Source organism: Stenotrophomonas sp. MH181796 (assembly GCF_009659995.1).
GTDB lineage: Bacteria > Pseudomonadota > Gammaproteobacteria > Xanthomonadales > Xanthomonadaceae > Stenotrophomonas > Stenotrophomonas riyadhensis.
Map to the genome: position 1 here is coordinate 57,035 of NZ_RAHU01000009.1, position 56,419 is coordinate 113,453.

The following is a 56,419-nucleotide window of genomic DNA, read 5'->3' on the forward strand; positions in this document are numbered from 1 at the left end:
TAGCCGGTGGCCATGTGTTTCGCGCCCAGATAGGCGAATGCGATCAGATTTACTCCAGATATTTCCTGGATGTAGCCCTTGTCGCCTTCGGCGATCGCGTGAGCCAACGCCCCGTCAGCTGTGAGTAGCAGCATGAACAGGGAAAGCAGTGCGAGTAGAGTTCGCGGCCAGTGCGACCGTAGTGGGGGTTGGAGAAGGACGCGCGAGAGCGCCCCGGATTCAGAACTGGGGATCATTATGAGGATCTACGAATGCGGTCAGCGGACCTCCGCCAAAGCTATCCGCTACGACACTGGGAACCGGCGCAACGTGCTACGAGTGCGCAGAAGGCGCGCACGGCACGTCACACGGATCACTGCGCGTAAGCGGGGTCCGGGCGGGGAACGAATGAATAATTTCTTGCAGCGACGAACGTCCAGTAAGGATTGACTGGACGGGCGCTGCCAAGCCTCTGCTCAGTGCGAGCACGAGGCCTGGGTCTCAGGCGATAGGAGGCCTGAACAGGGATGAGCGATGATGCTGAAGCTCTGCCGCTGGCTGGTGCCAGGGATGGATATCGCTCAGATCAACTCGAGCGGGTCCAGCAAGGCTGGCCAAGATGCCTACAGAAGCCGTCAGATCGGCCTGGTGCAACAGGCTGTGCAATCCAACCGCGTGTTCAAGATCACGGTCTGCGGCATCACTCACCCCAACATGGGGGTGACCATGTTCCACCGCAGCCTGCACGATGTGCTGCAAGCCGTGCAGCTCACCCAGATGATTCAGGACGGGTCGCACGAACAGGCTCGCCACCAGCATCATGAAGATGCAGCTGCGCAACAGCACGCTGGTTGGTAGACGAAGGGATCGCACGGGCAAAGACTAGAGGCTTGTTCTGGCAAAGTCGATATGACAACGTCGGGCGTGAGCGGTGAAAGTGCCCTCTCGCGCCCCTTGTTCAAGTTTCCGTCATCCAGGCCAACGAGGGTGCACCTCGTCGATGACATACCGATGTGAGTGCTTGCCGTTGGAAGAGGCGTGTTCCGCCCAGTGGGGATGGTCCGCAGCCAGATCGTCGTGACCGTGGGAGATCTCGTCCGGGTCATGGGCGGGCCAGATTCTCCAGGCGAACACGAATCCGGCGATGCCGACTACTGCCAGTGCCATGATCGCCACTGGCATTCCAAACTTCGCACCCACGGCTCCCGCCAGAGGGTAGGCAATCAGCCAACACACGTGGGAGAGGGAGAACTGCGCTGCGAACAGGAATGGCAGATCGGTGGATTCCGCTGATCGTCGCAGCAGTCTGCCGCCAGGAGTCACCAGCCCCGCATAGCTCATCCCCAACAATGCCCAGCCGGCGAGCACGATGGGCCAACCTATGGAGGAGGGCGAGAGCAGCCAGGTAAGCCCGAGGGTCACAAGTACGATGCACATTGCAAGGGCTGAGGAGAGCATCACGCGCCTGTCAGCCACCCGATCGAGAACCTTGGGGAGGACAAGCGCCGTCAGCATCGAGCCGCCACCGAAAGCTGCCAGCGCCCATGCAACCTGTGACTCTGCTCCGCCGAGAACGTTGCGCACTACGACGACGGTGTTCACGAACACCATGGCGCCGCCGGCGGCCGCACACAGATTAAGGGCAAGCAACCCTTTCAGCCTGGGCGTCTTCAGGTAGATCCGCATTCCTCGAATCGCGCGGGCGTAGGGACCGTCCTTTCTTAGGGACGGAGCAACGAAGGGGAATGCAGTTGAGAACACCAGGATGGCGGATATCACGAAGCCTACGGACGTACCAGCGAACAGGCCGTGGAAGCTGATCAGCGTCAGCAGAGCAGCGGCCAACGCGGGACTCAGCAGGCTCTCCAGGTCATAGGCCAGGCGCGACAGGGACAGTGCTCGGGTGTAGTCGCGTTCCTCCTTCAGGATTTCCGGGATCGTCGACTGGAACAGGGGGGTGAAGCACGCGGAGGCCGACTGCAGCAAGGCAATGAGCAGGTACACCTGCCAGATCTGGTTGACGAACGGCAGACAAAGCGCTGCGCCCGCCCGCACCAGGTCGAGTGCAATAAGCACCGGTTTGCGTAGATTTGCCGGGACGATCGCTCCGGACAGAGGGGCCAACAGCACGTAGACAATCATCTTGATTGCCAGAGCCGTACCTAGCACAGCGCCCGCCTCAGCCCCCGCCAGGTCATAGGCCAAAAGAGAGAGCGCCACGGTAGCCAAGCCCGTGCCGATCAGCGCGATAACCTGCGCAGCGAACAGGTTCCTGAATGTTGGAAAGCGTAGGACCTCGATCATGGCTCACCTCTAGATGGAACAGTGGAAGGCGCCGCTGCCCTGCGGATCGTAATCCGATCCGTAGGGCAGGACGTGAAGCCGTGGAAGGGGCTTGTGCTCAATCGACTTCGGGTACCGGCAGGGGGTCTTCAATGCCCGCGGCCTTCCTGCGCGCAGTTCTTCGGAGTACCAGCCCGCACAGCGCAGGCAGCACGAACAGTGTCAGTACGGTTGCCGTGGCAAGACCCCCGATAACCACTGTAGCCAGCGGCTTCTGCACTTCGGCGCCCGTGCCCGTGGCAATCGCCATGGGGACAAAGCCCAGGGAGGCAACCAGCGCGGTCATAAGAACCGGTCTAACGCGCTCCATCGCACCCAGTTCGACCGCCTCATCCGGCGGAAGCCCCTCGTGCAGGCGCTTCTTGATCGCGGAGATCAGAACCAAGCCGTTGAGCACCGCGACGCCAGATACAGCGATGAAGCCCACAGCAGCCGAGATCGAGAACGGAATTCCTCTCAACGCCAATGCAAAGAACCCACCGGCCAGAGCAAGTGGCACCGCAGTCAGTACCGTACCTGTCAGCAAACCGTTGCCAATCGCCATGTAGAGGACGGCCGCGATGAGGATGAAGCAGAGAGGCACAATGATCGCCAGTCGCTTCGTTGCCGCCTGCAGATTCTGGAACTGCCCGCCCCACTCGATCCAGGAACCCGTGGGCAACTGTACCTGCTGGCCAATCGCCACCTTGGCGTCGTCAACGAAGCTACCCAGGTCACGCCCGACCACATTCGCTTCCACATAGATTCGACGTTTGCCATTGTCACGGCTCACTTCGTTCAGACCCTGGGTGAAGCGGAAGCTGACCAATTCACGAAGCGGAACAGACTGACGGCCTTCCTGACTGCCTGGCGGCAGCATGACCGGAACGGCTCCCAGTACATCGAGATCGCTGCGGTCCACACGGGGCAGACGAACCACCACGTCGAAGCGCCGATCACCTTCGAAGATCTGGCCCGCCATGCGACCTGCCAGAGCAGCAGACACTGTGTCGGCCACTTCCTTGACGGTCAGTCCGTAACGGGCGATCGCGGCCCGGTCGAACGCCATGTCAAAGGTCGGGAAGCCTCCCGTCTGCGCCACACGGACATCCGATGCGCCCGGAATCTTCTTGAGGACGGCCGCAATCTTGTCAGCGCTGCCGGCAAGCGCCGTCAGGTCTTCGCCATAGATCTTGACTGCAACGTCGCTACGAACGCCGCCGATCAGCTCATTGAAGCGCATCTCGATGGGCTGGGTGGCGTCATAGTTGTTACCAACAAGAAAGGCTGTCTTTTCTCGAATCCTCTCGATCACCTGCTCTTTGGTCTTCACTCCATCCGGCCATTGGTCCTTGGGCTTGAGGATCACGTAGTTGTCTGACGCATTGGGCGGCATGGGATCTGCGGCCAGGCTTGCGGTACCGGCCTTGGAGTACACCGTCTGTACCTCCGGCAACGTCATCAGTGCCTTCTCAAGAGGAAGGTCGATGGCGACGGACTGCTCGATCGATGTGGACGGGATGCGAACGGAGGACAGGTTGAGATTCTGCTCATCCAATGTGGGCATGAACTCCCGACCCACAAAGCCAAAGGCCACAACGCCGGCCACCAGGACACCAAGACCACCGGCCAGGTAAGGCATGGGTTGGCGGATTGCGCTGCGAAGCATCGGCTGATAGCGGCTCTTGGTGGCAGCTACTACCCGTACTTCCTTCTCGGAAATGTGGCCCTTGAGCATGACCGCCACCATCGCCGGAACGAAAGTGAGGGAGAGCACGAATGCAGAGGCCAGCGCCAGCATCAGGGTAATGACCATCGGAGAGAACATCTTCCCCTCGACGCCCTGGAAGGTCAGGCAGGGCACGAAGACCAGGAAGATGACCGCCTGCCCATATACGGTCGGGCGGACCATCTCCTTGGACGAGGCGATCGTTTCATGCAGGCGCTCCGATAGATTGAGCGGGCGCCCAAGTGCATGCTGTCGCTCTGCCAGGCGGCGCAGTGCGTTCTCGACGATGATGACCGCGCCGTCGATGATCAGGCCAAAGTCGAGCGCACCCAGGCTCATCAGGTTGCCAGAGATCCCGAGCTTGTTCATGCCAATCGCGGTGATCAGCAGGGACAAAGGAATCACCAACGCAGCAATGACAGCAGCTCGCCAGTTTCCGAGCAATGCAAACAGGATGACTACGACTAGAAGAGCGCCTTCGGCCAGGTTCTTGGCGACGGTCTTGATCGTTGCGACAACCAGCTGGGATCGGTCCAGCGTGGGAACAATTCTCACGCCCGGCGGCATGGTCTTGCCGATCTCCTGCAGCTTGTCACCCACTGCGGCCGCCACAGTTCGGCTGTTGGCGCCAACCAGCATGAGTGCGCTGCCAACGACGGTCTCGTAGCCATTGCGGCTGGCGGCACCGCGACGGAGCTCACCGTCAACGACCACACGTGCGACGTCTCCCACCGTTACGGGAACTTCGTTGCGATTGCCCACAACGGCACGGGCAATCTCGTCCACGGAGCGGATGCGGGCGTCTGCCCGCACCAGATAGGACTCGCCCGACCTCTGGATGTAGTCTGCTCCGACCGACAGGTTGGCATCCTGCAACGCGTCGGCCAGGTCGGTATAGGAGAACCCGTACTCTGCGAGCTTGCTTGCATTGGGCTCAACGACATACTCCTTGACGTAGCCGCCGAGGCTGTCGACGTCTGCTACACCCGGTGTCGTGCGCAGCTGAGGCCGCACAATCCAGTCCTGGACTGTGCGCAAGTAGGCCAGACGTGCCATGTTGTCCGTCAGCCGTTCCCCCTGATCAGTCAGGAACGAACCGTCGCTCTGGAAGCCAGGCTTGCCATCATTTCGCGGGGCATCTTTGCCATCCGGGTGGATGAATTCAACGCTGTAGTGGAACACTTCGCCCAAGCCGGTCGAAACCGGGCCCATCAGCGGTTCGGCGCCCTCCGGCAACTGGGGCCGAGCCTGAGTCAGACGCTCGGTGACTTGCTGGCGCATGAAGTAGAGGTCCGCGCTCTCATCGAAGATCACCGTGACCTGGCTGAAGCCGTTGCGCGAGAACGACCGGGTGTTCGCGACACCCCGAAGTCCTGCCATCGCGGTCTCGATCGGGTAGGTAACGCGCTTCTCGACCTCCACCGGACTCAGCGTCGGGATGACGGTGTTGATCTGGACCTGCTTGTTCGTGATATCCGGGGTCACGTCGATCGGTAGCAGGTTCAGTTGCCACCCGCCGATCAACGCAATCACCAATGTGATGAACAGAACCAGCCAGCGGTGCCGTACGGCACCCGTGAGTACTTGCTCGATCATTACTCGTCTCCGCCCGACTTCTTCATCTCGGCCTTCACCAGAAACGCATTGCGGGTAGCAACCGGGGTTCCCGCAGTGACGCCAGAAAGGACCTGCGCCATACCGCCGCTACGGAGGCCGATGAAGACCGGCTGTGCGGTGAAGCCCTTACTGGTTCTGACGAAGAGGACGTCTTTTCCGTCGATGTTCTGGACCGCCTCTTCTGAGACAGACAACCCTTCACCTGAACCAGAAGCGGTGACCAGCCGGACCTGCACACCGTCACCCACAACCAATCCATTCGCTTCTGCGCTCGGGGTGATGACGACTGTGGCAGCCCTTGTCAACCCACCTACGGCGGCAGCGACTGAACGGACCTTGCCTGAGGTGACGCTTCCGTCGGAGCGGGTAATGGACGCGCTGTCGCCGGCCTTGATCCGACCGGTGTCACCTGCACGAACAGAGGCCTGAATCTCCACGCCATTGGAACCTGTGACCCTATAAAGGGAGGCCTGCGGCTCGACGAAAGCGCCCAGAGTCACTTGCGAGCTGCTGATGGTTCCATCGATGGGGCTGATGACGTTGACGCTGCCTCCTCCATCCACATTGGCGGTGCGAGCCACCAGGGCAGCGCGCTGTGCTTCCGCTTGCGCTGTGAGATAGGCGGCGCGACTCGCCTCAGCCTCTTGTCGTGCCAGCACGCCCTGGGCGAGCAACGACTCATCGCGCTTGACGTTCTTTTCGGCGAGGGAAAGGCTGGCGCTGGCCACACGAAGGTCAGCCGCAATACGGGCCCCATCAGGGCTGGCTACGCGTGCCAGCACTTCGCCCTTCTTCACCTTGTCGCCCACCTGCCGGATGACATCGGTGACGTTACCGGCCGCACGTGCCACCACGACGGCCTCACCACCGGGGATTGCCACGACCGAACCCGATGCGGTGATATTCGCCGCTACCTGAGCGGAAGTGACGGGCTCCACCGAGATCCCCGCAGCGGCAACATACTCCTTGGGAATCGCGACTTCCTCAGCCGCCTCCGCCGGCGCACTGGCGCTGGCTTCGTCTTTCGCGGGGTCGACCACCGGCTCTGAATGGGCGGATAAGCGTGCAATGCCAAATCCCGCGCCAAGCGCCAAGGTAGCCACGCCGATCATCGTCAGGGTGTTAACAGCCGGAATACTTCTCTTCATCTACATGTCTCCAAAGGCAATCTGACCGCTGGCCACGGCGAGCGATGCGTAGGCGGCAACGCGTGCGAGTCGTGCATCCACTACGCTCAGCCTCGCGTCCGTCAGCATGCGACGGCTAAGCAGCAGCTCAACCAGTGGGGTTTTACCGGCCTCATATCCCAAGCGCGCCATTCGGTAGGCTTCCGTGGCTGCTTCCTCTCCCTTGGAGGCAGCGATCAGTCCTCGCTTGGCGGCGTCAACACGCGCAAGCGCAGTCGCACGGTCCGCCTGGCTCTGGAGGCGTGCTGCATCCAATCGAGCACGGGCGGCGTCGCTCCGTGCTCGAGCTGCACTGATCCCGCCGCTGTTCCGGTCAAACAATGGGACGCTCAGGGACACGCCGACGACCAATGCGTCCCCACCGGCGGCGAAGTTGCGACGGCCTGCGGTGAGGTTCAGGTCCGGTGCCCGCTTGAAGCGTTCAGTGCGCAGAACCGCATCGCTCGCGTCGACGTCTGCCTTCGCAGACAGGACAGATGCCGAATCGACGTTCGAAATCGCGGGAGCAACCCACTCGCGCACCAGGAGTGACTCGGACGTGCCTGAGTAGGGTTCTGCTCTTCCCGCCAGTACTGATAGTTGCTCGAGAGCTGCGGCCGCCTCTGCCTCTCTTGAGGCGGCAATCGCTTCTGCTGAGCTCAAGCCGGCTTGGGCTTGTGCGACGCGCAGGCTGGCCTCCTTTCCTGCGTCAACCAGCGCCTGAGCTGCCTTCAGGTCGCCTCTGGCGCGATCAACATCTTCGGCAGCAATGTTGCGCCGTATCAGCCCAGCCTCGGAAGACGCGTAGGCAACGGCCAAGGCTGCAGCGAATTCGACTTGCGCCTGGTGCTGGCGAGCTTCGGCCGCCTGCAGCCCTTTCTCTCCCGCCTGGATTCGAGCCCCACGTTGGCCAAAGATCTCGAGTGGCTGGCTGATGGTGTAGGTCGTCTGCCGCTGGCTCGCGCCATTGCTGGGGGGAGCGTTGAGATTCTCTGCAAGGGCATCAATGGTGGGATTACGCAGCGCTCGCGCTTGGCGGGCTTCGCCCGCGGCAGCGGCCGTGTCAAATCCCTTTTCTTGAAGGAAGGGGGATTGGGCCTTGCTCTGCTCGAGCAGCGCGTTGAAGCTTGGGGCGTCGGCAGCATAGGCTTGGGAAATGCTGGTCAAGGCCAGCATCACCGTCAGAGCAAGCAATGATGGTTTCATGAGGATCCGGTGCAGTGGGGCCGCAGTCTCGGCCGTCTTTCTGCACTACGCGGCCTGCGCGGCCTTCCCCTCGAATCCGGCGAAAAATTTATTTCCCGCGGCTCAGTACATCTGTCAGCTTGGCCCGCGCTCTCAGCACCCGACCCTCTATTGTTTTGAGGCTGATACCCAGGGCGGAAGCTGCTTCAACCTGGGAAAGGCCGACGAAGGCAGTCAGAACCAGAGCTTCACGCAGGCTCGGGTCGATCGAGTTGAGAACCCTTCTTACTTTTGCGAGCTCAAGCTGAGAACCCGCAACCTGTTCTGGCCCGGCTTGCTCGGAATGCAGGGCGCGTCCTTCCTCATCATCCAAAGGCTTGGCCCGGAAGAGGAAGTGGCGGACCCGACGGAAGCGTTGTGTATCACGAACCTTGTTGATTCCAATTCGCATCAGCCAAGGAAGTACCGAGCGCGTCGGATCGTATTCCGATAAGCTGCGCCAAGCGGCAAGGAATGTCTCCTGCACAACATCATCGACGTCGGTTTCGGGCAGGCCCATGCCTCGAACCATCTGCTTGATCGCTGGCGAGTGGCGGCGGACCAGGCGAGCGAAGGCCTCAGCATCACCCGCCGCCGCCTCAACTGCCCAGTTGTTGTCGTCCTCGATGGTCACAACGTTCGTGTGGCTCAGGGAGAGTCAGTGCGAAGTGCTTCAAGCAGTGCCTTGTCGTAGGCCGGTCGGTGCTCTGGTTTCAAGCCCTGGCGCATCTCGAACACGTGCTCGAGCGTGATGCGCTGGAGATCGCCCGCAGCCCGCTCCACTTCGCGGCTTGCACGTTCCACCTGGGAGTTCCATTTGGGGTCAGCTGCGATGGCATCCGCTAGCTGGCGGTTGGCAATCCGCAGGCGCGCTTCGATCTCACCTCGCCTTGTTGCGAACAGCTGTTCCTTGGCCTGGAGGATCTGCTTCTCCGAGTCGTCCAGCGGCACCACGGCGTGAAGGCGTTCATGAAGATCGCTGTGCCCAGGATTGAGCGAGTGCCAGGTCCAGCCAATAGCCAGCGCGCACACGACTCCAATGATGGCGCCAGCGATTGTGGCCAGCGGCAGCCTCATAAGGGGTCCGATGGCCATCAGCGTTCCACCAGCAGAGCATATGGGGACATGGAAGCTGGGGCCGCGACCCATGTCGGGCGCGAAGGTGCCTGGGTGACAAAGAAGGCGGAGCCTACTCCCCCACAGGTGAGCACTGCCGAGAGGGCCGCGCATGCCAGCGCCCTGCGGAACTCGCGCTTCCCAGCCCATTGTGAGGGAGGGGGGTCCAAGGACAGTCGTTGCAACAGCGCGTCGGTGGCCCTGTCGTTGCCATCCAGCTTTGTGGTGGCCGAGGCCCTTTTGAGCCAGTCATCTAGATCATTCATCTGGAGATCTCCTCATCCTTCCTTTGTTATACGCCTGCTGGGGGTACTTCCCCTTGACTCTGTGTCCCCCCGTGGGGCTTCTGGCCCGAGCATCAGCGTTGGAGGGCCGGCATGATGGCATTGGTGGCAAGAACACAATCAAGAATGTGCACGCGTATGACCGGAAGCTAGCGCCCTGGGGCGCACGGGGAGCGGGGCGGCTTTGGCGGTGAACTGCTAGGGAGCGGGCATCGTGTCGTCCCCCAGACTCCACCGGCGACGTCGGTAAGGCGGCAGCCAAGTTGTCTGCGACAGCCACGCCGGAGTTTGGGGCATGTACTCCGACAGCTCTTGGGTATCTGCGGTAGGGTGCAAGCGATGAGCCTAAGGGCCGGACAGGGATGGGTCTGCCCGGCCCCCTGATCTCTATGCAAGAGCGCTGGTCTGACAAGTCAACGTGCGCAGGGCTTGCTGAATTGCGGCCGTGAACACTGGCCCGTCATTTCCCAAGTGAGTTTCGGCTGCGGCGACCAAGGCAAGCTCCCAGGTAAGGCCAAAGGTCTTCGGCTCGGGATGAGCGGCAATGAGCGCTCGGATCCCATATTCCAGTCCTTTGATGTAGCCACGATGGGCCTCCAGATCCGTTTGACAGGCCTCCAAGCGTGCGGCCAGCTCTTCGAGGGTAGGGGCCATGACATGACTCGACAGAGGTTGGGGTAGGTTAGATAGTAGGACAGGGGCCACAAGACTTTTGTTATGAGCATCCTCAATGTTCTAGTCAGTGCTGACCAGTTGGTCGTGACGGTGGATACCTGGGCGGAGGACGCCCTGAGTGGCCAAGCTTCGGCTGGGGCGAAGGTGCTGCTCATTCCTCAGCACCAGATCTTGCTGGCAACGAGGGGTTCAGCGCAGTTTTTCTTGCGCATCTATCAGCTCTCCTTGGAAGCCAGCTTCCGAGCGGACTTCTCCCTGGAACAGCTGATGGCGGAGCTGGGGCGGGTCATTGACCAGCTTTGGCCGAACTACGCCAAAGCCGTGGCTGAAGCGGGCTTGCCGGCAGAATACTGCACCACGGAGCTGGTGCTGGGCGGATGGTCCCCCAAAAACGGACGCATGATGGCCACCGCCTATGCCAAACACGACGCGGCGGTGCCCGCAGTGGTCCAGCCGATCACGGGGCAGCTCTCGTCGCCTGGTGAGCCCTTGCAGGGCTGGCCGGCCTCAATGGCAACGCCGGCTCTGTTTGAGGCGGCCCGGCGGCAGGCGCAGTGGCTCAACGAGAGAAGTGGGCGGAAGGTGGCCGGAGGACGGTTGCTACTGGGGTTCCTGCAGCAGGGCCAAGCCGTCGTGAAAGACCTCGGCGCTCTTTAAAAACTTGACCTTCTTCCCCTGGCTGGAAAAGCCAAGCTTCCGTAGGTAGGACGGACCAGGCCGCTGAAGCACGCGGGGGCCCAGATGGGCCGCATGGGCGGGAACTCGTGTCCCGGCAGATTGGAACAGGAATGGTCAGGTCTGAGCGATTTCTGAGTACAGGCGATCAACGTCTGCGCGTTCCTCATCGGTGTAAGAATGGCCTAGATAGAGTCCTGAATAGTCCATGGCAAGCGCGATGAATCGGTGTGCAGCTTGCGCAGCGGCGGGATTAGACAAGTCAAGGAACGCACAAAAGGCATGACCGGTTTGGGCGGCCAACTTGCCTAGCTCCTCCAAAAGTGCGCGCAGCGCCGTCGGGTCAAGAAATGGCCCGTTGTGCGCGTCCATCCCCATTGGCCGAAGCATCGCAAACCCTTCGACCGAGGGGTGTCCAGCCAGGCTGGAAAACGTGGCATAGATCTGTTCCCGCCGACTGCGTGCGACTCCCATGTCCGCGTCCAAGCGCTTCCTAACCGCTGCGGGAGCGAAGAGTGCCTTCTTCGTCTTGCGGTCAGCCGTACGCCACATGGCAATGTGGGTAGGGTCGATGTGGAAGGCGTTGATCAAGTAGGTGGTTTCAACAACGTCTCGGAGAAGGAGCGCAGCCGCTTGGTAGTAGCCCGAGGCCGTCAACTTCCATGACCCAGCAAAGTGATTGAAACAGCGTATCGCGAGGTGGCTCACGGTACGCTCGTCATCATTGGCTTGGTGGTGCTGGCGGAGCACGTCCAGAACGTCCATGGCCCGCTCTACCAAGGCCAAGTGATCTGAAAGATCTCGATGGGATGCGATCAGAGCAACGGAGCGCTCATGAAGTTCCTCTTCGCCTTGATGAAGCAGTTTCATGTTGCGCGGGATGTCGAACATCCTGGTTCCTTCAGCAAGCAGAGAGTGATTCGTTTCGCCGAGCCATTCTTTTCATTTCCGAGCACAACAAGCCGGTTCTCGATTGCTAGAGTCGACACAACTCTATGGAAGAGGCCGTCGTCCTTCCGATCCAGTCCTCCTGCGCAGGCAGCAAGTGGGGCGGCACTCTCGAGGTGGCCCTTTCGTTGTGGATCATTGCGGACAAATGAACAGCGGGAAAGTGCGGCGCGGTGCTGGAGAGCAGTGCTGCCTCTTGAAGGTCAAGCGCCCAAACTGCTGAAACTGGATCATATGCAGGATTGAGAAAGCTGTCCGCAGGCACGCCCACCGTCCCGCCGGCTTGGCCGGCTTTGCTCAGCGAAGGTCGGTGGGCATGGTCTGAATGGAGCACCTGTCCGGTGGACTGGCTTAGATGTAACTGCTGCGGTCCAATCGCATAGACCACTTCACCAGCCACAGGTGCTTGGCTGATCCCGTTGAGCGAACGAAAGGCGCCCTGCAGGAGATGCTGGTTAATTGCGACAACGTAGCTCTCGCCCGGCAACACGACACCTTTGGCCAAATAGCCGGCGCTCTTCCCTGGATCTCCCACAAGTTTCTGGTGCTTTTCCTTCAGCGCGCTGGTGTAGCGCAGTGCGATCACTTCGTGGGGATAGGTCCACACGCCTTCTTGGTGGGACACGTTCAGCCAGTGAGGGTCGATCCCCTTGGGCTCGGGAGTAATCAGCTCGATCCACACCGAATGACCGTTCTTCGCTGCGTTGAAGTCCGGTCCAGCAGAGGCGCTGGTCAACGAGAAGCCATCATCTCAAAGGTACTTTGCCAAGAGCATCTCCGCGAGCCTTTGGTGGTGTTCCGCGTGAGAACCCCGAGCCAGAAGTCTGGAGAAATGAGGGTCGGCCAACCCCATCTGGTGAAACTGGTCAAACAGTGTTGACATCGTCTGAATGACCTCCAAGCGTCGCCGCAGCGGAGGCTTGGTCCACCGTTGGCCCACCCTATCGAGGAACTCTACCTTGAGCACGCCTGCGAGTGGGCGCATGTCCTGTCCTGAAATGTTGGGTGGAACCGATCGGTGCCTTCGCTCGAGTGTATCCGCCGCCCATGGCAACCGGTCTCAGACCTTCCCATGCGCCCGCGTGCGTGCCGACAAAGGTCCTGGGCGTTGATTCGCCTTTGATCTTCGACCTGCACTTTGGACTACTTGATCAAGAACTCGCTGGAATCCTTCCCTTTCTGGACCAGAGCAGCAAGCCACCTTGGTTGGCGGCCACGTCCGGACCACGTTTCGCTGGGGTTGGCCGGATTGCGGTACTTAGGGGCGACCTTGCTGCCGGTGGACTTCGCGGGTTTGCGGCCAGTGCGCTTCTTGGATGACTCGGAAGAGGCCGTTGAAACCGCTCCGTAAAGCTCCTCAATCGTATAACCGTGGTCTTTGACGTATTGGTTGATCTTGGCTCGCATGGCGGCAGCCTTGGGCCGGGTCAGCACCTTGGTTTGTTGCTTCTCTGCTTGAGCGATCAGGGCTTTGAGTTCTTTGGCCGACAGGCCGCTGACATCGATCGTCATCTGTGTGGTCCAAGTGTCGAGGGCTTTAGCGTAATTCCAAATGGAATTCGATGCGAATGCTCCCTTGACCAGCCCAGGTCCCTCGTCATGAGTTGGTTGGACCTGGGCAGCAGCTGCTGGTATCACGGATGGAACTTGGTCGGGTCCCGCAACTGTTCCGCAAACTGCCCGCGCTCGTAGCGCGGCAGTTCCACGTTGGGCTGATACAACTCCAGGGCGCTGATCTGCTTGCTGCGCGTAACCTGCGGTTTCTTGTGGAGGTAGTGCTTGCGCAACACCTGGACCCGATCCCGTGGATCGGTGCTGTGGCGGGTGACCAGTGCAATCTCCTTCTCTGGAACGTCGTTGACATCCAATTCGGTCGCTAGGGTGTGGCGGAAGGCATGGAACCCGATCCCCTTGGCAAATCCCAGAGTCTTCAAGTAACGGCCAAAATCCACCACGAATTGCTGGCTGTAGCGCGCGTTGGTCTCCCCGCTCTTCCGGTTCACGCCGGCAGATAGGAGGGGGAACAGCCGCGGGTGGCCAGTGGCCTTCATGTCTTCGACGAACTCGAGGAAACCGGCGTCCAATAGGGGCTTGGCGATGGGGACGATGCGCATGCACCCGGCGCCCTTCATGCTTTGCCGGCTCCGCCGTTGGCGCTTCGGATCCGCGGCGAGGTCTTCATCGATGGTCTTTTGGAAGGCGATGCACCAGATGCCGCGCTCCTGGAGGATGTCGGTCAGCTTCAGCTGGCAGACCTCGTTGACCCGAGCGCCCGTGTAGAGGCCAATCATCGGTGCCCACCAGTGCTGCGGCTTTCTCGCCCAAGGGATGAAGGTGGCCGGGTCGAAGATGGCCTGCAGGTCTCCGTCCTCGAACAGGCGGATGGCCTTGTCGGGATCGATGGCGTGGTCTTCTTTTGGTTTGCGGAAGGCCTTCATGGGCGAGGACGCGATGGCTTGCCCGTTGACCAGGTGGTTGAAGAAAGCAACCAGGAAGCGGCGGTGGCGCTCTTCGGTGGCCGGAGCCAAGGGCTGTACGTCCTGCTCCTTCCCCAAAGTGATCGCGTCATCGAAGCTGAGGCGTTTCAGCAAGGGATCCGACAACAGGTTTTTCGGAGCCCAGCGCAGCAGCTGCCACAATGCTTGGATATGCTTGTAATCCACGCGGCAGGCCGAAATGTTGCCGCAGGTCAGCAGGAGAAGCTTCAGAGTGCGCTCGGTGGCGAGCACGGTCTTGGGATCCAGCTGCCGGCGGCGCATGTCCGCGAGGTGATCATCGATCTCTTTGGCCAAGGGACGAGCCGGTGTACCCATGGGCAGTTGCTGGGGATAGCGGGTTCCGTTCTTCAGCGCGCTCTTGCGGCCGATTTCGTCCAGCGCTGTCAGGATGCATTCCTGAAGATTGATTGCAGCTTCGCGGCCTTGAATCGTAGCTCGTTCAATCCGGAAACGACCGATGTGGATGCCCTCCAGATGAAGGGTGCCAAAGGGTGCGGCGATGTAATCGGTGAGTGCTGCGGAGGGTAGAGCGGTCATTGGTTCACTTCCATCTGGGGGATGGAAGTACGGATAAAACAGGCCGCAAATTCGTCAACAGGGTTGATACAAAAAGTTTCGCCCCACTCAACACCCCTAGATGTTGCTCTGGCTGCGAGGGTGCCCTCACCAACTCGCTAAATCAGTTATCTCTGTGAAAGCCTTTGAAATAAGGGTTTTCCGGCGGATTCTAAGTCAGTAATCGCAGTCATTACCGTACTGTTTGCACTGAACAAGCTAACAAAGTCCTTCAAAAACGAAGATCTGAAAATGAATGAATGATAAATGGAAGTTTCTGTCGTTAGTTTTATTGAGTAAATGATTTAGGGGCGGGCGTTGTCAGCTGCACCTGCGCGGGAACTCAGTCCTGAGCGTATAGCGCGCCGTTTACATAGTCAGCACGGGGGCGGCGGCCCGGCTCGTCCACGCCTGCGCCAAGCCAGGACTTGGCCGGTCACGGCGGTGAGCAATAGCAATGCGTTGGTCACGACAAAGACGGTTGAACCTAGGAGAGCGCTGTAGATCGTGAACAGCGTGGATGCGGTCATTTGACCGACGAACAGCCACTTCGACACGGTTTCAGGGTGGGGCGATCGCCACTGTTTGACCATTTGGCGGACCAGGGTGGCGATCAACACCACGGTCGCGGCCCAGCCGAGGATATCCGGGTGCATCGATTTCCTTTGACCAGCGTTGGCACGGTTCACTACACCATGCCCGGGCCGCCCCGGAGGTCGTGTGAGTGGCCCCTATAGATGGCGTGAGCGTCCACCCGGGCCGGGCGAGTGTCTGTCGCATATTGCGCCGTTGATGGCCCAATAGCTGCCCGCTAATCTCTCTTTCTGAGGAGCTGGAAGAGAAGGGCTATGAGCGACGAAGATCTGGATCAGAGGGTTCGCCAAATCGATGGTTGGATTCGGGCCTTGACCAGCGAAGTACACTTCTTGGACGAACGGGTCCATTTGCTCAAGCCTCTGGTAAAAGACAGTGATGTGCAGGCTGCCATGAAGGCTAAGCTTGACCATTCGCAAGGCGTGGGGCTCTGGAACCACTTGGTGCCACTGTTGGGTCAGGACTACATCCGCGAACTTGCCAGGCTATTTCTCGACAAGGGAGAGAAGACCGGTAGCCTCATGAACATCTGGCGCAAGCTTCAGGTGCCGGGGGTCCGCGATCGCTATCGGGACAGTTATGGCGGTATGTTCGATGATCTCGAAGAAGAACCGATTGAGGGCATCAGTGAAGCGACGAGAGAAGAGTGGCGGCAGCGACGACGCGACCGAAACAAGGACGGTTTTGACAATGAGTGGGCGGCCGTCTCAGTAGCGATGAACGAGCTTTCCAACGATCATGTGGGCAAAAGCGTCAAGACGTTCCGTGACAAAAGGCATTCCCACTGGGAGATGCAGTTGATTGGTCAGGAGCCTGCGCCCTTTGACATCGGCACACTGGACCTCACCTACGACGGCGTGTTTGAGTTTGGCAGGCGGTGCGAAAAGGTCTTGGCAGATCTTGGTAAGTTGCTCACCCATACGCACTGGGAACCTTCCGAGTTCAGTGAGATGAGCGCCGAGCAGGGAAGGGCACTGTGGTTGACCCTGGCTAATTGAGACAAGGTTGGCGGAGATCATTAGGGAATTTTCAAGACGATTGGGCTGACCGGAACCGGGTCGTCGTTGAAAGGTCGTGCTTCCAGTGGATTGCTTGCAATGGCAGGCTGTGCCCGGACGTGTGATCCCATCTTTGACCGTCGGAGCAGTCATGGAGCCTATGCCCTTAGCGCTTTTCGCCGTGTTCGCACTCTCTTTGCCCAGGGGGTTGGGGTTCGGTGATGACCTTCCCGTAAGCGCGTGGAAGAGCTCGGATGGTATCACGGTGTGTGCGCTGACGAAAAATGTGATCACGGGTAACTTCGGAGTGCTTGTGATGCGGCGCCAAGTGGACGATGTCTGGGTCGTCCTGCGCAGAGAGGCAGACGCCTTTGATCTGTCGCGCGCCATGGAGATCATCAGGGATGCTTGCGGAGAGGCCGCAGGCAAGCTGCCGGTCCCTCCTGGGGTGAAGCACCGTCCTCCACTTGTGGGCAAGGGTGCTAGGGAGTTCAGCGAAATTTTCAAACTTCTCGCGCACCCCTGTAGACGGCGCGGGGCATCGATGCTCAATGAGCTCTACTTGGCGATGCCAAACCCAGATGCCAATTGGGCCAGCGACTGTCGCACAGGAAATTTCCACACCCGACTCTGGGAAGCGCTTCTGTTTGCGAGCCTGAAGGAACAGGGCCTGTGGGTCGATCAGAATCATCCGTCGCCAGACTTCTATGTGCGGAATCGGACGGGAGACGACGCATGGATTGAGGCCGTCACGACTAACCCCGTAGTGCCTTACGATCACGCCCATTCTCAAGAGGCCGAGCCACCTTTGAACCGGCGAGAAAGAATGCTGGGAGGGGCTGCCGAGCGTTATGCAAAGACCTTGAAGAACAAGTTGGACAAAGCGTATGTGCGCATGGATCACGTCGTTGGGAAGCCCTTCGCCATCGCCATTGCGGATTTCCATGCGCCCGGTTCGATGGTTTGGAGCCGTGTAGCGCTGATGGCGTACCTCTATGGGTTCTATGCGAAAGAGATAGAGGTGCGGGGCAAGCGGGTGGCGGTCTCTCAAGATGTGCATGTCCTGCCGGGCGCTCCCAAGATCCCGGCGGGCTTGTTCTTCACTCCGGAGGGTGAAGAGTTGTCGGCTGTGATCTTCAGCCAAGGCGCGACCCTTGCAAAGCTCAGTCGCGTCCCTTACTCGTTCGATCTTCCCGCAGACGACTACCGTTACGTTCGCTTTGGAGAACTCAGCGATTTTACGCCCGGTGGCTTGCGCGGGGTGCCGTTCTGCATGGACGTAAACACAGACGAATACCGCGCGCTTTGGGCACCCTATGATCACGAGCCCTGGACGGCAGAGATGGAGGTGTTCCACAACCCGAACGCCAAGTATCCGTTGAGTCCCGCGCTTCTTCCAGAGGCCACGCACTGGCTTTCGGTTGATGGCGTGCTGGACTGCAAAGCCTTCTTTCAGAACACTGTTCTGAAGTCAAAAACCTTGATTCAAGGCGTAGATAGGCCTGTTCCGACTGTGGACGACCTGATCTTTAGGGAGACAACCGAAGGCGAAGAATGAGCGCTGCCAGTGGCCGGCAACGTCTCCCAGAGCGTGTGTAAGCCGCATCGGCGGTTTTGTTGCCTCAGTGCAGCCCGCGTGAGCCTTTCGCTGCGTCGTCGAGGAGCTGGTTTCCCCGCATCACAGCAGCTTCGCGCACAGACGGTTCCGCGCGCGCGTGCATGTGATTGGAAAGGGCGCCTAACAGTTCATCGTCATCGATCTTGTCCGCTCCAGCTAGAATCGCGAGGCCCGCGATTCGTTTGCGACGCTTGGCTTGCACGCGCCTTTCAAGGTCCTTTGCTTTGCTGTCTCGCCTTTGCTGTGCCAGCAAGTCTCTCGCTTGCAGCTGGGCGAGCCGTTTGGTCGCGCGGGCAATGCGTTCTTGGTAGTGATCAGTTGCGCTCATGTAGTTCTCCAGCGAATTCACGCCCAGTCAAGCAGAGAAATGCACGCCGTCAAGGATGCCTTTGAGTTCGATTCTAAAAGTTGCTGCGTGGGCGCTGGCGGCTGAATTCAACGCATCGTAGCGAAACGCAAGAGCGCACCTAGGCGTTCCTGCGGAACGCGTGCGCAAAGGGCTTCGCCCCTTGAACCCCAATCGCTTCCAGCGCTTGCGAAAATCCAAAGCCACGGCATAAACAAAGCCACATCCACTGCTTTGGAGCCGCATGGCCATCTACCACGCCAACGTCAAAACCTTCAGCCGAGCCAAGGGGCACTCGTCCGTCGCGGCAGCCGCCTACCGTGCCGGACTTCTTCTCGAAGATACGCGCACCGGGCAGCGCCACGACTACCGTCGGCGAGACGGCGTGGTTGAATCACGCTGCATCATTCCCGACGACGCACCAGGTTGGGCCCTGGTGCCTGCCTCGCTTTGGACGGAGGCCGAGGCCGCGGAACGCCGCAAGGATTCCACCATCGCACGGGAGTTCGAGTTTGCGCTGCCCCACGAGTTGGACGATGACCAGCGATCGTCTCTTGCCCTCGCGGTGGCGCGGGCATTGGTGGACCGCTACGGCTTTGCTGCACAAGCCAGCATCCACAGTCCCGGCAGCAAAGGAGGCATGAATTGGCATGTCCACATTTTGGCAACCACGCGCCGACTTGGCCCTGACGGCTTCCTGGACAAAACCCGAGAGCTCGACGGAGGCCCTGCGGGTCGGGCCGAGGTCGAGTGGATTCGGGAGTTGGTGGCCGCGACGACGAATGCGCATCTGGAAGCTGCGAATCTGGACGTTCGCGTAGATCACCGAAGTCTGAAGGCCCAAGCCGACGAGGCGCTCGCGCGCGGGGATCTTGTGGCTGCCGCAGTCCTGTCACGCGCGCCCACGCGTCACCTGGGAAAAGACGCGTCAGCCATCGAACGCCGAGGGGAGTACTCAGAGCTAGGGGAGAGGAACAGGTCCATTCAGGAGGCGAACCAACACGCCTTCGATGAAGTGCTAGCCCGGTTTGAACAGGAAAGCCGGGCCGCGGCGCCTGAGGGGCACAGTGAAGCGCAGGCCCACCGCGAGGCAAGGCGCTCGACCATCGATCAGACGCTTGCCTTCTCCGATGGTCAGATCGTTGTATCGTACGGGTTGGGCAAAGCCATCGGCGAGAGGCGCTCCGACGGCAGCACCGAGGGTGTTTCCAGGGAGGCCCCCTCGGTGGAGGCCATCCGGATTGAGGTGGTCCGTCAAGGCGACGCGCTCAGGGATGAATTGGCTGCCCATGCGCTCCATTCCACGCTGAAGGCGGTCAGTGCACTGGCGAGCGGAGAAGTCGTTCCCGAAGAGTGCAAGGAGCATCGTTCGGCGCTCAACGCACTGCTGCTGGGCTTGAAGCGGTTTGCAGCAGCATTGGTGCGTTTCCCCAAGCGTCTTAAAGCTGTGCGCCGTGCGATCCGATTGCGGCACATGGCCGAACAGGCGTGGGACGACTTTGTGGCGAACCACCCGGAGCCTGGAGTGTCTTGGACAACTCGTGAGTGGGCCAGGCGTCGCGGCCGCCGGTTGGCAGCTCTGGAGCAGCGGTCTGCTGAGTTGGCTTCAGCCCAAGCTGCCGCAACCCCGGAGCAGGAGGCGATCTTGGCCGAAGACCTACGCTTGCGCGAAGAGTGCTTGGAGGCCGCGAGCGTGGCTGTCTTGGAACGTTGCTCTGTTCGAGCCGAGCCAACCCGGGAGGCGCAGTCGGACTTCCAGGAGTGGCCCGTCGCGTCGGACGCGTCCCAGCCATCCGCCATTCCACGGCGCCCCAGGTTGCACTAAACGCAACGAGCCCCGCCTAGCGGGGCTCCTCTCGTTTCAGGTGGCATCCTTCAATGGATAGAAGGCCCCGAGTTCCGCGACACTGAAGGTGACGTGCTCTTCTTGGCGCGGCTCCGCCGCCATTCGTCTGTCGGGATGAACGTGCGGTCCACCACGGCTTCACGTGTGCGCGTCTGGGGCACCGGCGTTGGGGGTGTGAACTTGCCACGCCGTGGCTGGTCCTCCTCCCACTGCCGAATCAGTTCGGCGGACACGTCCAAAGCATGCCTCACGTCTTCGACGCGATCGCCCAATTGGCGAGAGGAGCCTTGTGACATGAGCGCGATAAGCAGTTGGCTGGCGATTTTGAACTGTGGGTGAGAGAACACGGTTGAGCTCCTTTGGGCCGAGGTGGTGTGCTCATCAAAGCACCATCGCCTCGCTTGGCAACCCAGGATTTTGGGCCTTCTTTCACAGAAGCCGAAGTTGGTCATGCTTGAAAATCATCAGCTTTGGCCGTGCTGAAAACGCGCATAGGCATTCCGATCGCACCCTGGCAGGACTGATCGTTGACGGGCTCGCACTGGGCTAGGAATTGCTCTGAAGACTAGATAGGGAAGCTCAGCGGGCTACCCTGACTTGAGAAGCATGATGTCCGCAATGCGCTGAAGCTGTTGAAGATGGTCTGGCGACTCGCTGGACCACCGACGCGTTAGAGCCTCGTCTCCTGGCTGGTGTTCAGCCAGCGAGGCCGCCCGCAATACCACCGGCGATCGCGACAAAAATGGGATGTTCAAGGAGCTTGGCCAAGCGTGACTTGGCTTCTACCTTTTGTCCCTCTGTCGCACTCGATGCATCGATAGCTTGATGCAATGCCTGGATCGCTCCAACGACATTCTGGGTGTTGTGGTCGCCAATCTGGATGGAGTGCGAGCCTTGAATGTTGATGGTATTCGCTCGCTGCTGGTTTGTAGGGGGAGTTCCAATCTTCAGTTGGAAGTGAGGGCCAAAGCCACCGATGCCGACATCATAGAAAGGGGCGCTCTGGATGTAGGAGCGCTCAGTTTTCCCGCCTGGGAGCGTTCGGGTCACGTAGTCGCCAGAGTCCACGTCTGCGGTTGGGTCATTCAAGATGACGGTGGTTCCCGCAAAGGTGGCTTGGTAAGGGCCTTTAACTTCCCCAGACGGCTTTTCGATGAAGGCTTCCTGCTTCTTGCTGATCATGACGTTGAGCTCCTTTTTCTATCGTTGCGATTTCGGATCACATGAAAAGTCGGTAGGGATAACTATTACCAGGAAGATCTTGGACGTTGGAGATGGTCCTGGCGAGCTTCTGGGAGTAACGGATGCTGACGGGCACTGGGTCGTAGAGTGCGTCATTGTTCCAGTCCATTTTGGTCAGCGCCAACGTTTCGTGGGCGATCGTTTCCAGTGGTCCGCTGCCCGCGTGACGCGTCAGTAGAAGTGGACGTGGGATGCTCTTCCCGCCTTGGTAGTAGTCTGATTTGCTTGAAACGTCTGAAACATTGCCTGCAGCCCAAAGAAGAGCGGACGTGCCCGACCGGGGGACGAAGGTGCCGCGGGGGACTGGGTATCTCGCTGGCTGGGTGCGCGCCGTCCCACCAGAGGATTTGACCAGCCATACTCCCCGCCAAGTCGGTCTGGAGCTGATCTCGATGCATTCCACCTCGGGGACGGCCGTCAAGGCGTCGCGAGCACCGAGAACCTCCTCTTCTTTGAACGCATTGCTCTTGTGAATGACCATTCGCCGGGGGAGAATGCCTCCATTGCGCTGTTGGTAGATCGATAGACTGCGGGCAATAACGGCTCGCATGTCTTCTCGTGACAAGAACGGATTCCTTCGTGCTTCGCGCACGTCCTTGACCGGATCCTTTGCCTCGAACGCCACGAACTGCATGCCGCCCCCGTCCATGTCGAACACCTGCGAGCAGCAGGTGACAAAGTGGGTTTCGTCGTTGACCTTCTTCAGCGCGTATGCCAAACCAATGTAGGCAGTGTCCGCGGGCACCCCCGCCAGAGGGGCGAGCTTCCAGGGAATGCCGCCGGCTTTGACATAGAGCGCGATCGACAGCCTCCAAGCCAGCTGAGCCTTGTTGGAGAAGCTGAAGGTCCGGTCGTTGACCACTTGGGTTGGGATGCCGTGCTTTGCTCCCAATGCCTTGAGGACATCGTGCGCGTCGAACCCGTCCCCGGACGTGTGAGGAAGCCACGCCTCTGGGAGATGGACTAGGACCACGTCAAACTGTTCGTGTCTTGTGCTTAGTTGCGAGAGAGCTGCGTCGAAGGCGGCCACCAGGCGATGCTGAAGCGGGCCAGATCCTGGAAGATCGTTGATGGAGTCGGGCCAGCGGATGTGGTTGGCCTTGTCCGAGGAAGCTAAGTCCACGCCGAATACACTGGCGAAACCGGGAAAATCTGGGGCGTAGCCGCTCCTATCGCTAGCCCCATGTCGCTCTTTCAGCGATGCCATAAGTGCACCCCGAGTCCAGAACGCACTTGCTGGGCCCACTGTGGCGATGCGAACGGTGGGCGTGAACTGGCTGAATGTCTGGGACGAGAAGGGGCCGTAGTGCGCCAGCCCGCGAAGGGGGTGGACGTCTCGCCCCCCGGAGTGCTCAGGAGAAAAGGCCAGCTCCGGTTCCGAAAGCAAGGACAGCGGCGGTAGCTGCGAGCGAGAAACATCTACCATCACTGCCTCCTGTCAAAGTATTTGTCGTGATGTCCAGGACGACTGAAGCCGGTGAGCGGTGAAATGCGAAAGGCTGCATCGACTCCCTCTTGATCTTCTATTCCGAACGCGTGAAAGGTGACGCCGTGTGGGGACGTGAGCAAGCTCGCCCACGCGTCGATGATGTTGGCCCAAGCACCGTTGTACTTGGTCGCCCAGCGCTCTCGTCTCCAGTCAGCGGTCGGATCTGGCTTGCGCTGCGTCGACCAGCCCAGCGGGTCGCCTTGGGCCGTGTCAGAAGGAGCCAGCCGCTCATCTTGCGGTGCTTCTACGGCAGTGTACGGGTCAAACCCGCACCACCAGCGTCCCTCAATCTCTTCCAGCCGAACCGAGATGGCTTCGTTGTAGTTGCGACCGAACTTATTCCCCGTGAGCTCGCTTCCATAGGCCGCCTTGAGCTTGGATAGTTGGCTTTCGCGGCGATGTCGCTGCTCGTCTGTTTCGTTGACCCTTGCGCTGGCAACCATAAGCGAGTGCCCGGAACGCTTAAGTCTCGGAATCAACGGTCGTCGCCGAGCCAATGCGCGAAGGAGGGCATCGTAGATGAGACCTAGCGCCCAGCTGTCTTGGACGGGGTCCAGCGTCCAATGCCCGTTTAGCACTGGTTTCAGACTGTGCAATGAAGCGAGGATTTCTGCATCTTTGCCGAAGGCTGCGAGCTCATTCCCAACCATTGCCACCGCCGACCGGCACTTGGTGGCCTTGAGCATTTCCCGCACCTCAACGATGGAGGATGGGCGGCCCAAGGCCACTCTTCTTGCTGTTGTGGGGAGACTTTCCACCAGCAAAGCGGAGAGGCGCAGCACGGGGAACTTCCGTGCTTCCGCCGTGCGCACCTGGATGGGAGCTGCGAGCTGGGTCGGCTGGAACGACAGGACATGGTCCAGCAGTGGGGCTGGGAGGTTGATTTGATTGAGCAGATCGCCGGCCAACTCGTCGAACGTTGCGGACTCGATGATGAAGACATTGACGCCCTTAGAGGCGGCTTTCTCCAAGAGCACATTCACAGCCGGCAGGAGTTTGGCGCGCGAAGACGCGCACCAGTAGAGGCCGCTGGGGAAGGGGTTCTCGTAGGCCAGGACTGACTCAAGCGCCTCCATCACGGAGGAATCGCGTCCGCTGTAGCCGACTACGACCAGACCGAACCGCTTGCAGGCTTCAACCATAGCCCGGCGCAGATCATGGTCTTGGGAAGCCAGCTCGCTCGTGGTGTTCTTCAGGGATGTTGAACGGTAGTCGCCATGAAGCTTGGCGATGAGGGGCCAGTCAGACTCATCCAGGCAGCGAGTAGCCAGGTGTGCAGAGTCTAGAGTCGCCACCGTAGGCTTGCTCGCGGCTCCTGGGGCCATTAGGGATGCCGCCAGCAGGCTGGATTCTTCAATCAGAGGATCAAAGTTGGTCGTGAAGACGCAGGGAGCCTTTGAGGCGCTTATCAGACCGGCCAGCATGCGGTGCCCAAAACAGGGGGTGCCCTTGCTGATGGCGTCAGCGATGTATTGGCGACGATGGGTCTCTTGCGGATAAATCGCCTCGAACGCGGCCGCATACTCGGTCGGATCGTTAGGGGGCGGAAGGAGAGGGGTGCGAGAGAAGAACTCGTCAATGCGCTGAACCCACAGTGGATCACTCGGATCAACGTTTCGGCGAGGGAAGCGGGTCTCTTGGCAATAGAGCCTGGCTTTGAAGTCCAGGATCATGTCGTAGCCGGTCGGGATGCCGGAGGCCGCAGAAGCGCCGGCACCGAGAAGCCACGCGTGAAGCTCGGGTCGGAGGGCAAAAGTCGTAGCGAACTTAGATGCAGAAATAACCTGGATGGATTTCGTCATCAGGCAGCTGTTGAGTGACCAGGTGAATGGGACAACTCAATCCTACTACCCCTCGTGTCTCATCTCCTCAGACTCCGAGATTGGAATCGATTCCAATCAACAAAAATGGGTCGGGCTTGCTGCAGGGGGCTTGTTGCGACGGTGTTGCGTTTTAAGCGCTGTTCGGCCGCCAATGGGCCGGAGTCATTGCTGCAGAAGGGCTTGCTTGCATATGATTCCGATGAATCCATCGTGCTTCATCAGCGGGGTGTGTTCCTTGGACGCCTTGGCGTTGCTGGTGTTGTCTTTTGTATCAGTCACTTGGGGCGTTTCGCGTCTTGGGCAGGGCGTCGGGGCGTGGCCATGCGGGCATGGCCGGGGGGACCGTTAGTGTAGCGATCTGGACCGATCGATGATCCCGGCCGGAAGCCCAGGGGCAAGCGCGGTTGCCCACGACTGTCCGTACGCCAACGCAGGCCCCCGTACACCTGCGGTTTGGTTGATTTCCACGGGACCCCACGGTAGTGTCAGCCCCGGCGATTTCCGCCAAACGGCCTCCATGGAAACCGGGGCGGCTCATTCCCTGGCGGGCGTTGATGGAAAGAGAAAGAACCAGCATGACTGCAGCCTGCATGGCCGCCGAACCCCGCTGCACCTGGCGTACCCTCCTGCTCAGCATCCTGGTCGCCATTGTCCCGCTTGCCGGATCCGCGCCGTACACCCTGTTGAAGGCGGTGGTACTGCTGGTGCTGCTGGTCACGGGGGTGGTGCTGATCCGCCGCCAGCCCGATGTCCGGCTGCGCTACCGCATCGCACGTTTCATCGTGATCGTCTGCTTCCTGCGCCTGGCCTATGCCTTCTACAGCATCGCCTGGCACGGCCTGCGCTGGAACGAGCTGGACCTGCCGGCGCAGACGCTGCTCTACCTGGGCACGGCGGCCGTATTCGCAACGGTGCTGGACTGGCGCCTGATCTGGAAGATCTTCGCGCTGTCCACCCTGGTCTTCGGCGGGTCGTGCATTGTCCAGCACCACGTGATGGGCCTTGAGCGCGCGCACGGTTTCAGTGGCGGAGAATGGACGGCCATCGAGTTCACCATGGTGACGCTGTGCATGGCGCTGTTCTCGGTCATTCGCCTGATCCAACCGAACGTGCATCCGGCCGAGCGCTGGCTGCATGGCATCGCCATTGCCGTAGGGGTGTACGGCTCGATCCTGGCACAGAGCCGGGGACCGATCCTGGCGTTCGTTCCGGCCATGCTGATGGTGATCGCCGTGCACGTGCGGCGCACCGGGCGCTGGCGCGGCGCGCTGGGCTTCGTCGTGGCGCTGGTCATCGGCGTGGTCGGTGCCACCACGGTGCTCAACCACCAGGTCATCCAGCGCTTTGGAGAGGTCAGTGGCGAGATCTCCGGTTTCAGCCAGGAAAACGAGGTGGGTTCGGTCCGCGAGCGCATCGCCATGTGGGGCGTGGCGATCGACGGATTCGCCGAGCACCCGGTGGCCGGCGTGGGCCTGAACCAGTTCGGCAACTATGCCCGCGAGGGCATCAGCCGCGGCGAGGTGTCCGATTCGATCTCCCGCTACAACCATCCGCACAATGAATATCTGGAAGCGGCGGTGACCGGTGGCGTGCCGTTGCTGGTGATCATGCTGCTGTTGTTCATCCTGCCGGGCTTCCATTTCGTGCGGCGTGTCGGCCATGCCGATGAAACCACGGCGATGATCGCCACCGCTGGGCTTGCCGTGGTCATCGTTTACGCACTGTCGGCGTTCACGGACAACGTGTTCTACCGGGCGATGCCGCATTCGTTCTATTTCTATCTTGTGCTGGGCTTCATGCTGGCCACCGCCCTGCCTGCGCGCGATGTGCGCAGGCAAGGGGGGGCCTGCTGATGGCGCATATCCATCTGCTTGCAGCCGACAACCAGCGTGGCCTGACCCACGACATCCAGGTGATCGAGCGTTCGCTGCAGCAGCTGGGCCACGAGGTGACCGTCAGCCGTCTGGACGCAGTGCGCAACGGTGGCGCGTGGAAACTCCGCGGGATGCGCCTGCGCAGGCTGCTGGCCTCATGGCTGAGCTTGGGGCGCACGCCGGCTCGTTTCGATATCAACATCTCGCTGGAGCATGTGCGGCCGGCGAGCTTCGGCCTGGCCAGGGTCAATCTGCTCATCCCGAATCCGGAATGGGTGTCCGCGCGCAGCCTGCGCATCCTGCCGCGCTTCGATGCGCTGCTGACCAAGACCGAAGACGCGACGCGCATCTTCAATGCGCTGGGCATGCGCGCGCTGGAAGTCGGTTTCTGCAGCCGCGACCGCTACGACCCAGCGGTGCCGCGCAAGCCCCGCAGCTTCCTGCACGCGGCGGGCAGCAGCCACATGAAGGGAACGGCGGCGCTGGTCAAGGTCTGGAAACGGCACCCCGAATGGCCGTTGTTGACCGTCCTGCGCGGCGGGCCTTCGGACGAGGAGGAGGGCGGTGCCGCGAACCTGCGCATCGTCCGTGAACGACTGCCCGACGAGGAGGTGCAACGCCTGCAGAACGAGCATGCGTTCCACTTGTGCCTGTCGCAGACGGAGGGTTGGGGCCACTACCTGGTGGAGGCGATGAGCTGTGCGGCGGTGGTGATCACCTGCGATGGCGCGCCGATGAACCAGATGATCGACGAAAGCCGCGGTCTTCTGGTCGCTGCCCATGAAGGCCCGCCGTGTCACTTGTCCAGGACCTGGCATGTGGATGAAGCAGCGCTGGAACAGGCTGTGGAGCGTGCCTTGGCGATGGACGAGGCTGAATGGCGCCGGCTGGGCGCCAATGCACGCGCGTGGCACCTGGCGACCGAGGTTGCGTTCCCTCTGCGCCTCAGCGAGGCCCTGGCCAAGGTCTGAGGCCAGCGTACCGTTGCCGCAGCGCGCTCAGGCCGGTATCAGGGTGATCTGCGGATGCCCACTGAAGATTTCCATCACGATCTCGAAGTAGGTCTGGCCACGGCCCTGCTCCAATGCTGCCAGCGTGTCGCGGATGGCCGCATGATTGAACCGGCCGGCCTGCTCAAGCTTTGCCTGCAGCCATGCCCGCGTGGTCTCGTAGCCCAGCGCCGCGCGGCTGTGCGCGATATCCCGCCACACCACCGTTGCGGCGGGATGACCGGCGAGCGCGCCATAGCCGCCCCACAGTAGATCATCCAGCGCGTCCAGGCTGGGCCCCAGTCGCCAGTCCTCGCTGGCCATGAATACACGGTTGATTTCCACGTACAGGCTGGCGATGTCGTTGATGGACGTGCCTTCGATGTGCAGGACAAGTGGCATGTGTCGACTCTGGATGAATCTGCCCGGTTGCGGCGGTTGCTGCATTCTGCAGGCCTTGCCCAGATTCATGGTGTAAAGGCGGCGTGATTTTCCTTGTGCGTCGGGATTTCAGTGGTGGAGAAAATCCGTGCGGCACCGCGATTAACTGCCGGATTTCATGCCTGTCTGCACAGTTCCATATATTTGGATCGTTCCATATATAAACTCCCATAAAGTTTCCCTGCGCTGCGCCGCCATCGAACGTACGGCCACGATCAAGGGAATTGAGATGCTTGCCTTACGTAATCTCCGTGTGGGATCCCGGCTTGGCGCCGGCTTCGGTCTGCTGCTGCTGTTCATCATGGCCATCATTGGCCTGGTGCTGTACGGAAATCACCTGAAATCCGCCCAGTTCGAGAAAGTGGTGGACGTCAACATGGTGAAGATGCGGCTGTTGAACGACATGCTGGATACCAACAATGCGGTGCTGATGCATCGGCGCCTGATGGTGATCAAGCGTGGCGAGGATTTCGACAGGGATTATCAGAAGGCGCAGGAGTTGTCGCAGACCTACGACGGCATCTGGGCCAAGTACATCAAGATTCCGCGCGATGCCACCGGCGATGCGCTGGTTGCGAAAATCGACGCGGCACGCAAGGCCACCGATGCCTCCACCCAGCATCTGCACGAGCGCATGAAGGCCGGTGATTTCGACGGCGCGGCCAAGGAACTGCTCGCCGAGCACGGGCTGGCAACCGCGTGGAACGAAGCCATCTCGAGCTTGCTGCGGCATCAGGAGACGCTGACCGCGCGCAGCCGCGAGGAGTACCGATCAACCGAGTCCTGGACCGGCACGTTGTCGATCGTGTTCGGTGTGATGAGCCTGTTGCTCGGTTCGCTGGCCGCCTGGGCGATCACCCGCAGCCTCACCCGCCCGCTGGAAGGGGCGGTGAAGTTGGCTGACGGCATCGCTGGTGGTCGCCTGGACAGTGTCATCGATGCCTCGGGCAACGATGAGGTGACCCAGCTGCTCAGGTCGATGCAGCGCATGCAGGCGCAGCTGCAGTCGGTCATGGCCGCGCAGGGGGAGCTGGCACGCCAGCACGATGCGGGCAGCCTCAGCTACCGCATGGACGAGAGCGCATTCCCCGGCGACTACGGACGCATGGTGCACGAGACGAATGCGCTGGTCGGTTCGCACGTGCAGGTACAGAACCGGCTGATCGAGGTGATGAAGCACTACGCCCGCGGCGATCTGTCGGTGGACATGGATCCGCTGCCCGGCGAGAAGGCGGCGATCACCCAGGCCATGGACGAGACCAAGTCCAGCCTGTCGGCGATCAACAGCGAGATCCGCCGGCTGGCAACCGCTGCAGCGGCCGGTGACTTCAGCCTGCGCGGCGATGAAGACCGCTTCGCCTACGATTTCCGCGACATGGTGGCCGGGCTCAATCGCCTGATGAAGACCACCGACGAGAACCTGGTGCAGGTGTCGACCCTGCTGCAGGCGATCTCGCGCGGCGACCTGACCGTACGCATGCAGGGTGACTTCCACGGCGTGTTCGCCCGCATGCGTGATGACTGCAATGCCACCGTCGATCAGCTCAAGCAGATCGTCGGCCGCATCCAGTCCAGCGCCTCCAGCATCAATCTGGCCGCAGGTGAAATTGCTTCGGGCAACACCGACCTGTCGCGGCGTACCGAACAGCAGGCGGCGAACCTGGAAGAAACGGCGGCATCGATGGAGGAGCTGACCTCCACCGTGAAGCAGAATGCCGAGCATGCACGGCAGGCCAACCAATTGGCCATCGGCGCGCACGGTGTTGCGTCCCAGGGCGGTGAAGTGGTGGGCCAGGTGGTGACCACGATGTCGGCCATCGAGGCCTCGTCGAAGAAGATCGCCGAGATCATTTCGGTCATCGACGGCATCGCCTTCCAGACCAACATCCTGGCATTGAACGCGGCGGTCGAAGCTGCGCGTGCCGGGGAACAGGGCAGGGGCTTTGCAGTGGTGGCCAGCGAAGTGCGTACGCTGGCGCAGCGCTCGGCGGGTGCGGCCAAGGAGATCAAGGGGCTGATCGAGGATTCGGTCGGCAAGGTCGCCGATGGCTCGGCGCTGGTCCGCCAGGCGGGCACCACGATGGGCGAGATCGTGGCCTCGGTGCAGCGCGTGACTGACATCATGGCCGACATCTCCGCCGCTTCGCAGGAACAGAGTTCGGGTATCGAGCAGGTCAACCAGGCGGTGGTGCAGATGGACGAGACCACTCAGCAGAATGCGGCGCTGGTGGAAGAAGCCAGCGCGGCGGCACGTTCGATGGAAGAGCAGGCCAACCTGCTGGCCGAGGCGGTATCGGTGTTCCGCACAGGCGCCGCCACGGCAGCGGCAGTGGTACGCCCTGCGTTGGCAGCGGTGGCTGCGACGGTCACCCCGGTGCGTCGGCCCGCTGCGCTTTCACCCCGCATCGAACCGACACTGGCGGCCAACGCCGGGGGCTGGGAAGAGTTCTAGCAAGGCAGCACGCCGGTAGGGAGACGGCGCCCATCACGATGGCTGGTCGTGATGGGCGCGGATTTTCTTCCTGAACGCGCGATGGCCGATGAGGCGGCGGACACGCGTATTTCACTTCCGGTTGCCAACCGCGGGAGGACACTTGCGCCATACCGGAACGCAGGAGATGGCCATGAAGACCTCGACCCGATTGCTTGTGCTGGGCACGCTGCTGGCGGCTACGTCGGTGGCCGGTGCGCAGACCTACGGGCCGCGCGATGAAGGACGCCGATTCAACGATGGCAGCCGCGTGGTCTGCAAGAACGTGGAAGTGCAGCGCAACTCGCGCGATCCCAATCGCATTGCCGGTACTGCCACCGGCGCGGTGATCGGCGGCCTGCTGGGCAACCAGGTGGGCGGCGGCAATGGCAAGAAACTGGCTACCGTGGCCGGCGCCGTCGCCGGTGGTGCAGCCGGTCGCCAGATCCAGGGCAACAGCCAGCAGAAGAACGGCGACCGCGTGGTGGAACGCCGCTGCGAGCGCGTCTACCGCTGATTGACCGACCTGGTTGGCCCTTCCACGATGCAGTATCCGAACGCCGGCCTCGCGCCGGCGTTCTTCGTTGCAGGAAAAGGGGACGGAGGGGATTAAGTCGTAATTCCCCAAACCGGCCGCTTACGACTTAATCCCCTCCGTCCCCTTTTTTGCGAGGAGGCGCCAGCTGGCAAGGCTGCCGTAGAGCACAAGCAGGACGGTGAGGGTGATCAGTTCGTGGCTGACTTCGGCCAGGCTGGCGTCCATCTGGTTCAGGCGCACCATCAGGTTGATGCCCGAGGTGGTCGGCAACAGCTGCGCCAGCCAGACCAGCGGTTGTGGCGTCATCGCTGCCGGCCACGACAGGTTGGCCAGGAAGAACAGCGGGATCGAGGTGGCGATGATGTACTGGAAGGCGCGTTCGCGGGTGCGGAAAAAGCTGCCGACGAACAGCCCGAAGGCCACGGTGGCGGCGATGAACAAGGTGCCGCCCAGCAGCTGGCCCAGCGGATTGCCGCCGCGCGGGTAGTCCTGCACCCAGGCGGTGAAACCGGCGTAGTAGAACAGGCCGAACAGGCCGATCAGGCCGAAGCCCAGTGCCATGCCAGCCAGGGTCGGCAGGTCGAAGCGCAGGCGCCGGCCGAGTGCGAGACGACGGCCACCGAGCAGGACGCCGATGCCCATCAGCAGGGTCTGGTGCACGATCAGCTCGGCCACTCCCGGCACGATGGCGCTGCCGTAGCCTTCCTGGGTGTTGTACAGCGGGCGCTGCACCAGCGTGACCGGTGGTGCCTGCGGTGCGCCCATGAAGGCGGCCTGGCCGACCACGGCATCACGTCCGAACGCGCCCAGTGCATCGGCCACGCTGCCCAGCACCCAACTGGCACGGCCCAGGTAGGCGCCGTTGCCCAGCAGCACCAGCTTGGCCGGATGGCCGCGCAGGATGTCGCGCTCCAGGTTGGCCGGGATCAGCACGATGCCTTCGGCGTGGCCGGCTTCCAGCTGCTGGCGCGCGCTGTCGATGTCTGCCGGTTGTCCGACCACGCGCGCAACACGGAGTGCATCGAGCTTGCGCAGCAGCTCGCGGCTGGTCGCGCTGTGGTCTTCATCCACCACCAGCACCGGCAGGTTGCCGGCCACCTGGTGGCGATACGCGGCCGGGTAGAAGAACGAGTACAGGATTACCGCGCCGACCATCACCACGATCGCATAGCGGTCGCACAGCACCGCCATCAGGGTCTGCCGCAGGCTGCGCCAGAGTGCGCTCATGCGTCGGCCCCTGCGGGATGTGCGGCGGCAGGCGTGCGCGCAAAGGCGATCAGGCGCAGTCCACCGATGCCGCCGGCCACCACTGACATCAGCAGCAGCGTGGCCAGCGGCCATGCCGAAACCTGCAGCGGCGAACCGATGAACTGCTGCTGGGTCTGCAGCTTGATGTAGGCGCTGAGCGGCAGCAGCTGATGCCAGATGCGGGTGAACAGGGGGCCATCCAGCACCGGGAAGGTGGCGCTGGAGAACGCCAGTGCGGTGCCGATGCTGAGGCCGACCGCGGACAACGCGGTGCCCATGTCGCGGGTGACGCCGACGAAGAACAGCGCGTAGGCGGCGGTGGCCAGATAGAACAGGGGTTGTGCGAGCAGCAGCAGGAGCACGCTGCCCGCCACACCATCGCCGCGCAGCCAGGCCAGGTAACCGATGCCGAGCGCGCCATACAGCGAGAACAGCAGGCTGTACGGCGCGACCTTGCCGGCAATCGCAGCCCACGGCGTGCGGCCCAGCCAGGCGGGCAGGGTGCCGTCGCGGATTTCGCGGCCGAGGCTGCCGGCCACCGCAAGTGCCAGCACCAGCGACAGCACCGCCGGGAAGATCAGCGGCAGCAGGAACAGCTCGTAGCTGCGCGCTGGGTTGTACAGGATGTCCGACTGCACCGCGATCGGTGCCGCACGCAGCTTGCCCGGGCCGACCTGCAGGCCGATGCGGTCGCGCAGCAGGCGCGCGTTCCAGGCCGAGACCGCGTCGCCGATATCGCGCGCCGCGGACTGGCCGGTGGTCATGTAGGTGGCGTTGTAATAGGCGAACACGGTGCCCTGGCGTCCACGCAATGCCTGCCGGGTGACATCGCGCGGCACCAGTACGATGGCGAACACATCCAGCCGACGCAGCTGCGAACGTGCGTCTTCCAGGTCCACCGGCTGGCTGGCGATGCGCACGCCGGGGCTGGCATCGAGCATGCGCAGCAGCAGGCGGCTGTCGCTGCTGTGGTCGAGGTCGACCACGGCGATCGGGATATCGCGCATCACCGAGGGGGTGAACATCCACGCCATCACGGCCAGCATCAGCAGGGGCAGCAGGGTGACCAGCAGCAGGTCGGCGCGGTTGCCGCGCAGTGACCGCAGCTCGCGCCGCCAGCTGACGGCGAAGCCGCTGCTGTCGGGGCTCAGTGCTGGGGCCATGCGAACAGCACGCTCATGCCGGGGCGGAAGCCCTCGATGCGGCGTACCGGGCGCACCCGCACCTCGAAGCTGCGGACGTCGTAGCCGGACGACTGGCGGGTGGTCCGCCAGGTCGCATAGTCACCGGCCGGATTGATGAAATAGACCTCGAACTCGCCTTCCTGGCCAAGCGCCGGCACGCTGCCCCGCAGCTTGCTGCCGACCTTCAGGCCCTGCATCTGCGATTCGCGCAGGTTCATCGCCACCCACATGCGGTCGATGTCGACCAGGGTGAACACCGGATAGCCCGCTGGCACCAGTTCGCCCGGGTCGGCCATGCGCTTGTTGATCTCGCCGGCCACCGGCGCGCGCCCTTCCACTTCGACACGCGCGGCGTTGACTTCGGCCACCGCCCCCTCTGCCTGTTGCACCTGGCCCTGCGCAGCACGCTTGTCCTGCTCGCGCGCGCCGGCCAACGCCATGTCGTACTGCGCGCGGGCGGCACGGGCCAGTTCACGCGAACTGGTGGCCTGGGCATGCGCTTCATCGCGCTTCTGCCGGGTCATCACCCCTTCGTTGAACAGGTTCTGCACGCGCTGGTAGGTGGCTTCGGCCAGCGTCGCACCGGCTTCGGCCCGCTTCCAGTTGGCTTCGGCGGCGCGGATGTCTTCGCTGCGCGCGCCTTCGTCGGCCTTGTCGGCCACCGCCTGTGCGGCGGCCAATGCGCCGTGCGCCTGCTGTTCCTTGGCGGCCACTTCCGGGCTGTCGAGCAGGAACAGCACCTGCCCGGGCTGCACGCGGTCACCCTCGCGTACCTTCAGCTCGGCCACGCGCGCGGTGATCTTGGCGGCCACGTTGATCGTGTCCGCATCGGCCATGCCCTGGATCTGGTCGCCTGGGTTGCGCCAGGCCAGCCACAGGCCCAGCACCACCACGACCAGCAGCACCACTATCAGGATCGGTCCCAACCGGCGCTTGCCCGGGGGCGTCGTCGCATCGTCGTGCAGCACATCACTCATGGTCGATCACCTCGTCCGCACGCCGCCGGAACTCTTCGAAACGGTCCATCTGTCCACTGACCTCCAGCAATTGTGCCAGCGCAATATCGTATTGGTAGGCGGCCTGTGCGCGCTCGACGCGGGCGCCACCGAGGCCGAGCCGCGCGTCGATCACATCCAGCGAGGTGGCCTGGCCTTCGCGGAACGCCAGCTCCTGCAGGCGCAGGTTTTCCTGTGCCTGGGCAATGCTGCTGTCGAGCAGCACGTACTGCTGGCGCGCGGTTTCCAGTTCGTTCCAGGCCTTGCGCACGCCCAGCGCGACCTGGTTCTCGGCCTCGCGCAGGCCCGCTTCGGCCTGGTCCTGCTGCGCACGCGCGGCGCTGATCTGCGCCGGCCGCGAATTCGGCGACAGGAAGGTGTACTTCAGGCCGATGCCAAACGCCCAGTCCGGATCGGTCAGCATTTCGTCGCGGCGGCGGAAGTCGTATTGGCCGAAGGCGAAGATCTGCGGTTTCAGCTTGGCCTGCTGCACGCGCACGCCCTGTTCGGCCTGCGCCACCATCGCCCGCAGGCGTGCGATCTGCGGCTGGCGTGCCTGCGCGGTGCGCTCGAAGCTGGCCACCGGTTCCAGCGGCACGCGCTGCACGAACAGCGGCGACACCGGCTGTACCTCGCCACCACTGCGCAGCAGCGTGGCCAGTGCGGCCTTCAGCGTGGCCAGGTCGTTCACTGTCTTCTGGTATTCGCGCTCGGCCTTGTCGCGGGCCACGGTGGCCTGCAGGCGCTGCGCGCGGGTGGCGAAGCCCTCGCGTTCCAGTTTCTCTGCGTCGGACAGGTGGCGGTTGAGGCCATCGCGCACGTCGCGGCGCACGTCCACCGCCTGCTCGGCCAGGCGCTGGCCGAAATAGGCCTGGGCCAGCTGCACGGTCAACGATTGGCGCTGTGCTTCGCGCTCGGCACTGGCCTGTTCGTGGGCGGCGCTGGCCGCACGTTGCGCGGCCGGAATCACACCGCCGGTGTACAGCGGCAGCACCGCGGTCACCACCGGGCGGGTACGCCAGTCGCGTTCGGTGAACGACAGCGGCGAGTCGATGCCATAGGCCTCGGCCACCGGTGCCAGCGAACCCAGTGGCAGGGTGAGGGTCTTCTGGAACTGCAGTCGGCGCACTTCGCCGGTGATCTCCGGCAGGCGCAGCAGGCGGGTGGCGTCCTGCAGGTCCTGCTTGTTGCGCACCGCTGCATCAGCGGCGGCCAGTGCATCGGAGACCTGCTCCAGGCGCTGCCGTGCCTGTTCCCAGTCCAATGCGGGTGCATCGGTGAGACTCTGCGCCGGCACAGCCAGTGGCAGGCAGGCTGCCAGCGCCAGCGCGGTCTTCGCGCCGTGCATCCTTGTACGTCGGCCGATCACGCCCATGCCGTCCCAATGGTGAAGAAGTGCGCAAACGGTAGTGCGCGCGGCGTGAAGCCCGGGTCTGCGGTCATCGGTTTGTCCTCAACGAAGGGTGCCGCTGGCCGCAGTGCGCAGCGCCTGGGTGATGTGCTGCAGCGTGCTTGAACGTACGGCGGCATGCTGCCAGTACAGCGGCACGTCGAGCCAGCGGCGGGGTTCCAGTACCACCACGCGGCCGGCGCGCACGGCGGGCGCGACCAGGGTTTCCGGGGCCATGCCCCAGCCGAGTCCGCACGCGGCGGCTTCGACGAAACCGGTGGAGGAGGGCAGGTAGTGTAGCGGCGGCTGCAGCCGCGCGCGGGTCAGGCGCCGCACGAAGCGCCACTGCAGTTCATCCTTGCGGTTGAACACCAGCATCGGCGCGCGCGCCAGGGCCGCGGCCTGCATGCCATCGCTGAAGTACTGGCGGGCGAAGCCGGGCGAGGCGATGGCGTGGTAGCGCATCGCGCCGAGCGGGTGCACGTTGCAACCCTTCACCGGCTGGCTTTCGGCAGTGACTGCGCCGAGCACGCTGCCATCGCGCAGCAGCTGCAGGGTATGGTCCTGGTCGTCCATGCGCAGGTCGAACAGGTAGCCATGGCGCTGGTGCAGGTCGGCGATGGCCGGCACGAACCAGGTATCGAGCGAGTCGTCGTTGACCGCCAGCGGGATCGGCGTGCGCGCAGCGTCGCTGCCACGCTCGGGCAGCAGCTCGGCCAATGCCTCGGCCTCCAGCGCCTGCATCGGCCGGACCCGGCGCAGCAGCGCTTCGCCTGCGGCGGTGGGGCGGCACGGTGCCTGACGTACCACCAGTACCTGGCCGAGCCTGTCCTCCAGCGCCTTGATCCGTTGCGACAGGGCCGACGGGCTGATCGACAGGCGGCGTGCCGCGGCCTCGAAGCTGCCTTCTTCCAGCACCGCGGCAAACGCGGCCAGTTGCGGATGTACCAGATCCATGCCGGTGCCTCTTCAGTTTTCCTGCACAGGATAAAGAAAAATCAGATTGTCTAAACAGGGTCGGCGGCCGCACCCTGCGCGTCCCCTCGCTGCCTGGCCTGTCCTGATGTGGATCGCCGCTACCGCCGCCGGCCTGTTCGCAGGTGCCGGCCTGATCATCGCCATCGGCGCGCAGAACGCCTTCGTGCTGCGCCAAGGCCTGCAGCAGCGCCATGTGGGCAGGGTGGTGCTGGCCTGTGCCGGCGCGGACATCGTGCTGATCCTGGCCGGCGTCGGTGGCATGGGCGCGCTGGTGCTGCAGTGGCCGCTGCTGCTGCAGGTGCTGCGCTTCGGTGGCGCGGCCTTCCTGCTCTGGTATGGCCTGCAGGCGGGGCTGCGCGCATGGCGCGGTGGCAGCGCGCTGGCCGCCGCCGAGGCGCAGGGCGGCAGCGGACGGCAGGTACTGCTGACCTGCCTGGCCTTCACCCTGCTCAACCCGCATGTCTATCTGGATACCGTGGTGCTGTTGGGCAGCCTGTCCACGCGTTACCCGGGCGAACTGCGCTGGGCCTTCGCCGCCGGTGCCTGCGCTGCCAGCGTGGCCTGGTTCTGCACGCTGGGCTATGGCGCGCGCCTGTTGCAGCCAGTGTTCCGCAGGCCGGGTGCCTGGCGGATACTGGATGCAGGCGTGGCGATCTTCATGCTCTGCCTCGCCACGCTGCTGCTGTTGCGTCCGCTCTAGGCCGCATCCACCGCGCACAACGGCGTTTCGCCGGGGCGCAGGGTCAATACGCGCACGCCGCTGCGGGTAACCGCCACGGTGTGCTCGAACTGCGCCGACAGCTTGCCGTCGCGGGTGTAGACCGGCCATTCGTCCGGCTGCTGGCGGATGGCCGGCTTGCCCTGGTTGAGCATCGGCTCGATGGTGAACACCATGCCTTCTTCCAGCACCATGCCGGTGTTGGGATGGCCGTAGTGCAGGATCTGCGGTTCCTCGTGCATCTCCTGGCCGATGCCGTGGCCGCAGTACTCCTTCACCACGCTGTAGCCGTGGCTGCGCGCGTGGCGGGCGATGGCGTGGCCGATGTCACCCAGGCGCGCGCCGGGGCGGACCGCAGCGATGCCCTTCCACATCGCCTGGTAGGCGGTCTGCACCAGCCTGCGCGCGGCGTAGTCGACCTCGCCCACCAGGTAGGTGGTGCTGGAGTCGGCGATGTAGCCGTTCTTCTCCAGGGTGATGTCGAGGTTGACGATCTGGCCGTTGCGCAGCACGTCGGTGGTGCTGGGTACGCCGTGGCAGATCACGTTGTCGATCGAGGTATTGAGCACGTAGGGGAAGCCGTACTGGCCCTTGCTGGCCGGCCTCGCCTGCAGTTCATCGACGATCATGCGTTCGACGAAATCGTTGATCTCCATGGTGCTGCGGCCCTGCAGCGGCAGCCGGTCGAGCGCGGCGAACACCTGCGCCAGCAGGCGGCCCGATTCGGCCATCAGCGCGATCTCGTCGGGGCGCTTGATGATCGCCATCTGCTCAGACCTGTCCCGGTGCCAGCAGCGGCGGCTGCACGCCGGCCGCCCGAAGTTCGCTGGCAACGATGTCCTGGAAGCTCAGCGTGGGATTCATCTCGCACAGCATGCCGACCCGGATCCAGAAGTTGGCCTGGGCATTGATCGAGCGGCTGGAGACGGTGCAGGCACGACGCAGCTGGTCGTGCAGGGTGTCATCGATGTTGACGATGCCCATGGGCGGTCCTGGAGGAGTTGATATACGAAGCGTATATGTTTCGTATATCAAGCTCAAGGCCGCCCGGTTCAGCTGGCGTCGGTGGCGAAGCGCAGGCGGTTGCCGTCAGGGTCACGCAGCAGCATCTCGCGGCTGCCCCATTCGGTGTCATGCGGCGGCTGTTCGATGGGGACGCCTGCGGCACTGAAGGCACGATGCAGGGCGTCGACGTCCTCGACGATGAAGTACACCGCGCCGCCGACTTCGCAGTCGCCGCTGTGTTCGGTGAGGAAGATCGTCTGGCCGTCGCGGGTGAGCTGGGCGAACAGTGGGAAGCCGGGTTCGAAGCGGTGTTCCCAGTCAACCACGAAGCCCAGCCCCTGCACGTAGAACGGCAGGGTGGTATCGGCATGGCGCATGCGTAGCTGCGGGATGACGGTCTGGGGCATGGCGAGGGCTCCTGGGGCAGGCGTCCAGTGTAGTGCCGGCCGCTGGCCGGCATCCTCATTGTTCCCGGGCTCACAAGGATGCCGGCCAGCGGCCGGCACTACCGACTCTGCCTGGGTCTGGTAGTTGCCAACCTTGGTTGGCATTGCCGGCCAGCGGCCGGCACTACCGAAGCCACGCCGGCCAGCAGCCGGCACGACCGGAAGCGGTCAGCAGGCCGTCGGTACGGCGGCCATCGCGGCCAGCAGTTCGCGGTTCACCTGCTGGTGCCGCGCCTGCCACACCGGTAGATCCTCTGCGCTGACGTCGGGCTGACCATCCAGCGACGACAGCCAGCGCTTGAAGCGGCTCTGGTAGTTGGCCAGCGACACTTCCCCGGTGATGTCACTGCCGACCAGGCCGCCGGCGCGCAGCGCCTCGATCACCACCAGTGCGTGCTCCAGCTGGAAGCGGCCCTGGTCCCAGTTGCTGCGGGCGACGTCTTCAGCGAACACGTCCTTGTCGATCGACAGGTAGGCTGGCTGCGGCGACTTGGCCTGCTCGGCGGCGAACGCGGCCACCAGCGCTTCGGGATGCTCGAAACGGCGGAAGGCGTGGCCCATGCCGAGGCGGTGCCCCCAGCCCACGTCCACGTCCATGCACCAGTACGTCAACCGCCCGCCCATCAGCGGGCGCCAGTGGTTTTCCCAGGCGTGGCCGAGGCCGATGTCGCTGGAGGTGATGCCGAGCACATGGATGTGCGAGATCTGCGGCAGCTTGCTGGCCGCGTTCACCCATGAACCGCAGTGCATGCCGAACGGGAAACGCATGTTGTCTGGATGGTTGTCCAGCACCACCAGCTGGAACGGCGCCTGCGCGCGCATGCGACGCAGCAGCGGCAGGCTGAGGTGGTGGAAATCGCCACTGCCGAGCATCACCGTGCCGAGCTGGGCCGGCAGCGGTGCCAGCACTTCAGCGGCGAAACGGTCGAGGGTGGCATTGCTGCAGGCGAAGCGCAGTGGATCGTGCCATTGCGGCAGGGCCAGGGTCTGCGCCTGGGGCAGCGGCAGCACGCCACCGTCCAGGTCCAGGATCAACGGGGAGCGCAACGGCATCGTTCAACCGCCTCCATCAGCTTCGCCCTGCAGGTACGGGGCCAGCCTGCGCAGGGCGGCGCGCAGCAGTGGGGAGCGTGCGTGGATCGCGTGCCGGGTGGAGGTGAACCTGGCGCCCAGTTCGGCCTTGATCCGCGAGTCGGTCCAGCCGGCCACGTAGTGGCTCAGGCCGTGCTGCAGTGCGTACTCGAGGTTGTGCATCCAGCTGACCGCGTACAGGTTGTGCTCGCGGGACTGCGGATAGGCCAGGCCGATGTACTTGTCCACCAGCTTGCCGGCGTGGATGTAACACAGGTTCCAGCCGATCAGCTGGCCCTGGTGGCGATACAGGAACATCCGTCCCTGGCCCAGGCTGTCGGCCAGCAGGTGCTGGAAGTAGGGCAGGTCGAGCTGGTCGAAATGCACCGCGCTCTGCGCGTACACGCCCAGGTACAGCGCATACAGTTCGGCCTGCAGCTGCGGGTCGGCCAGGGCCGGATCGCCGGTGGCGATGCAGTCGATCTGCAGCTCGTCACGCGAACGCAGTTTGCGCCGGATGTTCTTGCGGCGCGAGGACGACAGGCGGCCGAGATAGCCATCAAGCGAATCGAAATCGATCGCCACCCAGGCCAGCGGCATGCCTTCCAGTTCAACGAAGCCGCGTGCCAGCAGCGCCTGCAGGAAGGCACCGCTGTGTGCGTTGGCCGCGTCGTCCAGCAGCGGCGAATCGATCGCCAGGTCCTTGACCACCAGCAGCCGGGTATCGCCGATCGCGTGACGCGTCACGTCCTCGGCCAATGCCTCTGGTGCGACGTGCGCGGGCAGCGGGGTGTACTCGGTGCTGGTGGCACCGACGAAGCGGGTCTTCCAGGTGATCCAGGGCCGCCACAGGCGCGACAGCGGCAGGCCAAGCAGCTTGCCGCGCAGGTCGTCGTCCATGGTGGTGGTCAGGTCCAGCGGCGCACGGAAGGTCGGCAGGCCGCTGGGAAGGCGTCCCGCCTCGAATCCGAGCGGCGGGTGGGCCAGGAAGCCCTCCAGCAGCGCGGCCGGTTCCAGCGCGGTGCTGGACGCGCGTGACGTCATCTCCATCGGCACGGGAACCGGCAGCGCATCCGACCTCAGCCCTTGGCCTTGGTCAGCGCCTGGTCGAGCAGGGTGATCGCCAGGTCGATCTCTTCGTAGCTGATGTCCAGCGACGGCGCGAAGGTGATCACGTTCTTGTACCAGCCACCCACGTCGAGCACGAGGCCCATGCGCTTGCCGTCGTGCAGCAGGTCACCGGCCAGGCCGATGTCGACCATGCGGTCCAGCAGTTCCTTGTTCGGGGTGTAGCCGTCGGTCTGGCAGATTTCGGCACGCAGGGCCAGGCCCAGGCCGTCGACATCGCCGATTTCCGGGTGGCGCTTCTGCAGGCCACGCAGGCCGTCGAGGAAGTACGCGCCCTTTTCCGGCACGGTGCGCTCGTAATCCATTTCCTTGCCCAGCTTCAGCACTTCCAGGCCCAGGCGGGTGCCCAGCGGGTTGGAGTTGAAGGTGGAGTGGGTGGAGCCCGGCGGGAACACGGTCGGGTTGATCAGCTCTTCGCGTGCCCACAGGCCCGACAGCGGGTTCAGGCCGTTGGTCAGCGCCTTGCCGAACACCAGCACGTCCGGGGTCACGCCGAAGTGCTCGATCGACCACAGCTTGCCGGTGCGCCAGAAGCCCATCTGGATTTCATCGACCACCATCAGGATGCCGTACTTGTCCAGCACGCGCTTGAGGCCGGTGAAGAAGTTGCGCGGCGGGATGACGTAGCCGCCGGTGCCCTGGATCGGCTCGACATAGAACGCGGCGTACTCCGCCTGGCCGACCTTGGGATCCCACACGCCGTTGTATTCGCTTTCGAACAGGCGCTCGAACTGCCACACGCAGTGGTCGGAATACTCTTCCGGGGTCATGCCCTTCGGGCGACGGAACGGGTACGGGAACGGGATGAACATCGCGCGCTCGCCGAAGTGGCCGTAGCGGCGGCGGTAGCGGTAGCTGGAGGTGATCGACGACGCACCCAGGGTACGGCCGTGGTAACCACCCTCGAAGGCGAACATCAGGCTCTTGCCGCCACGCGCGTTGCGCACGATCTTCAGTGAGTCTTCAATGGCCTGCGCGCCGCCGACGTTGAAATGCACGCGGCCGTCGAGGCCGAATTTCTCGTGCATGTCCACGGCAATGGTCTTGGCCAGCTGCACGCGGGTCGGGTGCAGGTACTGGCTGGCGACCTGCGGCAGGGTGTCGATCTGGTCCTTCAGCGCGTCGTTCAGGCGCTTGTTGCTGTAGCCGAAGTTGCAGGCCGAGTACCACATCTGCAGGTCGAGGTAGGGCACGCCCGCACCGTCGAACATGTAGCTGCCTTCGCCGCGCTGGAAGATCTTCGGCGGGTCGACGTAGTGGACGGTATCGCCGAAGGAGCTGTAACGGGCTTCGTCGGCCAGCAGCTGCGCGTCGGAGGCAGCGGCGTCGGCGTTCTTGTCAAAAATGTTCATGCAGTTCGGTTCCGTGAAGGACGTTCGAAAGAGGTAGCGGGGGCGTGCTTGGAAGGGAGTGCTCAGGCGGTGGCCAGCAGCAGGGGCAGTACGGCGGGCTGCGGGCTGGCGTCGATGCGACGTGGCTGCAGCAGGCTGCCATCGAGCAAGCGCGGCAGCAGTGCGATTGCATCGTGGAAGGTATCGATGGCGGCATGCTCGATGCCGGCATGGGTGCAATGGGTGATCAGGCGGCGCTTGGCGAACACGAAGTCGGCGTCTTCGGACACACAGAAGTCCGAGCTGCCATCGCCGATCATCAGCACGCGCGGCGCTTCGTTGGCGCGCGCCTGTGCGGCGCAGGTGCACTTGCAGGTACCGCTGCGGCAGCCTTCGGCCTGGTAGGGCGATTCCAGTTCCCAGTGGTCATCGCACCAGCGCAGGTGATTGGCCACCACCGGCAGTCGCGACAGGCCGTGGTTGGCGAGGATGCGGTGGATCGCATGGTCCAGGCCGTCGCTGACGATGCGCAGCGGCAGGCCCAGCTGTTCGGCACGGCTGACAAAGGCGGCAAAGCCCGGATCGATCTGCACCTGGTCCAGGTGGGCGTCGAGCGTGGCCGGGTCCAGCTTCAGCAGCCTGACCTGGCCCTGCATGCATTCGCGCGAGCCGATCTTTCCCGCTTTCCACTGGTCTTCCAGTTCCTGCCAGCCCGGCTGGCCGTATTTCTCCAGCAGCGAGTCGATGACATCTTCGAGGCTGATGGTGCCGTCGAAGTCACACAGGATGCTCCAGCGCATGGGCAGGTCCGTCGATGAAAGAAACGTCCGGCGTGATGCCGGGGCAGGCTCAATGTAGGCAGGCAGCCTTTCTCGTTCCTTTCCTGTTGAAAGCCTTCATTTCCGGGCGGGGAAAGCGTTCAGGAATGATCTTTGTGAATGGGCGGATCGCCTGGATGTATCCGCTTTCAAGGCTGTGCGTCAGCCAATGCCTGCAGGATCTGCGCGGTCTCTTCAGGGGTCTGCCAGGCGCTGTTGCCGAGGGTCAGCATGCGTGCGGCGAAGTCGCGCGCGTTCGGCACGTCGGCCTGCGGCACGATGCCACGCAGATAGGCGTAGTCGGGCAGGGCGCGTATGAACATGCGGCTGGCGCCAAGACCGCGTGGCCACAGGTTCTCCAGTGCGGCATCGCGTGCGCGCTCGCTGGGCAGCAGCAGCATCAGCATCGGCCAGGTGCCGCCGGTACCGGCCAGCCCATCGACCACCTCCACCGCTGGCAGCTGTGCCAGCTGCACGCGCAGCTGCAATGCACGCAGCCGTCCGGCCTGCAGGAACGCAGGCAACCGTCGTGCAGCATGGGCACCGATGTTCTGGCGCCACTGGCTGACCCGGTGCTGTGGGATGTCCAGCGGGAAGATGTCACCGACGGCTTCTTCCAGATCGCCACGCTGCAGCGCGCTGCGCAATGGATTGCCATACACCAGTGACAACAGTGCGGGGCGGTAGCAGGCGGCCAGGCCCAGCAGCTGCACGCTGCGCAACAGCTCCCAGCGCAGGCTGAAACGCACCTGTTCGGCGGCATGCCCAGCCAGCGCCGCGCGCAGTTCGTCATCGCGGCTGACCAGCAGGCCGCCTTCGTGCAGGCTCAGGCCCTTGCCGGCGGCCAGGCTGAAGAAACCGATATCGCCACGCAGGCCGACACTGCTGTTGCCAACCCGTGCGCCGAGTGCCTGCGCGGCATCTTCGATCACCCAGGCGCCGGCGCGGTGGGCGATCTCGCAGGCCAGCTCGACGTCGGCGGTGCGACCGCCCAGGTGGGTGGGCAGGATCGCCAGCGTGCGTGCATCGGCCAGCTGCTTGAGCTGGCCGGGATCAAAGTCGAAGTGGCCATGACGGGTGTCGCACAGCTGCACGCGCAGGCCGAGGCTGTGCACCGCGATCGGCACCAGCGGGCAGGTATAGGCCGGCATGATCACAGTGTCGCGCTGGGGCGCGCGCTTGCGCAGCGTACGCAGTGCGATCAGCAGCGCGTGCGTACCGGAACAGGTCAGCTGCAGCGGTGGTGTGCCGAGCTGGCTGGCCAGGATGTCGCGCAGGTCGCCGCCACCGGGAAGGAAATCGCTGGCCTGCATCGGCAGGCCTGCCGTCGGTGGCAGTTCGCGCGCGAACAGGCTCATCGCAGCCCGCTCACGAGGTGCTTTCAGCGGGGCTGTGCGGGTCGTCCGCTTCAGCGCGGCCAAGGCAGACGATGCCGGCCACGATCAGGACCGCACCGAGCAGATGGTGCAGCGTCAGCGGCTCGTTCAACAGCCACGCCGACAGCAGCAGCACGCTGATCACTTCCAGGTGCGAGGCAGCAAAGGCGGGACCGATCGGCGCGTGCCGCAGCAGGCTCATCCAGGTGAAGAACGCACCCACGTAGCCGAGGATGGCGCCGTACACCCACGGCTGCGACAACACGCGCAGCAGCCACGCGGTGTTGGCCTCGACCGGCAGCGCGGCATCACCGGCGTACTTGAAGCACAGCTGGGCCAGCGTGTCGAAGGCCATCAGCAGCGGGAAGCCGATGACATACAGGCGCCTCATGAGCCGGCTCCCACCACCGCCACGCCCGCAGTGACCAGCAGCATGCCGGTCACCCGCAGCGGCGTGAGCTTTTCGCGGAACAGGAAGCGGCCGGCAATCATCAGCGCGACGATGTTGATCGAGCCCAGCAGCACGCCCTTGGACAGCGGTACCAACGACAGGAACGCGATCCAGGCCACGAACTCAAGCACGTAGCAGGCGATGCCGATCCACAGCCAGGGGCGGCTGAGCATGTGTTTCCAGCGCTGCAGTCCTTCGCCATCCTGTGGGTCGCTGGCAGCGGCCTTGAAGGCGAGCTGGCCACCGGTATCGAGCACGACATTGGCCAGCCACAGCAGCGTGGCGAGTGCCCCCATCTCAGGCCACCGCCTTGAGGACGCCGCTGCGTTCACCGATTTCGGTGAAGAAGCGCGCGCTGCGGCGGATCACGTCGCGGCGTTCGCGGTCGATGGTGATCATGTGGTAGCTGTCTTCCAGCACCACCAGTTCCTTCGGGCCGCTGACCCGCGACATCACCAGCTCGGCATTGCCCATGCTGGCCACGTCGTCCTCGCGGGCGTGCATCACCAGGCACGGCGCGGTGACCTGGTGCAGATGGCGGCGGGTCCAGTTGCTCAGCGCACGCATCTCGGCCAGCGCATGCCAGGGATTGCCCGGGAGGCCGGCGGCGGCGCTGTCGCCGGACAGCATGGCGGCGCTGACCTGCGCACGTAGGCGCTCGTCACGCAGGCCGTACGGCGGCTCTTCCATGAACATGCGGTCGCGGCCGATGTTGAAGCGCTTGAACCACGGCAGCAGGAACGACAGCCGCGCCACGGCGGGAATGTTCCAGCCGTCGTAGCGGAAGGTGGCGCCGTACACGCCGACGCCGGACACCCACTCGGGGCGGCGTGCAGCCAGCGCCAGCGACAATACCGCACCCATCGACAGACCACCGACGAACAGCTGGTCAACCTTGCCGCGCAGGCTCGCCGCCGCATCTTCCACGCCCTGGTACCACTGTTCCCAGGTGGTCGCCAGCAGGTCATCCACGGTGCCGCAATGACCGGGCAGCTGCACGCCGTGGACGGTGAAGCCGGCATTGTTCAGCCCCTTGCCCAGCATGCGCATTTCCGCCGGGGTGCCGGTCAGGCCATGGACCAGCAGCACGCCCTGTGGGCCACCGGGGAGGAAGAAGTCGTGCGATTCGGTCACCTGGCGGCTCCGGGACGGCAGTGGGGATGGCAGGATCGCAAGCGCGATTTTCGCCAGCCTTTCAACGCCCCGGACCGGGTCAGGGCGCCTTCAGCAGCGGCAGCGTGATGGCGACCTTGAGCCCGCCACCAGGGCGGTTGAGGAAACGCAGGCGCCCGCCGAAGTGCTCCACCGCCTCGTGGGCGATGGCCAGCCCCAGCCCGGTGCCGCTGGCGGTGGTGCCGGGCGCGCGGAAGAAGCGCTCGCCCAGCCGCGGCATCACGTCGTCCGGTACGCCGGGGCCGTTGTCCTCCACGTACAGCTCGACATCATTGTCATCCAATGCGTGGACGCCGACCGTGACGGTCGCATCACGGCCGGCATAGCGCAGGGCATTGTCGATCAGGTTGTCCAGCGCCTCCTGCAGCATGGCGCCGTTGCCAAGCACGCGCTGCGGCTGGTGGCTGCCGCGGTAGCCGAGGTCGATGCCGTCGCGGATCGCTTCGGGCACGCGCATGCCGACCCACCGCGGTACCAGCTCGCACAGGTCCAGTGCCTCCACGGTATCGGGCACGGTCTGCGCCCGGCTCAGTGCCAGCAGCTGGGTGCTGACCCGGGCGGTGCGCTGGTTGAGCCGGCGGATGTGCTGCAGCGCCTCGCGCACAGTATCGGGGTCGCCATGTGCCAGTGCCTGGTCCACATGCAGGGCCATGCCCGCCAGCGGCGAACGCAGCTGGTGCGCGGCATCGGCGATGAAACGGTTCTGCAGGGTGATCATTTCCGCCTGGCGGGCAAACAGATCATCGATGGTGCTGATCAGTGGCTGGATCTCCTCGGGCACGTCGGCATCGGAGATCGGCGCCAGTTCGCCGCGGCGCTGCGCCAGGCGGGTCCTCAGCGGGGTCAGGATACGCAGGCCATAGGTCACGCCGAACCAGACCAGCGCTGCGGTACCCAGCGCCAGCATGGTCATCAGCGGGATGATGATCATCAGGATCTCGCGCGCACGCTGCCGGCGGTCAGCCATGCTCTCGGCCACGGTCACCGCCAGCTGGTCCTGCGGATCGTTCATCGCCTGCGTACAGACGGTGGCCATGCGCACCTGCTGGCCGTTGAGGTTGCCGTCATACAGGGCCGGATGCACCCCGGTGCAATCCTGCGAGGGGGCATACGGGCTGAAATCAGCATTGCCGCTCAGCGTGCCCTTGCGGCTGCTGTCGACGTTGAAATAGCGATGGCCGTCGGGGTCGTACTCGATCAGGAAGCGCGCCTGCGGAGACAGGTCGCTGGTCACCGGCATGGTGCTCAGCATCTGCGCGAACGAGTGGGTGTCGTCGATCAGGTTGCGGTCGTGGATGCGGTTGGAATAATCCAGCGCAACGTAATAGGCCAGGATCGTATTGAAGGTAAGCAGGCCCAGCATCGGCAACGCCAGGAAGGCGAGCAGGCGCCGGCGCAGGCTGGGGGGGCCACTGATCACGGGGTGCTGTCGTCCTGCGCGTCTTCCAGCATGTAGCCCAGCCCGCGCACGGTGCGGATGCCCATGCCGCCGGGTTGCAGCTTGCGGCGCAGGCGGTGCAGGGCGATGTCCAGGCCGTTGTCGGTCAGATCCTGGCCCCAGTCGCACAGCGCTTCCACCAGCTGCGCGCGCGAGACGATGCGCTCGGCGCGCACCGCCAGTGCCGACAGCAGGCCGAACTCGCGCGCGGTCAGTTCCAGCGACTGGTCGTCGATCCACACCCGATGCCCGGCCAGATCGATACGCAGGCGGCCGATGCGCAGGTCCGGGTTGCCATTGCTGGTGACCCGGCGCAGCTGCGCACGCACGCGTGCTTCGAACTCGTCCAGCGCGAACGGCTTGACCAGGTAGTCATCGGCGCCGAGGTCGAGCACGCGCACGCGCTCGGCCAGGCCGTCGCGGGCGGTCACCACCAGCACCGCCAGGCCATCGCCGCGCTGGCGCAGGCGCTGCAGCACATCACGGCCATCCAGCTGCGGCAGGCCCAGGTCCAGCACCAGCAGCGCGTACTGGGTCGAGCCCAACGCGGCGTCGGCGTGCGCGCCGTTGTCGACGTGGTCGACCACATGTCCCTGTCGGCGCAACGAGGCGCACAGGCCGGAAGCGATGTCCGGGTCGTCTTCTGCAATCAGAACGCGCATGCGCGGGGGCTCCTGTAGCGGTCAGGCCCACCGGATGGACGGGGTGGGCCTCTCGGCTGCCGAGGGTAGCCGCAAACCGGGTGAAGGTGGAGCGCGGCGCCGCCGCCGGGCGCGGCCGCGCTGTCCCTTCATTCAGTCCTGCAGGCCGGGCTCGCCCTGTGCCAATGGCACCCGCGAGCCATCCAGCAGGCCACGGCTGAGCCTGCCATCTTCGATGAACAGCAGTTCGCCGTTCTCGCCATTCTTGATGCTGCTGTCGATGGCGATCACGCGGTCGCCATGGAAGCTGCTGACGTGCGGCATCGAGGTGTGGCCGACCACGATGCGCTTGAGCTTCAGGCGGTCGAGCACGGTCTGCACCCCCGCCGTGTCGAGCCGCCCATCGAAGTAGCCGCGGTACCAGATCGGGCTGGTCTTGCCGTCATACAACGGCGCGGTGGCCGGGTCGGCCTTCACTTCGGCCTTGGGCAGGCCCAGCGATGCCTGGTAGGCCGCGTTGGTGCGCGCCGGGTCCAGCGCCAGCTGCACTGCCTCGGGCGAGATGCCGCCGTGCAGGAACAGGGTATCGCCGATCTGCAGCAGCACCGGGCGGGTGCGCAGCCACTGCCCGATCACCGAGTCGGCGCCATACAGTTGCGGGTAGCTGCGGCCGAGCAGCTGGGCGCTGCGCAGGTACTTCGGGTTGACGTAGCGCAGGTCGTCGTACAGCACCATGGTTTCGTGGTTGCCGAGCACGAAGTGCACTGCGCCACCGGCGGCGGCGGCCTGCTGCTGCAGGCCGTACAGCAGCCAGAAGGCCTCGGTCACCTGCGGACCGCGGTCGAACACATCGCCGGCGATGACCAGCGTGTCCTTGCCCAATGCCCAGCGGTCCTGTGCGTCGATGACCTGGTGGGCGCGCAGCAGGCGCACCAGCAGCCCGTACTGGCCATGGATGTCGGACAGCGCAACGATGCGCGGCACGGCCGGCAGCACGGAAACCGAAGGCGCATTCGGGGCAGCCACATGCACCGTGTGCTCGTAGCCACAGCGCGGGGCGATGTCGGTACCTGCGGCCTGAGTGGCGAGCGTGTGCGACTCGACCTTGTCGTCGCAGATCCACTTGGCCTGCAACTGCGTGCCCTTGCGGAATACATAGGGGCCATCGGCCTGGACGTGGTCGGCGGGCGCGGCAACCTCGCGGGCCTGCGTGGCTCCGGCGCTGCAGGCCAGCAGCGGCAGCAGCAGGGCGGTCATCAGGGAAGGGCGATAGCACGGCATCGGCGGCGTCCGGCGGCGGAAACATCCGATGCTAACCGGCGCGGCCGGATCGTGGTGTGCGCGAATGGGCGGATCAGGCGCCGCGCCCGTCGTCCTTGAGCTTGCGCACGCGGGTCGCGGCGGCCTGCAGGGGCTGACCGTCGCGCCCGCACGGCTGCATGTAGGGCAACGGTCGCCGTGTGCTCGATTCGATCAGCTGGGAGTGCGCTTCACCGGCCTCGAAGCGATGGCGTTCACCCCATTGGCGCAGCGCGACCAGCAGCGGAAACAGTTCCTGGCCGGCGTGGGTGAGCACGTATTCCTGGTAGGCCGAGCCATCGGAGGCGGGCTGCAATTGCAGGATGCCTGCCTCGACCAGCCTGCGCAGGCGATCACTGAGGATGTTGCGCGCCGCACCGAGGCTGCGCTGGAAGTCGCCAAAGCGGGTGATGCCATCGAACGCATCGCGGATGACCAGCAACGCCCATCGGTCGCCGAGCAGGTCGGCGCTGCGGGCGACGGGGCAGGGACTGTTAGCGTGCATGCTGGGGCCTCTGGATGTGGTTGCAGTTTAAAACCAATGGCGATAGCCTGCATCAAGTTTCAAATTGCAACTACATAATGAATGCTCCATTGATTCCCCGCCCATTGCTGGCCCTGCTCGCGGTCGCGGCCGGTGCCAGCGTTGCCAACGTCTATTACGCGCAACCGCTGCTGGATCGGCTGGCGCAGGCCTTCGCACTGGACCGTGCCGTGGCGGGCGCAGTGTTGGCGGCAACCCAGGCCGGCAGCGTGCTGGCATTGCTTGGCCTGCTGCCGTTGGCTGATCGCGGTGACCGGCGACGTTTGCTGCGGCTGCAGTTGATGGCGCTGGTGCTGGGCCTGCTGTGGCTGGCGGCTGCCCGGACTGCGGCATGGCTGTTGTCGGGCATGCTGCTGGCCGGCCTGCTGGGCACCGCGCTGACCCAGGGGCTGATCGCCTATACCGCCACGCTGGCGCCGCCGGAGCAGCGCGGCCGCGTGGTGGGCGTGGTGCAGGGCGGTGTGTTCATCGGCCTGTTGCTGGCGCGCGTGGTATCGGGCGCGGTCGCGGCCACCATCGGCTGGCGGGCGGTCTATCTGCTGTCGGCAGCGGTGATGACGGCCTTGACCGTGCTGTTGTGGCGGCGCCTGCCGGCGGTGCCGGTACCGGTGGTACGACCGCGCTGGCGCGAACTGCTGTGGTCGATGCTGGGCATGCTGCGCCGGGACCGCAGTCTGCGCGAGCGTGGGCCGCTGGCGTTGCTGCTGTTTGCTGGCCTCAACGTGTTCTGGGCGGCGGCGCCGCTGCCCTTGTCGGCGCCTCCGCTGCAGTGGTCCACCGCGGCCATCGGTGCGCTCGGCCTGGCCGGCGTAGTGGGCGCATTGATGGCGGCGCGGGTCGGGCACTGGATGGACTGCGGTTTCGCCGATCGGGTCAGTCTTGGCGCGTTGCTGCTGATGCTGGCCGCGTGGTGGCCGCTGCTGGGCCTGCCGCAGTCGCTGTCGTTGCTGCTGTTGGGCGTGATCGTGCTCGACCTCGGTGGGCAGGCACTGCACGTATCGAACCAGGCGCTGCTGCTGCGTGCACCGGCAGAACAGCATGGGCGTCTGGTGGCGCTGTACATGCTGTTCTATGCGGTGGGCAGTGGTTCCGGTGCGGTTGCCGGACCCTGGATGCAGGCCCGGCATGGCTGGCCTGCCGTGTGCCTGCTGGGTGCAGGCATCGCGTTGCTGGCGCTGCTGTGGTGGGCCGCGTGGCGGGTGGCGGCGGTGAAAGCAGCGGCTGGCGCTCGCATCGGTAGTGCCGGTTGTCGGTAGAGTCGACTGTCAGTCGACTGCTCTTTACCCAACGTGCGAAAAATCCCGCGCTGCGCGCGATAGTCGACCAGCGGTCGACTCTACCTGTCCTGCCGTCATCGCTGCAGTGCGCGCCGCCCCGGGGCTTCCTGCAGGTCCGCACTGGCCACCACCACGCGGTTGCGGCCGCTGCGCTTGGCCTCGTACATCGCGGCGTCGGCACGTGCCATCAGCCGCTCGTAGTCCGGATGGCCATCGTGGCCGGCCACGCCGATGCTGGCGGTCAGTGCCAGCACCTGGCCGTTGGCCAGTGCCACCGGCGACTGCGCGATCTGCCTGCGCAGGCTTTCGGCGATGACCTGTGCCTGCGATTCGCTGGCGGCGACCAGCACCACCACGAACTCTTCGCCGCCATAGCGGAACAGGTAGTCGCTGCCGCGCGTGAGCTGGCCGAGCAGGCCGGCGACGTGCTGCAACGCGCGGTCGCCGGCATCGTGGCCATGGCCATCGTTGATCACCTTGAAATGATCCAGGTCGAGCAGCAGCAGCGAAAAGGGCGTCTGGTTGCGCGTGGCCAGCTCGATCTCGCGACGCAGCACTGTTGGCAGGAATCGGCGGTTGAGCAGGTTGGTCAAGGCATCGCTGCCGGCGTCGAGTTCGCCGATGCGTTCGAACAGCAGGGTCATCAGGGTCCGGATGGCAGCCAGGTCGTCACGGATGGCGGGCAACACCGCCAGGCGCTGTGCAGCATCGCTGTCTGCGCGCTGCAGGTTGCCATCGATGCGCGCCATCAGCTGGCCGACCTGTTGGGTCTCGCTGCTTTCGCCGAAGCTGGGGATGCCCTTGTGGGTGAACCACAGGCCGAATTCCGAGGTGGCGAGGCTGGCGCTGTCACTGCCCTGCACATGGCCGGCCAACGCGTAGAGCAGGGCGTTTTCCCAGTCCAGCAGCAATGCGCGCTGGCGCTCGCGTTCGGTGCTGACGTTCTGCACCAGCGAGAACAGGCGGTAGGCCGCATCGGCTCGGGTCGAGCGTTCGCGCGCATGGGTGTAGGCCAGGGTCATGCCTTCCATGGCGATGTCCATGATCGCGCTGAGGCAGTCGATGGCGGCGAATGCGGTGTCGCTGTCCGGCGCATCGTCGCGCAGGCGCACGAACAGTTCGTGCTTGAGCACGCGTGCGCCACGGGTGACCAGGTCGACAGGAATGCCGACCCGGGCGTGGACATCGCCGATCACCCGCTGTGAGGCGACGGTGGTGACGATACCGGCGGCATCGGTGGTCAACAGTTGCACCAGCCAGCGTTGCATGGCCGGTTGCAGGCGCAGCTTGACCTGCTCGTGGGACAGGAAGCGGCGTGCCCGCCCATCCTGCAGCAGCACTTCATAGAAGCGCTGGGCCAGCGCGGGCGGGGCATCGATGGCAGCGGCGCGCAGCAGCGCGGTGGCGGCAGGGCCGGCCTGCAGCAGACACTGCTGCCAGGCCTCGGCCAGCGGCTGGCTGGCATCGTCCAATTGGGGTGGTTCCACGTCGATCTCTGACTGCGTACGGCAAACCACGGGTATCGGCCGCGGCGGCATACGGTTGATGGCGGGTTAGCCGGCCAGTTTACGCGCGGTGCAGGGTTGCACGGTGCGCAAACCACATCGGCGCCGCTGCGGCAATGAGTGAACGCATTTGAGAATCAATCGCATTGATGGGAGAATGCGCGCACGGAACGGGCTGCAGGTGCCTGCTGCAGGACTGCTCCGCCTCCCCCTCGTCGTTGCCTCAAGCCCTTTGCCAGAGGCCCCGTAGCCCTGCCAGAAGGTCCTGATCATGTCCCCTGCCGTTGTCCTTTCGCCGCGCCCGCTGGCGCTTGCCGTTGCCGCCCTGCTGGCCGGCAGCGCTCTGACCGCCCACGCCGAAACCGACGCCACCGATATCGACACGGTGCACGTCACCGCCTCGCAGATCGCGCGCCAGGCCCTGGGTACCTCGACCATCACCGCAGAGGACATCGCCAGGCGCCCGCCGGCCAACGACATCGCCGAGCTGCTGCGGACCATGCCCGGCGTCAACCTGACCGGCAACAGTGCCTCGGGCCAGTACGGCAACAACCGCCAGATCGATCTGCGTGGCATGGGCCCGGAAAACACCCTGATCCTGGTCGACGGCAAGCGCATCGGTGCGCGTGATGCCGTGCGCATGGGCCGCAGCGGTGAGCGCAATACCCGCGGCGATACCAACTGGGTGCCGGCGGAAATGATCGAGCGCATCGAAGTGCTGCGTGGCCCTGCAGCGGCACGTTATGGCTCGGGTGCTTCCGGTGGCGTGGTCAACATCATCACCAAGCGCCCGACCGGCGACCTGACCGGCGCGGTCGACCTGTATGGCCTGGTGCCCGAGCACAGCGCCGAAGGCGGCAGCGAGCGCGTTGGCCTGCAGCTGAGCGGTCCGATGACCGACACGTTGTCGTTCCGCCTGTACGGCAATCTCAACAAGACCGACGCGGACTCGCTGGAGCTCAACCGCCAGTACGCTACCACTCCCAACGCGGTGCCGCCGGCCGGTCGTGAGGGCGTCAAGAACCGCGATGTCAACGCGCTGCTGCGCTGGGACGTGACAGCCGATCAGGTGGTCGAATTCGAAGCCGGCACCAGCCGCCAGGGCAACATCTACGCCGGCGACCGCGCGGTCAGCACCACCGGCACGTCGACCGGGATCGATCTGGCCGCCCTGGCCGACGACAAGGCGGAGACCAACCGCATGTACCGCAACACCGGCGCGATCACCCATCGTGGCCGCTGGGGCGACGTGACCTCGCGGGTAACGGCTGCAGTGGAGGCGGTGAACAACTCACGCATCAACGAAGGCCTGGCCGGTGGCCCGGAGGGCAGCTTCAACGGCACCGACTGGTCGACCTCGCGCCTGCGCAACTACCAGCTGGACGGCGAAGTCAGTTTCCCGACCACGCTGGGTGGTGCCGAGAACATCTGGACGCTGGGCTTTGAATACCTGGACAGCCGCCTGACCGACCCGTACTCGATGAGCCAGTCCAGCAGCAGCGGCGGCGGCATCCCGGGGCTGTCGGCCGATCGCGCACGCGGCAAGTCCGACGCGCAGACCACCGCCGTGTTCGTGGAAGACAACATCTACCTGGGCGAGCGCTGGATCGTCACCCCGGGCCTGCGCTTCGACCACCACAGCCAGTTCGGCAACAACACCAGCCCCAGCCTCAACGCGCAGTTCCGCATCAACAGCGACTGGGTGGTGAAGGGCGGTATCGCCCGTGCATTCAAGGCGCCGAACCTGTACCAGTCGAATCCGGACTACCTGTACTACACCCGGGGCAATGGTTGCCCGAATGCACTGCCGAGCCTGGGCGCCGGCTGCTACATGCGCGGCAACTCGGACCTGAAGGCGGAAACCAGCCTGAACAAGGAACTGGGTATCGAGTGGGCACCGCAGAGCGGCTGGCAAGCGTCGTTGACCTACTTCCACAACGACTACAAGGACAAGATCCAGGCCGGGTACAACCAGATCGGGCTGACCGCCGACACCAAGGGTCGCATCTTCCGCTGGGAGAACGCACCCAAGGCGATCGTGCAGGGGCTGGAAGGCAACCTGGTGGTCCCGCTGCTGGGCGAGCAGGGCAACCGCCTGAAGTGGAGCAACAACTTCACCTACATGGTGGAGAACGAGAACAAGAGCACCGGCCAGCCGCTGTCGGTGATTCCGAAGTACACCGTCAACACGATGCTGGACTGGCAGGCCACCGACAAGCTGTCGGTGCTGCTGACCGGCACCTTCTACGGCAAGCAGAAGCCGGCCACCACCAACATCAACAATGATCCGCGCTGCACCGGCACCTGCGATCCGTCGATCGCGCTGCAGGACCGTGGTGCGTACAACATCTGGGGCGTGAGCGCGCGCTACAAGGTGACCGAGACGGTCAGCTTCGGTTTCGGCGTCAACAACCTGGCCGACAAGCGCCTGTTCCGCGAGGCCAACAGCAGCGATGCCGGCGCGGCGACCTACAACGAGCCGGGCCGCGCGTACTGGGCCAGCCTGCGCTTCGGGTTCTGACCGCAGGCGGACGTCGGTCCGCTGCGTCCGCCAGGCGTGGCCTGGCGTTGCCGGCCGCGCTCCGGTAGCGCCGGGCCATGCCCGGTGAGGGACCGCGTGGCCTGCAATGTTATAAACACCGTGATAGTTTCCCAACGCCCTCCGGCGTAGCCTGCCTCCCATCGCAAAGGAGCTGTTGCCATGGGCCACGACCACGATCACCTGCCATCCGAGATCCGCCACGAGAAACCCTTGTGGTGGGCGCTCGGCCTGACCTCCACCTTCCTCGTCGTCGAAGTGGTAGGCGCGTTCTGGACCAACAGCCTGGCGCTGCTGTCCGACGCGGCGCACATGGCTACCGACGCTTTAGCGCTGATGATCGCGCTGGTCGCGGTGCGGCTGAGCCGGCGCCCGCCGGACGCGCGCCGCACCTACGGCTATGCACGCCTGGAAGCGCTGGGCGCGATGATCAATGGCGCGATGCTGTTCGTGGTCGCCGGCTATATCCTGTGGGAGGCCATTGGACGTTTCCGCGAGCCGCAGGAGATTGCCTCGTCGGGCATGCTGGTGATTGCCGCGGCGGGCCTGGTCATCAACCTGATCTCGATGCGCCTGCTGCAGGCCGGCAGCGGCGAGAGCCTCAACGTGAAGGGTGCCTACCTGGAAGTGTGGGCAGACATGCTCGGCTCGGTGGCCGTGATTGCTGGCGCGCTGTTGATCAAGTGGACCGGCTGGAAGCCGATCGACCCGATCCTGGCGGTGCTGATCGGCCTGTGGGTACTGCCGCGCACCTATGTGCTGATGCGCGAAGCGATCAACGTGCTGCTGGAAGGCGTGCCCAAGGGCA

At 63.9% G+C, this 56,419-nt stretch carries 52 protein-coding genes (2 of these 52 cut by a window edge); 13 read left to right on the top strand and 39 right to left on the bottom strand.

Features of this window, described 5'->3' with window-relative positions:
- Positions 1-134, bottom strand: the start of a protein-coding gene (locus D5301_RS21465) for a HupE/UreJ family protein (RefSeq protein WP_223224807.1). It extends 517 nt beyond the left edge of the window; 134 of the gene's 651 nt are visible here — the first part of the coding sequence; it begins with the start codon at positions 132-134; its stop codon lies beyond the left edge, outside the window.
- 379 nt (positions 135-513) lie between these two features.
- Between D5301_RS21465 and D5301_RS21470 the strand changes: the two genes are divergently transcribed.
- Positions 514-837 (top strand): hypothetical protein, encoded by a 324-nt coding sequence (locus D5301_RS21470; RefSeq protein WP_153856827.1) that lies wholly within the window; start codon positions 514-516, stop codon positions 835-837.
- Positions 838-948: 111 nt separating this feature from the next.
- On the opposite strand, the gene D5301_RS21475 is transcribed toward D5301_RS21470, so the two are convergent.
- The 7 genes from D5301_RS21475 to D5301_RS21510 form a co-directional block, all read right to left on the bottom strand.
- The gene (locus tag D5301_RS21475) at positions 949-2,283 is read right to left on the bottom strand and encodes an MFS transporter (RefSeq protein WP_153856828.1); all 1,335 of its coding nucleotides are present in this window, start codon (positions 2,281-2,283) and stop codon (positions 949-951) included.
- A gap of 97 nt (positions 2,284-2,380) precedes the next feature.
- Positions 2,381-5,626, bottom strand: a complete 3,246-nt coding sequence (locus D5301_RS21480) for a CusA/CzcA family heavy metal efflux RND transporter (protein ID WP_153856829.1) — start codon at positions 5,624-5,626, stop codon at positions 2,381-2,383.
- The gene (locus D5301_RS21485; protein ID WP_153856830.1) at positions 5,626-6,795 is read right to left on the bottom strand and encodes an efflux RND transporter periplasmic adaptor subunit; all 1,170 of its coding nucleotides are present in this window, start codon (positions 6,793-6,795) and stop codon (positions 5,626-5,628) included. Before D5301_RS21485 ends, D5301_RS21480 begins: the two co-directional genes overlap by 1 nt.
- The gene (locus D5301_RS21490; RefSeq protein ID WP_153856831.1) at positions 6,796-8,019 is read right to left on the bottom strand and encodes a TolC family protein; all 1,224 of its coding nucleotides are present in this window, start codon (positions 8,017-8,019) and stop codon (positions 6,796-6,798) included.
- Between the two features lie 88 nt (positions 8,020-8,107).
- Positions 8,108-8,671, bottom strand: a complete 564-nt coding sequence (locus D5301_RS21495) for a sigma-70 family RNA polymerase sigma factor (protein WP_324187369.1) — start codon at positions 8,669-8,671, stop codon at positions 8,108-8,110.
- 14 nt (positions 8,672-8,685) lie between these two features.
- The gene (locus D5301_RS21500) at positions 8,686-9,132 is read right to left on the bottom strand and encodes a periplasmic heavy metal sensor (protein ID WP_153856833.1); all 447 of its coding nucleotides are present in this window, start codon (positions 9,130-9,132) and stop codon (positions 8,686-8,688) included.
- 692 nt (positions 9,133-9,824) lie between these two features.
- Positions 9,825-10,091 (bottom strand): hypothetical protein, encoded by a 267-nt coding sequence (locus D5301_RS21510; RefSeq protein ID WP_153856835.1) that lies wholly within the window; start codon positions 10,089-10,091, stop codon positions 9,825-9,827.
- A 63-nt stretch (positions 10,092-10,154) separates the two neighbouring features.
- Here D5301_RS21510 and D5301_RS21515 point away from each other — a divergent pair, with 63 nt between their 5' ends.
- Positions 10,155-10,769, top strand: coding sequence for a hypothetical protein (locus tag D5301_RS21515; RefSeq protein WP_153856836.1), 615 nt, complete (start codon positions 10,155-10,157; stop codon positions 10,767-10,769).
- A gap of 135 nt (positions 10,770-10,904) precedes the next feature.
- On the opposite strand, the gene D5301_RS21520 is transcribed toward D5301_RS21515, so the two are convergent.
- The 5 genes from D5301_RS21520 to D5301_RS21540 all read right to left on the bottom strand — a co-directional run bounded on the left by D5301_RS21520 (position 10,905) and on the right by D5301_RS21540 (position 15,444).
- On the bottom strand, positions 10,905-11,678 hold the full coding sequence (locus D5301_RS21520; RefSeq protein ID WP_153856837.1) for a hypothetical protein: 774 nt from the start codon (positions 11,676-11,678) through the stop codon (positions 10,905-10,907).
- 85 nt (positions 11,679-11,763) lie between these two features.
- Positions 11,764-12,471, bottom strand: a complete 708-nt coding sequence (locus D5301_RS21525) for a hypothetical protein (protein WP_153856838.1) — start codon at positions 12,469-12,471, stop codon at positions 11,764-11,766.
- Positions 12,472-12,878: 407 nt separating this feature from the next.
- Positions 12,879-13,247, bottom strand: coding sequence for an H-NS histone family protein (locus D5301_RS21530; protein ID WP_153856839.1), 369 nt, complete (start codon positions 13,245-13,247; stop codon positions 12,879-12,881).
- Between the two features lie 122 nt (positions 13,248-13,369).
- The gene (locus D5301_RS21535) at positions 13,370-14,770 is read right to left on the bottom strand and encodes a site-specific integrase (protein ID WP_153856840.1); all 1,401 of its coding nucleotides are present in this window, start codon (positions 14,768-14,770) and stop codon (positions 13,370-13,372) included.
- Between the two features lie 395 nt (positions 14,771-15,165).
- On the bottom strand, positions 15,166-15,444 hold the full coding sequence (locus tag D5301_RS21540; RefSeq protein ID WP_153856841.1) for a hypothetical protein: 279 nt from the start codon (positions 15,442-15,444) through the stop codon (positions 15,166-15,168).
- Positions 15,445-15,636: 192 nt separating this feature from the next.
- On the opposite strand from D5301_RS21540, the gene D5301_RS21545 reads away from it, so the two are divergent.
- Positions 15,637-16,380: a hypothetical protein gene (locus D5301_RS21545; protein WP_194936660.1), complete on the top strand. Its 744-nt coding sequence runs from the start codon at positions 15,637-15,639 to the stop codon at positions 16,378-16,380.
- Between the two features lie 151 nt (positions 16,381-16,531).
- Positions 16,532-17,938: a hypothetical protein gene (locus D5301_RS21550; RefSeq protein WP_153856842.1), complete on the top strand. Its 1,407-nt coding sequence runs from the start codon at positions 16,532-16,534 to the stop codon at positions 17,936-17,938.
- A gap of 64 nt (positions 17,939-18,002) precedes the next feature.
- On the opposite strand, the gene D5301_RS21555 is transcribed toward D5301_RS21550, so the two are convergent.
- Entirely contained in the window at positions 18,003-18,326 is a 324-nt protein-coding gene (locus D5301_RS21555) for a hypothetical protein (protein ID WP_153856843.1), read from the bottom strand.
- Positions 18,327-18,588: 262 nt separating this feature from the next.
- On the opposite strand from D5301_RS21555, the gene D5301_RS21560 reads away from it, so the two are divergent.
- Complete coding sequence (locus tag D5301_RS21560; RefSeq protein ID WP_153856844.1) at positions 18,589-20,169, top strand: MobA/MobL family protein; 1,581 nt, start codon at positions 18,589-18,591, stop codon at positions 20,167-20,169.
- Between the two features lie 717 nt (positions 20,170-20,886).
- Here D5301_RS21560 and D5301_RS21565 read toward each other — a convergent pair.
- The 3 genes from D5301_RS21565 to D5301_RS21575 form a co-directional block, all read right to left on the bottom strand.
- The gene (locus tag D5301_RS21565) at positions 20,887-21,372 is read right to left on the bottom strand and encodes an RIP homotypic interaction motif-containing protein (RefSeq protein ID WP_153856845.1); all 486 of its coding nucleotides are present in this window, start codon (positions 21,370-21,372) and stop codon (positions 20,887-20,889) included.
- 37 nt (positions 21,373-21,409) lie between these two features.
- Entirely contained in the window at positions 21,410-22,639 is a 1,230-nt protein-coding gene (locus tag D5301_RS21570; RefSeq protein ID WP_228756480.1) for a nuclease PIN, read from the bottom strand.
- A 218-nt stretch (positions 22,640-22,857) separates the two neighbouring features.
- Positions 22,858-24,723 (bottom strand): SIR2 family protein, encoded by a 1,866-nt coding sequence (locus D5301_RS21575; RefSeq protein WP_194936661.1) that lies wholly within the window; start codon positions 24,721-24,723, stop codon positions 22,858-22,860.
- Positions 24,724-25,334: 611 nt separating this feature from the next.
- On the opposite strand from D5301_RS21575, the gene D5301_RS21580 reads away from it, so the two are divergent.
- On the top strand, positions 25,335-26,597 hold the full coding sequence (locus tag D5301_RS21580; RefSeq protein ID WP_228756481.1) for an O-antigen ligase family protein: 1,263 nt from the start codon (positions 25,335-25,337) through the stop codon (positions 26,595-26,597).
- A complete protein-coding gene (locus tag D5301_RS21585; RefSeq protein WP_153856847.1) occupies positions 26,597-27,589 on the top strand; it encodes a glycosyltransferase in 993 nt (330 codons plus the stop codon). Before D5301_RS21580 ends, D5301_RS21585 begins: the two co-directional genes overlap by 1 nt.
- Positions 27,590-27,616: 27 nt before the next feature.
- Here the strand turns inward: D5301_RS21585 and D5301_RS21590 are convergent, their stop codons facing one another.
- Positions 27,617-28,009 carry a barstar family protein gene (locus tag D5301_RS21590; protein WP_153856848.1) on the bottom strand — a complete coding sequence of 131 codons (393 nt, stop codon included), beginning with the start codon at positions 28,007-28,009 and terminating at the stop codon, positions 27,617-27,619.
- Positions 28,010-28,277: 268 nt separating this feature from the next.
- Between D5301_RS21590 and D5301_RS21595 the strand changes: the two genes are divergently transcribed.
- On the top strand, positions 28,278-30,500 hold the full coding sequence (locus tag D5301_RS21595; RefSeq protein ID WP_153856849.1) for a methyl-accepting chemotaxis protein: 2,223 nt from the start codon (positions 28,278-28,280) through the stop codon (positions 30,498-30,500).
- A gap of 166 nt (positions 30,501-30,666) precedes the next feature.
- Positions 30,667-31,035 carry a glycine zipper 2TM domain-containing protein gene (locus D5301_RS21600; RefSeq protein WP_110711644.1) on the top strand — a complete coding sequence of 123 codons (369 nt, stop codon included), beginning with the start codon at positions 30,667-30,669 and terminating at the stop codon, positions 31,033-31,035.
- A 120-nt stretch (positions 31,036-31,155) separates the two neighbouring features.
- On the opposite strand, the gene D5301_RS21605 is transcribed toward D5301_RS21600, so the two are convergent.
- The 5 genes from D5301_RS21605 to D5301_RS21625 all read right to left on the bottom strand — a co-directional run bounded on the left by D5301_RS21605 (position 31,156) and on the right by D5301_RS21625 (position 36,830).
- Entirely contained in the window at positions 31,156-32,283 is a 1,128-nt protein-coding gene (locus D5301_RS21605; RefSeq protein WP_153856850.1) for an ABC transporter permease, read from the bottom strand.
- A complete protein-coding gene (locus tag D5301_RS21610) occupies positions 32,280-33,467 on the bottom strand; it encodes an ABC transporter permease (protein WP_153856851.1) in 1,188 nt (395 codons plus the stop codon). The genes D5301_RS21605 and D5301_RS21610 overlap by 4 nt, the downstream gene beginning before the upstream one ends.
- Positions 33,452-34,465 carry an efflux RND transporter periplasmic adaptor subunit gene (locus tag D5301_RS21615; protein WP_153856852.1) on the bottom strand — a complete coding sequence of 338 codons (1,014 nt, stop codon included), beginning with the start codon at positions 34,463-34,465 and terminating at the stop codon, positions 33,452-33,454. Before D5301_RS21615 ends, D5301_RS21610 begins: the two co-directional genes overlap by 16 nt.
- The gene (locus D5301_RS21620; protein ID WP_153856853.1) at positions 34,458-35,858 is read right to left on the bottom strand and encodes a TolC family protein; all 1,401 of its coding nucleotides are present in this window, start codon (positions 35,856-35,858) and stop codon (positions 34,458-34,460) included. The genes D5301_RS21615 and D5301_RS21620 overlap by 8 nt, the downstream gene beginning before the upstream one ends.
- 78 nt (positions 35,859-35,936) lie before the next feature.
- Positions 35,937-36,830 carry a LysR family transcriptional regulator ArgP gene (locus D5301_RS21625; RefSeq protein ID WP_071228490.1) on the bottom strand — a complete coding sequence of 298 codons (894 nt, stop codon included), beginning with the start codon at positions 36,828-36,830 and terminating at the stop codon, positions 35,937-35,939.
- A gap of 106 nt (positions 36,831-36,936) precedes the next feature.
- Between D5301_RS21625 and D5301_RS21630 the strand changes: the two genes are divergently transcribed.
- Positions 36,937-37,551, top strand: a complete 615-nt coding sequence (locus D5301_RS21630; RefSeq protein WP_153856854.1) for a LysE/ArgO family amino acid transporter — start codon at positions 36,937-36,939, stop codon at positions 37,549-37,551.
- Here the strand turns inward: D5301_RS21630 and map are convergent.
- The 15 genes from map to D5301_RS21705 form a co-directional block, all read right to left on the bottom strand.
- Positions 37,548-38,330, bottom strand: a complete 783-nt coding sequence (gene map / locus D5301_RS21635; protein WP_324187374.1) for a type I methionyl aminopeptidase — start codon at positions 38,328-38,330, stop codon at positions 37,548-37,550. The genes D5301_RS21630 and map overlap by 4 nt on opposite strands.
- A gap of 10 nt (positions 38,331-38,340) precedes the next feature.
- On the bottom strand, positions 38,341-38,553 hold the full coding sequence (locus tag D5301_RS21640) for a ParD-like family protein (RefSeq protein WP_005415768.1): 213 nt from the start codon (positions 38,551-38,553) through the stop codon (positions 38,341-38,343).
- Positions 38,554-38,621: 68 nt separating this feature from the next.
- Entirely contained in the window at positions 38,622-38,981 is a 360-nt protein-coding gene (locus D5301_RS21645; protein ID WP_071228487.1) for a VOC family protein, read from the bottom strand.
- Positions 38,982-39,188: 207 nt separating this feature from the next.
- Complete coding sequence (locus tag D5301_RS21650) at positions 39,189-40,073, bottom strand: arginase family protein (protein ID WP_153856856.1); 885 nt, start codon at positions 40,071-40,073, stop codon at positions 39,189-39,191.
- Positions 40,074-40,076: 3 nt separating this feature from the next.
- Positions 40,077-41,141: a GNAT family N-acetyltransferase gene (locus D5301_RS21655; protein WP_149908612.1), complete on the bottom strand. Its 1,065-nt coding sequence runs from the start codon at positions 41,139-41,141 to the stop codon at positions 40,077-40,079.
- Between the two features lie 29 nt (positions 41,142-41,170).
- Complete coding sequence (locus D5301_RS21660; RefSeq protein ID WP_012510460.1) at positions 41,171-42,571, bottom strand: aminotransferase class III-fold pyridoxal phosphate-dependent enzyme; 1,401 nt, start codon at positions 42,569-42,571, stop codon at positions 41,171-41,173.
- A gap of 62 nt (positions 42,572-42,633) precedes the next feature.
- Positions 42,634-43,350, bottom strand: coding sequence for an MtnX-like HAD-IB family phosphatase (locus tag D5301_RS21665; RefSeq protein ID WP_153856857.1), 717 nt, complete (start codon positions 43,348-43,350; stop codon positions 42,634-42,636).
- A gap of 167 nt (positions 43,351-43,517) precedes the next feature.
- On the bottom strand, positions 43,518-44,726 hold the full coding sequence (locus tag D5301_RS21670) for a DegT/DnrJ/EryC1/StrS family aminotransferase (RefSeq protein WP_153856858.1): 1,209 nt from the start codon (positions 44,724-44,726) through the stop codon (positions 43,518-43,520).
- Between the two features lie 10 nt (positions 44,727-44,736).
- Positions 44,737-45,135 (bottom strand): DMT family transporter, encoded by a 399-nt coding sequence (locus D5301_RS21675; protein ID WP_049446815.1) that lies wholly within the window; start codon positions 45,133-45,135, stop codon positions 44,737-44,739.
- Positions 45,132-45,491 (bottom strand): EamA family transporter, encoded by a 360-nt coding sequence (locus tag D5301_RS21680; RefSeq protein WP_006425769.1) that lies wholly within the window; start codon positions 45,489-45,491, stop codon positions 45,132-45,134. Before D5301_RS21680 ends, D5301_RS21675 begins: the two co-directional genes overlap by 4 nt.
- Position 45,492: 1 nt before the next feature.
- On the bottom strand, positions 45,493-46,329 hold the full coding sequence (locus tag D5301_RS21685; protein ID WP_049446362.1) for an alpha/beta fold hydrolase: 837 nt from the start codon (positions 46,327-46,329) through the stop codon (positions 45,493-45,495).
- A 79-nt stretch (positions 46,330-46,408) separates the two neighbouring features.
- On the bottom strand, positions 46,409-47,788 hold the full coding sequence (locus tag D5301_RS21690) for a sensor histidine kinase (protein WP_324187370.1): 1,380 nt from the start codon (positions 47,786-47,788) through the stop codon (positions 46,409-46,411).
- Complete coding sequence (locus D5301_RS21695) at positions 47,785-48,468, bottom strand: response regulator (protein WP_005408670.1); 684 nt, start codon at positions 48,466-48,468, stop codon at positions 47,785-47,787. Before D5301_RS21695 ends, D5301_RS21690 begins: the two co-directional genes overlap by 4 nt.
- Positions 48,469-48,600: 132 nt before the next feature.
- Complete coding sequence (locus D5301_RS21700; protein WP_153856860.1) at positions 48,601-49,728, bottom strand: metallophosphoesterase; 1,128 nt, start codon at positions 49,726-49,728, stop codon at positions 48,601-48,603.
- Positions 49,729-49,801: 73 nt separating this feature from the next.
- Positions 49,802-50,251: a helix-turn-helix domain-containing protein gene (locus D5301_RS21705; protein WP_110711659.1), complete on the bottom strand. Its 450-nt coding sequence runs from the start codon at positions 50,249-50,251 to the stop codon at positions 49,802-49,804.
- A 77-nt stretch (positions 50,252-50,328) separates the two neighbouring features.
- Between D5301_RS21705 and D5301_RS21710 the strand changes: the two genes are divergently transcribed.
- The gene (locus D5301_RS21710; protein ID WP_153856861.1) at positions 50,329-51,546 is read left to right on the top strand and encodes an MFS transporter; all 1,218 of its coding nucleotides are present in this window, start codon (positions 50,329-50,331) and stop codon (positions 51,544-51,546) included.
- Between the two features lie 95 nt (positions 51,547-51,641).
- On the opposite strand, the gene D5301_RS21715 is transcribed toward D5301_RS21710, so the two are convergent.
- A complete protein-coding gene (locus D5301_RS21715; protein ID WP_324187371.1) occupies positions 51,642-53,054 on the bottom strand; it encodes a GGDEF domain-containing protein in 1,413 nt (470 codons plus the stop codon).
- A gap of 289 nt (positions 53,055-53,343) precedes the next feature.
- Between D5301_RS21715 and D5301_RS21720 the strand changes: the two genes are divergently transcribed.
- Positions 53,344-55,593: a TonB-dependent siderophore receptor gene (locus D5301_RS21720; protein ID WP_153856863.1), complete on the top strand. Its 2,250-nt coding sequence runs from the start codon at positions 53,344-53,346 to the stop codon at positions 55,591-55,593.
- A gap of 180 nt (positions 55,594-55,773) precedes the next feature.
- Positions 55,774-56,419, top strand: partial view of a cation diffusion facilitator family transporter gene (locus D5301_RS21725; RefSeq protein ID WP_107432646.1) — the 5' portion only. The gene runs 335 nt beyond the window's last position; 646 of the gene's 981 nt are visible here — the first part of the coding sequence; the start codon lies at positions 55,774-55,776; the stop codon falls past the right edge of the window.

What these genes read in the sequence shown, in the direction of transcription:
- D5301_RS21700 (WP_153856860.1), bottom strand. Translation starts at nt 49,728, where the DNA reads ATGCCGTGCTATCGCCCTTCCCTGATGACCGCCCTGCTGCTGCCGCTG.
- D5301_RS21600 (WP_110711644.1), top strand. Translation starts at nt 30,667, where the DNA reads ATGGCCATGAAGACCTCGACCCGATTGCTTGTGCTGGGCACGCTGCTG.
- D5301_RS21605 (WP_153856850.1), bottom strand. Translation starts at nt 32,283, where the DNA reads ATGAGCGCACTCTGGCGCAGCCTGCGGCAGACCCTGATGGCGGTGCTG.
- D5301_RS21640 (WP_005415768.1), bottom strand. Translation starts at nt 38,553, where the DNA reads ATGGGCATCGTCAACATCGATGACACCCTGCACGACCAGCTGCGTCGT.
- D5301_RS21655 (WP_149908612.1), bottom strand. Translation starts at nt 41,141, where the DNA reads ATGGAGATGACGTCACGCGCGTCCAGCACCGCGCTGGAACCGGCCGCG.
- D5301_RS21565 (WP_153856845.1), bottom strand. Translation starts at nt 21,372, where the DNA reads ATGATCAGCAAGAAGCAGGAAGCCTTCATCGAAAAGCCGTCTGGGGAA.
- D5301_RS21645 (WP_071228487.1), bottom strand. Translation starts at nt 38,981, where the DNA reads ATGCCCCAGACCGTCATCCCGCAGCTACGCATGCGCCATGCCGATACC.
- D5301_RS21500 (WP_153856833.1), bottom strand. Translation starts at nt 9,132, where the DNA reads ATGGCCATCGGACCCCTTATGAGGCTGCCGCTGGCCACAATCGCTGGC.
- D5301_RS21615 (WP_153856852.1), bottom strand. Translation starts at nt 34,465, where the DNA reads ATGAGTGATGTGCTGCACGACGATGCGACGACGCCCCCGGGCAAGCGC.
- D5301_RS21625 (WP_071228490.1), bottom strand. Translation starts at nt 36,830, where the DNA reads ATGGATCTGGTACATCCGCAACTGGCCGCGTTTGCCGCGGTGCTGGAA.
- D5301_RS21520 (WP_153856837.1), bottom strand. Translation starts at nt 11,678, where the DNA reads ATGTTCGACATCCCGCGCAACATGAAACTGCTTCATCAAGGCGAAGAG.
- D5301_RS21470 (WP_153856827.1), top strand. Translation starts at nt 514, where the DNA reads ATGATGCTGAAGCTCTGCCGCTGGCTGGTGCCAGGGATGGATATCGCT.
- D5301_RS21675 (WP_049446815.1), bottom strand. Translation starts at nt 45,135, where the DNA reads ATGAGGCGCCTGTATGTCATCGGCTTCCCGCTGCTGATGGCCTTCGAC.
- D5301_RS21490 (WP_153856831.1), bottom strand. Translation starts at nt 8,019, where the DNA reads ATGAAACCATCATTGCTTGCTCTGACGGTGATGCTGGCCTTGACCAGC.
- D5301_RS21555 (WP_153856843.1), bottom strand. Translation starts at nt 18,326, where the DNA reads ATGAGCGCAACTGATCACTACCAAGAACGCATTGCCCGCGCGACCAAA.
- D5301_RS21580 (WP_228756481.1), top strand. Translation starts at nt 25,335, where the DNA reads ATGGCCGCCGAACCCCGCTGCACCTGGCGTACCCTCCTGCTCAGCATC.
- D5301_RS21680 (WP_006425769.1), bottom strand. Translation starts at nt 45,491, where the DNA reads ATGGGGGCACTCGCCACGCTGCTGTGGCTGGCCAATGTCGTGCTCGAT.
- D5301_RS21570 (WP_228756480.1), bottom strand. Translation starts at nt 22,639, where the DNA reads ATGGCATCGCTGAAAGAGCGACATGGGGCTAGCGATAGGAGCGGCTAC.
- D5301_RS21665 (WP_153856857.1), bottom strand. Translation starts at nt 43,350, where the DNA reads ATGCGCTGGAGCATCCTGTGTGACTTCGACGGCACCATCAGCCTCGAA.
- D5301_RS21535 (WP_153856840.1), bottom strand. Translation starts at nt 14,770, where the DNA reads ATGACCGCTCTACCCTCCGCAGCACTCACCGATTACATCGCCGCACCC.
- D5301_RS21660 (WP_012510460.1), bottom strand. Translation starts at nt 42,571, where the DNA reads ATGAACATTTTTGACAAGAACGCCGACGCCGCTGCCTCCGACGCGCAG.
- D5301_RS21575 (WP_194936661.1), bottom strand. Translation starts at nt 24,723, where the DNA reads ATGACGAAATCCATCCAGGTTATTTCTGCATCTAAGTTCGCTACGACT.
- D5301_RS21480 (WP_153856829.1), bottom strand. Translation starts at nt 5,626, where the DNA reads ATGATCGAGCAAGTACTCACGGGTGCCGTACGGCACCGCTGGCTGGTT.
- D5301_RS21650 (WP_153856856.1), bottom strand. Translation starts at nt 40,073, where the DNA reads ATGCCGTTGCGCTCCCCGTTGATCCTGGACCTGGACGGTGGCGTGCTG.
- D5301_RS21610 (WP_153856851.1), bottom strand. Translation starts at nt 33,467, where the DNA reads ATGGCCCCAGCACTGAGCCCCGACAGCAGCGGCTTCGCCGTCAGCTGG.
- D5301_RS21540 (WP_153856841.1), bottom strand. Translation starts at nt 15,444, where the DNA reads ATGCACCCGGATATCCTCGGCTGGGCCGCGACCGTGGTGTTGATCGCC.
- D5301_RS21620 (WP_153856853.1), bottom strand. Translation starts at nt 35,858, where the DNA reads ATGGGCGTGATCGGCCGACGTACAAGGATGCACGGCGCGAAGACCGCG.
- D5301_RS21550 (WP_153856842.1), top strand. Translation starts at nt 16,532, where the DNA reads ATGGAGCCTATGCCCTTAGCGCTTTTCGCCGTGTTCGCACTCTCTTTG.
- D5301_RS21695 (WP_005408670.1), bottom strand. Translation starts at nt 48,468, where the DNA reads ATGCGCGTTCTGATTGCAGAAGACGACCCGGACATCGCTTCCGGCCTG.
- D5301_RS21705 (WP_110711659.1), bottom strand. Translation starts at nt 50,251, where the DNA reads ATGCACGCTAACAGTCCCTGCCCCGTCGCCCGCAGCGCCGACCTGCTC.
- D5301_RS21595 (WP_153856849.1), top strand. Translation starts at nt 28,278, where the DNA reads ATGCTTGCCTTACGTAATCTCCGTGTGGGATCCCGGCTTGGCGCCGGC.
- D5301_RS21585 (WP_153856847.1), top strand. Translation starts at nt 26,597, where the DNA reads ATGGCGCATATCCATCTGCTTGCAGCCGACAACCAGCGTGGCCTGACC.
- D5301_RS21515 (WP_153856836.1), top strand. Translation starts at nt 10,155, where the DNA reads ATGAGCATCCTCAATGTTCTAGTCAGTGCTGACCAGTTGGTCGTGACG.
- D5301_RS21670 (WP_153856858.1), bottom strand. Translation starts at nt 44,726, where the DNA reads ATGAGCCTGTTCGCGCGCGAACTGCCACCGACGGCAGGCCTGCCGATG.
- D5301_RS21485 (WP_153856830.1), bottom strand. Translation starts at nt 6,795, where the DNA reads ATGAAGAGAAGTATTCCGGCTGTTAACACCCTGACGATGATCGGCGTG.
- D5301_RS21590 (WP_153856848.1), bottom strand. Translation starts at nt 28,009, where the DNA reads ATGCCACTTGTCCTGCACATCGAAGGCACGTCCATCAACGACATCGCC.
- D5301_RS21720 (WP_153856863.1), top strand. Translation starts at nt 53,344, where the DNA reads ATGTCCCCTGCCGTTGTCCTTTCGCCGCGCCCGCTGGCGCTTGCCGTT.
- D5301_RS21710 (WP_153856861.1), top strand. Translation starts at nt 50,329, where the DNA reads ATGAATGCTCCATTGATTCCCCGCCCATTGCTGGCCCTGCTCGCGGTC.
- D5301_RS21530 (WP_153856839.1), bottom strand. Translation starts at nt 13,247, where the DNA reads ATGACGATCGATGTCAGCGGCCTGTCGGCCAAAGAACTCAAAGCCCTG.
- D5301_RS21475 (WP_153856828.1), bottom strand. Translation starts at nt 2,283, where the DNA reads ATGATCGAGGTCCTACGCTTTCCAACATTCAGGAACCTGTTCGCTGCG.
- D5301_RS21545 (WP_194936660.1), top strand. Translation starts at nt 15,637, where the DNA reads ATGAGCGACGAAGATCTGGATCAGAGGGTTCGCCAAATCGATGGTTGG.
- D5301_RS21630 (WP_153856854.1), top strand. Translation starts at nt 36,937, where the DNA reads ATGTGGATCGCCGCTACCGCCGCCGGCCTGTTCGCAGGTGCCGGCCTG.
- D5301_RS21510 (WP_153856835.1), bottom strand. Translation starts at nt 10,091, where the DNA reads ATGGCCCCTACCCTCGAAGAGCTGGCCGCACGCTTGGAGGCCTGTCAA.
- D5301_RS21560 (WP_153856844.1), top strand. Translation starts at nt 18,589, where the DNA reads ATGGCCATCTACCACGCCAACGTCAAAACCTTCAGCCGAGCCAAGGGG.